General features: G+C 42.5%; 35 protein-coding genes and 1 pseudogene. 15 read left to right on the forward strand and 21 right to left on the reverse strand.

The annotated features are described in order from the left end of the window. Positions 1-271: 271 nt before the first annotated feature. From EWV60_RS06705 to pdxA, 4 genes are all read right to left on the reverse strand, one after another. Positions 272-3673, reverse strand: coding sequence for an Eco57I restriction-modification methylase domain-containing protein (locus tag EWV60_RS06705; protein WP_287231638.1), 3402 nt, complete (start codon positions 3671-3673; stop codon positions 272-274). A 424-nt stretch (positions 3674-4097) separates the two neighbouring features. Next, complete coding sequence (locus EWV60_RS06710) at positions 4098-7427, reverse strand: helicase-related protein (RefSeq protein WP_287231639.1); 3330 nt, start codon at positions 7425-7427, stop codon at positions 4098-4100. A gap of 108 nt (positions 7428-7535) precedes the next feature. Then, positions 7536-8900 (reverse strand): NAD-dependent succinate-semialdehyde dehydrogenase, encoded by a 1365-nt coding sequence (locus EWV60_RS06715; protein ID WP_287231640.1) that lies wholly within the window; start codon positions 8898-8900, stop codon positions 7536-7538. Between the two features lie 23 nt (positions 8901-8923). Further along, positions 8924-9952, reverse strand: coding sequence for a 4-hydroxythreonine-4-phosphate dehydrogenase PdxA (gene pdxA / locus EWV60_RS06720; RefSeq protein ID WP_287231641.1), 1029 nt, complete (start codon positions 9950-9952; stop codon positions 8924-8926). A 257-nt stretch (positions 9953-10209) separates the two neighbouring features. Here pdxA and EWV60_RS06725 point away from each other — a divergent pair, with 257 nt between their 5' ends. After that, positions 10210-11496 carry an RNA-guided endonuclease InsQ/TnpB family protein gene (locus tag EWV60_RS06725; RefSeq protein WP_287231642.1) on the forward strand — a complete coding sequence of 429 codons (1287 nt, stop codon included), beginning with the start codon at positions 10210-10212 and terminating at the stop codon, positions 11494-11496. Positions 11497-11610: 114 nt separating this feature from the next. Further along, positions 11611-12768 (forward strand): magnesium/cobalt transporter CorA, encoded by a 1158-nt coding sequence (gene corA / locus EWV60_RS06730; RefSeq protein ID WP_287231643.1) that lies wholly within the window; start codon positions 11611-11613, stop codon positions 12766-12768. 128 nt (positions 12769-12896) lie between these two features. On the opposite strand, the gene EWV60_RS06735 is transcribed toward corA, so the two are convergent. The 3 genes from EWV60_RS06735 to EWV60_RS06745 all read right to left on the reverse strand — a co-directional run bounded on the left by EWV60_RS06735 (position 12897) and on the right by EWV60_RS06745 (position 15929). Next, positions 12897-14552, reverse strand: coding sequence for a CHAT domain-containing protein (locus EWV60_RS06735; RefSeq protein WP_287231644.1), 1656 nt, complete (start codon positions 14550-14552; stop codon positions 12897-12899). Positions 14553-14615: 63 nt separating this feature from the next. After that, on the reverse strand, positions 14616-15599 hold the full coding sequence (gene holA, locus EWV60_RS06740) for a DNA polymerase III subunit delta (RefSeq protein WP_002755450.1): 984 nt from the start codon (positions 15597-15599) through the stop codon (positions 14616-14618). Between the two features lie 177 nt (positions 15600-15776). Then, positions 15777-15929, reverse strand: a complete 153-nt coding sequence (locus EWV60_RS06745; RefSeq protein WP_287231645.1) for a WD40 repeat domain-containing protein — start codon at positions 15927-15929, stop codon at positions 15777-15779. A 198-nt stretch (positions 15930-16127) separates the two neighbouring features. Between EWV60_RS06745 and EWV60_RS06750 the strand changes: the two genes are divergently transcribed. Further along, positions 16128-17054, forward strand: a complete 927-nt coding sequence (locus tag EWV60_RS06750; RefSeq protein ID WP_287231646.1) for a Ycf66 family protein — start codon at positions 16128-16130, stop codon at positions 17052-17054. Between the two features lie 197 nt (positions 17055-17251). On the opposite strand, the gene EWV60_RS23145 is transcribed toward EWV60_RS06750, so the two are convergent. Beyond that, complete coding sequence (locus tag EWV60_RS23145) at positions 17252-17443, reverse strand: transposase (RefSeq protein WP_103111750.1); 192 nt, start codon at positions 17441-17443, stop codon at positions 17252-17254. Positions 17444-17794: 351 nt separating this feature from the next. Between EWV60_RS23145 and EWV60_RS06755 the strand changes: the two genes are divergently transcribed. Genes EWV60_RS06755 through EWV60_RS06765 form a run of 3 tightly spaced genes read left to right on the forward strand, consistent with a single transcriptional unit; the run spans position 17795 to position 21972 of the window. Then, positions 17795-19039, forward strand: coding sequence for an NACHT domain-containing protein (locus tag EWV60_RS06755; protein ID WP_036396454.1), 1245 nt, complete (start codon positions 17795-17797; stop codon positions 19037-19039). Then, on the forward strand, positions 19036-21078 hold the full coding sequence (locus EWV60_RS06760; RefSeq protein ID WP_287231647.1) for an SH3 domain-containing protein: 2043 nt from the start codon (positions 19036-19038) through the stop codon (positions 21076-21078). The genes EWV60_RS06755 and EWV60_RS06760 overlap by 4 nt, the downstream gene beginning before the upstream one ends. Before the next feature lie 45 nt (positions 21079-21123). Continuing rightward, complete coding sequence (locus EWV60_RS06765) at positions 21124-21972, forward strand: M15 family metallopeptidase (RefSeq protein WP_287231648.1); 849 nt, start codon at positions 21124-21126, stop codon at positions 21970-21972. Positions 21973-22280: 308 nt separating this feature from the next. On the opposite strand, the gene EWV60_RS06770 is transcribed toward EWV60_RS06765, so the two are convergent. Beyond that, positions 22281-25607: an AAA-like domain-containing protein gene (locus EWV60_RS06770; protein ID WP_287231649.1), complete on the reverse strand. Its 3327-nt coding sequence runs from the start codon at positions 25605-25607 to the stop codon at positions 22281-22283. A 114-nt stretch (positions 25608-25721) separates the two neighbouring features. Between EWV60_RS06770 and EWV60_RS06775 the strand changes: the two genes are divergently transcribed. Beyond that, a complete protein-coding gene (locus tag EWV60_RS06775; RefSeq protein WP_287231650.1) occupies positions 25722-26078 on the forward strand; it encodes a hypothetical protein in 357 nt (118 codons plus the stop codon). Between the two features lie 117 nt (positions 26079-26195). Then, entirely contained in the window at positions 26196-26432 is a 237-nt protein-coding gene (locus EWV60_RS06780) for a hypothetical protein (RefSeq protein WP_002738997.1), read from the forward strand. Positions 26433-26497: 65 nt separating this feature from the next. Here the strand turns inward: EWV60_RS06780 and EWV60_RS06785 are convergent, their stop codons facing one another. Next, on the reverse strand, positions 26498-27421 hold the full coding sequence (locus EWV60_RS06785; RefSeq protein WP_002739398.1) for a lysylphosphatidylglycerol synthase domain-containing protein: 924 nt from the start codon (positions 27419-27421) through the stop codon (positions 26498-26500). Positions 27422-27441: 20 nt separating this feature from the next. Here EWV60_RS06785 and EWV60_RS06790 point away from each other — a divergent pair, with 20 nt between their 5' ends. After that, positions 27442-27915, forward strand: a complete 474-nt coding sequence (locus EWV60_RS06790; RefSeq protein WP_002739118.1) for a hypothetical protein — start codon at positions 27442-27444, stop codon at positions 27913-27915. A gap of 69 nt (positions 27916-27984) precedes the next feature. Here EWV60_RS06790 and patR read toward each other — a convergent pair whose 3' ends face one another. Beyond that, positions 27985-28857 (reverse strand): heterocyst master regulator PatR, encoded by an 873-nt coding sequence (patR, locus tag EWV60_RS06795; RefSeq protein ID WP_193978949.1) that lies wholly within the window; start codon positions 28855-28857, stop codon positions 27985-27987. A gap of 274 nt (positions 28858-29131) precedes the next feature. Between patR and EWV60_RS06800 the strand changes: the two genes are divergently transcribed. After that, the gene (locus tag EWV60_RS06800) at positions 29132-29950 is read left to right on the forward strand and encodes a tetratricopeptide repeat protein (protein WP_287231651.1); all 819 of its coding nucleotides are present in this window, start codon (positions 29132-29134) and stop codon (positions 29948-29950) included. Positions 29951-30471: 521 nt separating this feature from the next. Here EWV60_RS06800 and EWV60_RS06805 read toward each other — a convergent pair. The 4 genes from EWV60_RS06805 to def form a co-directional block, all read right to left on the reverse strand. Then, positions 30472-30891 carry a YraN family protein gene (locus tag EWV60_RS06805; protein ID WP_002739402.1) on the reverse strand — a complete coding sequence of 140 codons (420 nt, stop codon included), beginning with the start codon at positions 30889-30891 and terminating at the stop codon, positions 30472-30474. 160 nt (positions 30892-31051) lie between these two features. Continuing rightward, positions 31052-31429, reverse strand: a complete 378-nt coding sequence (locus EWV60_RS06810; protein ID WP_002755488.1) for a DUF3110 domain-containing protein — start codon at positions 31427-31429, stop codon at positions 31052-31054. 79 nt (positions 31430-31508) lie between these two features. Then, positions 31509-31970: a DUF2996 domain-containing protein gene (locus EWV60_RS06815; protein ID WP_287231652.1), complete on the reverse strand. Its 462-nt coding sequence runs from the start codon at positions 31968-31970 to the stop codon at positions 31509-31511. Between the two features lie 184 nt (positions 31971-32154). After that, positions 32155-32733, reverse strand: coding sequence for a peptide deformylase (def, locus tag EWV60_RS06820; protein ID WP_287231653.1), 579 nt, complete (start codon positions 32731-32733; stop codon positions 32155-32157). A gap of 84 nt (positions 32734-32817) precedes the next feature. Between def and dnaA the strand changes: the two genes are divergently transcribed. Continuing rightward, the gene (gene dnaA / locus EWV60_RS06825) at positions 32818-34152 is read left to right on the forward strand and encodes a chromosomal replication initiator protein DnaA (protein WP_287231654.1); all 1335 of its coding nucleotides are present in this window, start codon (positions 32818-32820) and stop codon (positions 34150-34152) included. 105 nt (positions 34153-34257) lie between these two features. Here the strand turns inward: dnaA and EWV60_RS06830 are convergent, their stop codons facing one another. Next, positions 34258-35208: a heme o synthase gene (locus EWV60_RS06830; RefSeq protein WP_287231655.1), complete on the reverse strand. Its 951-nt coding sequence runs from the start codon at positions 35206-35208 to the stop codon at positions 34258-34260. A gap of 13 nt (positions 35209-35221) precedes the next feature. Then, a complete protein-coding gene (locus EWV60_RS06835) occupies positions 35222-36142 on the reverse strand; it encodes a COX15/CtaA family protein (protein WP_287231656.1) in 921 nt (306 codons plus the stop codon). A 314-nt stretch (positions 36143-36456) separates the two neighbouring features. Between EWV60_RS06835 and EWV60_RS06840 the strand changes: the two genes are divergently transcribed. From EWV60_RS06840 to EWV60_RS06850, 3 genes are all read left to right on the forward strand, one after another. After that, the gene (locus EWV60_RS06840) at positions 36457-37422 is read left to right on the forward strand and encodes a cytochrome c oxidase subunit II (protein WP_287231657.1); all 966 of its coding nucleotides are present in this window, start codon (positions 36457-36459) and stop codon (positions 37420-37422) included. A gap of 29 nt (positions 37423-37451) precedes the next feature. Beyond that, positions 37452-39128 carry a cytochrome c oxidase subunit I gene (ctaD, locus tag EWV60_RS06845; protein WP_002738565.1) on the forward strand — a complete coding sequence of 559 codons (1677 nt, stop codon included), beginning with the start codon at positions 37452-37454 and terminating at the stop codon, positions 39126-39128. A gap of 208 nt (positions 39129-39336) precedes the next feature. Next, complete coding sequence (locus EWV60_RS06850) at positions 39337-39960, forward strand: cytochrome c oxidase subunit 3 (RefSeq protein ID WP_002738397.1); 624 nt, start codon at positions 39337-39339, stop codon at positions 39958-39960. Positions 39961-40289: 329 nt separating this feature from the next. On the opposite strand, the gene EWV60_RS06855 is transcribed toward EWV60_RS06850, so the two are convergent. After that, on the reverse strand, positions 40290-40652 hold the full coding sequence (locus EWV60_RS06855; protein ID WP_002755494.1) for an acyl carrier protein: 363 nt from the start codon (positions 40650-40652) through the stop codon (positions 40290-40292). Then, on the reverse strand, positions 40630-42429 hold the full coding sequence (locus EWV60_RS06860; RefSeq protein ID WP_287231658.1) for an acyl-CoA dehydrogenase family protein: 1800 nt from the start codon (positions 42427-42429) through the stop codon (positions 40630-40632). The genes EWV60_RS06855 and EWV60_RS06860 overlap by 23 nt, the downstream gene beginning before the upstream one ends. A gap of 256 nt (positions 42430-42685) precedes the next feature. Between EWV60_RS06860 and EWV60_RS06865 the strand changes: the two genes are divergently transcribed. Further along, entirely contained in the window at positions 42686-44416 is a 1731-nt protein-coding gene (locus tag EWV60_RS06865; RefSeq protein ID WP_287231659.1) for a calcium-binding protein, read from the forward strand. Positions 44417-44688: 272 nt separating this feature from the next. Here the strand turns inward: EWV60_RS06865 and EWV60_RS06870 are convergent. Together EWV60_RS06870 and EWV60_RS06875 are read right to left on the reverse strand one after the other, a co-directional pair. Then, a pseudogene (locus EWV60_RS06870) lies at positions 44689-44796 on the reverse strand (DUF29 family protein); the annotation flags it as partial. Between the two features lie 81 nt (positions 44797-44877). After that, positions 44878-45114 carry a DUF29 family protein gene (locus EWV60_RS06875; RefSeq protein ID WP_002748521.1) on the reverse strand — a complete coding sequence of 79 codons (237 nt, stop codon included), beginning with the start codon at positions 45112-45114 and terminating at the stop codon, positions 44878-44880. Positions 45115-45210 lie beyond the last annotated feature (96 nt).

Genomic DNA, 45210 nt, shown 5'->3' on the forward strand with positions numbered 1-45210 from the left:
CGTTGGGGGCGTGGCGCCGCCCCCAAACCCCCCGCGCATTAGTTTTTCGGTGGGATGCTTACACGCGGCTGCTGATACATCTGTAATAATTTAAGAGTCACTCTTGCAAGTGGAGTGACTCTCCTGATATGTAGCCTCTACTCAAGGGATTTATTCTGATTGAAGAATTGGCGTTATTTTAGCTTCTATTTTCCAGTCAAGGGACAGGTTTTGGGGTTTATGGGGTTTTAGTTCAATTTCCCCACTTCCCAATTCATAATTCATAATTCCCCTACAGGTTTTGATAAGCTTTGAGGGTGGCAGTTTTGACGCTTTCGGGGACGAGGGGAAAGGTAGTTAATATATGTTGAAATTCTGTTGGGGTTAATTCATACAAGTGGGCGACTATTGCATCTAATTTCGCTCTAATTGCCATTCTTTCTGCTTCTTCTGTTACTCCATTTTTATGGGAACCTATCCCCACTTCTTTCGCTAATTGATCAAATTCTTCTGTAGTACAAATCAATTTTGTTGCATTTTCTACTATCTCCTGAAAGTATTTATCTCCCTCTTTTAGTCGGGGGATAGGTAGCTGATAGATGTAGAAAAAATTTATATTAGCAGATACCCGATGACGAAGGGAATAATCTAGCACAAAACTATTCCAGATAGCAACCAAGAATAAACATTCTTTATTGTTGGTTGCACGATTAACTTCTTCTTGAAAATGTACAATAGATTGAAAGTTTTCTCCATGAAAAGCAGGAGGTATAATGGTAGCTATTAAAGTTCTACTATCAGTGTTCCTAGCAATTTTACGAAATCCAGTTCGATAGGTTTGATAGTCTAGTATCTGCTGATTATCTGGCAATTTTCCTAATATTGCTTTTCTTCCTTCTGATTCATTTATCCAATAGCGCGGTTGAGATAAACCATGGCTGAACTGTTCAATCATTTTTCCTTCGTAGAGGGGTAGTCTTCCCTTTGCGGGTTCAGTTTTAAATAAATAACTATCAGTAGTCATGTTAAATTCTGATGTTAACTTGAGATTCCATGTATCGGGAAGGGTTTCTCCTAGCAGGGGAAAACGAGACATTTTTTCAGCGATATGAATATCTATATCTTGTTTAAATTCCATTACCGAGAGGGAATCGGGGGATAGTTTGCGGATTAAATCGACGCTAATTACTAAACTATCTTTATGGGGAAACCGTTGTAATTCCTCAACATCGTGACGCATAAACTCTACAGGAAAGGAAAGAGTTTGTTTATTTTTCTCAAAAGTTAAGATAGCAAACTTAAAACTTCTATGGACATTTTCAAAAATTTCTTTACGATTTTCAAAACAAAATAATCCTGTCACATTTGTCTGAGAAAATAACATTTCTCGCAGTTGTTTGGTTCCTAAATCGGTATAAATTCCACTGGGAACAACTATTCCACATTCTCCCTGGGGATGGAGTAGATTAAAACATTGTTCTGTAAATAAACAATAAAGATTAATTTTCCTTGAAGCACTTTTGCCGTTAATTACAGAATTTTGATTTCGATATTGTTCGGACTTTTTAAAATAAGCACTAACATGGGGATAACCACTACAATATTCTAACCAAGCTTTTTGGATTTCTGGATTCTCTAAAAGTTTATCTCGCTGTTTGTTCCATGATTTTATATCAAGTTTGTTTTTCTGAATTAAACTATCATACTGCTGAAAAAATTCCTTTTCATCGGTTTGAAAGACTTCCCAAGGGGGATTGGTGATAATCACATCAAAACCACCTTTTTCTGTAATCAGTTTATCGAAGTGATAACCCCAGTGGAAGGGTTTCAGGGATTGCATATCAGAAAGAGTTAATAAACGTTTCTTTGCTTTTCCCGTTAATTGTGCGGATTCGTACTTAATTGACAACTTACCGCTAAACTCATCTAAGAGAATTTGGTTTAATTTCTGCACCGATTCGCGGTTGACATCCTCGATGTGATTGCGTAACATCTGAAGACGGTTTTCTTGGGGGGTTCCCTCTACTTCTCCCAACCGAAAAGCGTGTTCTTTGTATAATTCAATACTGCGGTTTTTTTCCGCGAGAATTGTCTGATAATTTTGCGCGGTGAGGGTTTGCATGAGATTAAAACTTTTTCCGTCCACGCGAATTAAACCGATGAGGGAATTTCCCGACATGATATTAAAATCAATATTCGGTAAGGGTTCCAATTCTGTCACCGATTGTGCGGCAGCAACTAAAGCGAGAAATAAACGCAGTTTTGCGATTTCCGTCGCTTCCTCCATGATATCGACACCGTAGAGATTATCGGAAATAATTCTTTTTTTGATGTAATATCCGAGGGAGGGATGGGATTTTCTTACCTCTGTTAACCACTGTTTTAATTTACTGTCTCCCCGTAGTTCAATTGTCCCAATCACCGCGCTATAAATTCCGATTAATGTCTTCATCGCAGCCACTAAAAAAGCACCGGAACCACAGGCAGGGTCTAAAATAGAAAGCTGGGGAAGAATATCTTCAATCAGAAGCTGACAGAGGGGAGAATCGAGATTAATTAGTAGTTCAGAAATACTGGCAAATTGTTTGCGGGGATAATGTTGATTACTTCTCTCGACAATCCATTTATTAATCGTCCTATCACAGAGATATTCAGTAATCTCCGGACGGGTATAGTAAGCACCGAAAGCTTTTTGGTTGATGTACTTTTCAAAGATATATCCCAAGACATCGGGGTTAATTTCGTCATCGCTTCCCCCCGGAGTGTCGTCAAGGTTCCAAGAGTAACGGGAGAATAAATCGAGGATATTCTCAAATGCTTGGTCATCAATACAAATGTTTTGATAAAGATTTTCGAGGGGATGTTGGAGAAATAATCCTCCGTTAAGATATTTGACTTTTCCCACCAATGCAGTTACTGTCTCATCTCGTTGGGATTCCGGTTGAGCGAATGCTTGGAAAAAGAGGGTTTGCAGAAACTGACGATAAAATAAATTTTTCCCGCGTCGTTGACTTGCTTGTAATTGGTTTTGCAGATAGTTGAAGTCGTTATCGATAAATCCCTTGCGCTGCAGGAAATAGACGAACATTAAACGATTGAGAATAACGGAAGTGTACCATTTTCGATCGCTTTCTCGATCAATTCCTTGGATAAAGGGGAGGAACTGTAAATGCTCTCGCTGAAATTCCTGATAAAATTTCTTGGTAATCTTTTCGATATCGAAACCTTTTTGTAAGCGATGGGCCACCTCCACCACGGAGGGTTCCCCATCTTCAAAATCGGTGATATCGAGGACTAATTCCGCTAGTTTACCGAGAAATAAATCTCCCGGTTGTCCTTTTATATAAAGATGGTCGCGGATATAACTTTTACTTCCCTCTCTTTTTACCCAGTACCATAAACTGCGTGTCCGTCCCCCATCGACGAAAATTAGCAGATTTTCGGCAATTCTTTCGATAACTTGCTGGTGAATGTCCCGACGAAGTTTCGCATCGGGTATATCGGTAGTTGTCACCTCTAATACTGCTACTCCCGACACTTCCGCAATCCGTTGACAGGGATATTCTTGGTTGTCAACGGTGATACTAACAGTTTTTTTTGCGCGAGGATGAGACCATCCCAATTCCTCGATAAACAGTTCCCCAAATTGGAAGTTAGATAATAAGTCGCGAGTCCGGGAGAAGTTGAGGGGCATAATGGATAAATATCGATAAATTATGAACCAATCCAATTCGCTTCGCTGAGATTGGAGATACATTTAATATAGCAAAAGGTTTGATCCCCCTAAATCCCCCTTGATAAGGGGGACTTGAATTGGTTAGATCCCCCTAAATCCCCCTTGATAAGGGGGACTTGAATTGGTTAGATCCCCCTAAATCCCCCTTGATAAGGGGGACTTGAATTGGTTTATATCCCCCTAAATCCCCCTTGAATTGGGGGACTTGAATTGGTTTATATCCCCCTAAATCCCCCTTGATAAGGGGGACTTGAATTGGTTAGATCCCCCTAAATCCCCCTTGATAAGGGGGACTTGAATTGGTTAGATCCCCCTAAATCCCCCTTGAATTGGGGGACTTGAATTGTTTTGATCCCCCTAAATCCCCCTTGATAAGGGGGACTTAAGAAGGTTGAAATAGACCCAGGGAACAAATAATCTGAGGTTCTTGGGTGGATTCTTGTGGGTGAACAATACAGAGACGGTCATCTTGATATAAAGATACCAGTAAATCTGCCAATTGTTGGTCACTGATGCCGGTTCTTAAACCACGATTTAAGCGATCGAGAGCCGACTGTCTAAGGGGATAATGATACAATTGGTCGAGAGCCTTGCATAAATCCTCATGAGCAAATAGATCATCCTTACTATCTTGAGAATACCTTTTTAAGCGCTCGTAGGTCTTAAATTTTGCTCCCGTCAATCGTCCCAATTTAGATCCGGAGTTGTTTTCCTCCTCCGCAATTAATTCTGTACCTTTTTGTACTAACTGATGGTGTTGGGGATGGGGGGGAATGGCCGGGGTTTGGGGATGACAGGCAGCGGACCGTAAAATAGTTAATTGGGATTGAGTCACACTATTTCCCTGCTTATCAATCCATGCTAAAGCATCATTCCCCCCGGCAGTTTTTAGATAAACCATGACTCCCTCCGGATGGGTTGCTGTCCCACTATGGCAACGGGTAGAATAAACCACCGGCGGCAGATCCTCTATGGTATGTTTTAAACTAGGGTCAACTTCGATCGCATTTTTCCAAATTTGATACGCTTCCGAGGTTAAATCCACTTCTTGATCCTCCTCCTCATCGATAACCTCAGATTTTTCATGATACAGATCTAATAAAGTCTGGTTATCCATCTCCTCCTCAAAAAATACCTCATCGGTCCCCACCACGTCCGCATTCTCTCGCAGTCTTTGAGATAGTCTCGTCCGCAGTTTAATAATTCTCTCCACTCCCTCCGCAGGTAAAAAGGAATAACAGAGAATCTGACTTGCTTTTTGACCGATTCTATCTACCCTTCCGGCCCGTTGAATCAGGCGAATAATTGCCCAGGGTAGGTCATAATTAACGATAATGGCACAATCCTGTAAATTTAACCCTTCACTCAAGATATCCGTCGCAACCAAGACTCGTATTTCTTCCCCCACTTGCTGAGAATTACTGCGGGGACTAAAACGATGGACAATTTCCGCAGGATTAGCAGAGTTTCCCGTCACTCCCGCAATCTTATCCACTCCCCGATTTTGCAACTGAGTGACTAAATAACTGACTGTATCGGCAAATTGGCTAAAAATTAACACCTTTTCTTGGGGATGATTCTCCTCTAACAGCTGCCATAACTTCTCTAGCTTTTCGTCGGTCTCCGGCTGCCAGGTTCCACAGGTTTGCAATAATGCTATTAAAGCCAAGGCATCGGATTTTAGGTCTTTTTTCAATGCGGGTTTAAACACCTCGGGGTTAATCCACTGAAAGCGCTTGCGATAATCACCGCTATACTTTTGATACACTTGTTCGGCTCTTTTTTGATACTCTTTTTCTAACCCGGTTATCCCCCCAGTCTCCTCGGTTTCTATACTTTCATCTTCTCCCTGAGTGACTAAATCCTCATCCAGATAACGAGTGTCTAACAAAGCTGGATCCTGACTCCCGATGGGAAGGGGTAAATTATTGGCCATGGCATGAAGGAAAATATAGTTACGGAGAATATGACGGTCAAGGGATTGCAGGAAAGCATACCCTCCACTCTCCAAACGTTTAAATAAATTCGTCCGACAAAAACCCATTAATCTTTTACCCGCACGGGATAGACTTTTTAAGATGGTTTCTTCCTCTTCTGTCCCTTTGCATCCTTTAATTAGATAATTTCCCAATCCGTAACGGGGTAACTTCAATCCGTTGAGAGTTATCACCACTGCTTCCGAATATAAACGCGCATAAACCGAGTCTTGTAGGTCAAACTTGATTGTCTTTAGTTGTCGTTGGGGAAGATAAACCCTCGACCCATCAGCAAATTTTAGATACCGACGACCCTGTTCGTCTTCTGTAGCATAATTATTTTCGATAAAACCGCGAGTCCGTCTAATCATATAGAGACGCATTAAGTCTCTCCAGTCGTCGGGAGAGTCACTTTTTTCAAAGGCTGCTAGGGACTTAACCGCAGATTGGTATCTGCGGTTAAATTCGATTTCTCCTCCCAGAGATTCTAGTAGTCTTTCGGGACGAATTCCGAGATTAGTATCCTCTTGAATGAATAAACGCAGTTGATTGGACAGGTCAAGATAGTTTTTATTGTAGGGAGTCGCAGTCAAGAGAATACAGCGACTTTCATTGGTGTTAATGTACTCCTGTATCACCCGATAACGTTTACCCTCCCGATTGCGTAGGTTATGACTTTCATCGATAATAACTACCCGATAGCGCCGCAGATTGGGTAATTCCTGCATAACCTGACTTAAGGGGATAATTTTCGCTCTTAATTTGTATTTATAGCTGTAATCCTCCCACATAGTCAGGAGATTTTTCGGACAAATAATTAAGATTTCTAAATCGTAGTCTTCCTGCAAAATATATGCTAGAATGGAAGCGATGCGGGTTTTTCCTAACCCCACCACGTCGCCAATTAGTACCCCACCGCGTCTTTGCACATAACGAGCGGCAATTTTAATGGCCGATTTCTGAAAATCTAGTAAGTCTTGGTCAAACTGTCGGGGAATTTTGTATTCCGCTAAACCGGCTCTCGCTTCAAAGGAAAGATGGTAAGCTATTTTTAAATAGATATGATAGGGGGGAATAAGACTTTCTCGGGCCCAACTTTCGTTAATCACCTTGACAATATCCGAGGATATATCCCAACACCAAGCATCGAACCAACGATCATTAAACCACTTTTGTAATTTGGCACAAGCATCGTGGTCAAGGACATCAATATTTAATTCTCCCTGCTGTTGTAATCCCGCAAAAGTTAGATTACTACTACCCAAAAATCCCACCGTTGGGTTATTGACATCCTGTCGATGAATAAGGTATAATTTAGCATGGAGATTATAGCCCAAAAATAAGCGAATTACTAACTTACCCGCTTGAATTTGTTTTCCCAAACGTTGCAAAGCTTCCTGATCTCGATTACTAGGATTCCCCCAAGTTAATTGTTGGCAAAAATCCTGAACAATTTGTTTTCTTAAACGAGCAGAAGTAGCCTTATCTATATCATTTGAGCGCTTCAATAAAGACAGGGATTGCTGTAGTAATTCCTGTGGTGCTTGCTGCATACCAATCAGGAGACGACAACAGGACAAATCACCCCCGAGAAAGTGATCAATATAGGTATCGATGGACTGCCAACCGCGCAAATTAAAATAACCCACGCAAAAATCAGCGCGTTGGGATGCTAATAAACTTTCGCGTAAAATTGGCAATAAATGGGACTCAATATTATCAATAATACGCGGCATATTTTTAATCCGTAGGGTGCGATCTTCGATAGTGTAAACTAGCGATAATTATGGTGAGTGATTTTGGTTATGGTGGTGGGTTACGCGTTGCTAACCCACCCTACTGATTTACTTAATCCAAACAGTTTTAACGTTGACAAATTCGCGAATACCTTCCACACTTAATTCCCGACCAAAACCGGAACGTTTAATCCCCCCAAAGGGTAAACGAGGATCGGATTTAACCATACCGTTAATAAACACACAACCGGCCTCAATTTCGGTAATTAAACGCTCAATTTCTGCGGGGTTATTCGTCCAGGCACTAGAACCTAAACCAAAGGGACTATCATTAGCTAAAGCGATCGCTTCCTCGATATTTTTGACTCGAAATAGTAAAGCCACCGGTCCGAAAAATTCCTCTTTTTCCCCCGGAGAACCAGCAGGAATATCGGTTAAAATCGTCGGTAGATAGAAGTTACCTTTCCCCTCTAAACGTTGACCCCCCACAAGGACTTTACCACCCATAGCGACGGTTTTTTCCACTTGAGCGGCAATTTCCGAGACGATCGATAGCGTGGCCAAAGGACCAATATCAACAGTTTCATCGAGGGGATCACCAACTTTTAAAGCTTGGAATTTAGCCACCAATAACTGTTCAAATTGATCGGCGACAGTTTCCATAACAATAAACCGTTTAGCGGCGATACAAGTCTGACCATTATTTAACAATCTTGCCGTCACTGCCGTAGCCGCTGCTGCCTCGATATCGGCACTATCTAAAACGATAAAAGGATCACTACCTCCCAACTCCAAAACCACCTTTTTGATCTGTTTTCCGGCGGCGGCTGCTAAACTCATCCCCGCCGGTTCACTACCGGTTAAAGTGGCGGCTTTTACCCGTTCATCGTTAATTAAATCACTAACGCGATCGGCCCCGATCAAAAGAGTTTGAAAAGTGCCTTCAGGAAAACCAGCTTCTAATAAAATTCTTTCCACCGCTAAAGCTGATTGGGGAACATTAGAAGCGTGTTTGAGTAGGCCGACATTTCCCGCCATTAAAGCGGGAGCAGCAAAGCGAAATACTTGCCATAAAGGGAAATTCCAGGGCATAACCGCTAAAATTACCCCTAACGGTTGATAACGGACGAAACTGCGACTAGCATCGGTGGCAATCAACACATCTTCCAGATAACCGGCGGCATTATCGGCATAAAAACGACAAACCAAGGCACATTTGAGGACTTCTGCGATCGCTGACTTGATCGGTTTCCCCATTTCTAAAGTCATGGTTTTAGCCAATGCTACTTGATCCCGTTCCAAAATATCCGCCGCTTGCCGTAACCACTGTCCCCGTTTACTGATGGCGGTGCGGCGATACTGCTGAAAAGTTGTCTCAGCTAGGGCCAATTTCGCCGCCAATTCCTCCGAGGTTAGAGGGGTAAAAGTCTTGAGAATTTCGCCAGTGGCAGGGTTAACTGAAGCGATACCCATATCCAATTGTCTCCTATCGAGCGCTATATCTCTAGTTTAGTTCTCTGGTTGTACCGCTGCTGACATAATTCGATCGCTAATTGGATCGCCGCTTGCATACTCTGGGCCCTAGCGATGCCAAGGCCGGCGATATCAAAAGCCGTCCCGTGGTCTGGAGAGGTGCGAACAAAAGGTAAACCGATGGTAGTATTAACAGCACAGTCAAAAGCCATTAATTTCACGGGAATTAGACCCTGATCGTGGTATAATGCCAGATATGCGTCGGCGGTTTGCCCTGCACCGCTAAACCAAGCGCGTCCCGGTTCCACCCAAAGGGTATCGGGGGGGACAAGGCCGATTAATTGGGTTTGCGGGTATTTTTGTCCCATTGACTGCAACCAAGGCTGTAACCAGTCCTTTTCTTCCCTTCCCAGTTTTCCCGCTTCGCCACTGTGGGGATTAAGGCCGGATATGGCGATTTTGGGGCGATCGATGCCGAAATCTAGCTTTAAAGACTCGATCAATAGGTCTAGTTTTCGGGTCATCAGATCGGGGTTAAGAGCATCAGGAACTGCTCGCAGGGGGATGTGGGTAGTGGCGAGGAGAGTGCGTAAGTTATAGCCGGTGTGAGGGGATTTAGCGACGAATAGCATCCCATAACGGTTAATTCCCGCCATGGTAGCTAAAACCTCCGTTTGACCGGGGAAATCATAACCAGCCAACTGCCAACAGGATTTAGCGATCGGACCGGTGACAATACCGTCAAATTCGCCCTTGAGGGTGCGTTTTATGGCTTCTTGCAGGTAAAGAAAGCTAATTTCACCACTATGGGCATCCCCACGCCCGAAAACGATTTTTTCTTGATTGTAGGGCAAATCGATCAGAGAAAAGCGATCAAGAAGATGGGGATCGTGATAGGCTTTTTCGAGAAGCGTTCTGGTGCCGATTAGAGTAATCTGACAACCGGACGAGATTGCGGAATCGGCGATCGCTTTTAACACCACTTCAGGACCGATCCCGGCGGGATCACCGACGGGGATAACTAGACGGGGAATAAAAGAGGCGGATTCCATAAATTTTGGCCGTCAATATTGCTAATTCTCCCGATTAATCTCATCGTTGACAATTATCAGGAGGGAATAAATCAGTAAACAATCTTCAGTTTACCTAAAATGTCGGATGAATGCCCCCGCTAAATTTTTCGACAAGACATCAACCTTTGCGGGGGATGAAATCCGACCAGGATATTGACTGCGAAGCACGATTTTAATTCTACCATTTGTAGGTAAACTGTGTTATACTTAATTGATCCAGGGTCGAGGATTAATCAATGCTAGTCGTAGAAGCCAAGCTAAAAAACGGGACACCAGAACAATATCACCGGCTTGATGAAGCAATTAGAACATCTCAGTTTGTGCGTAACTCTTGTGTTCGTTATTGGATGGACAATAAGGGGACAACCCGGAATGATCTTCAAAAGCTTTGTGCGGTACTAGCTAACAATAAAGAGACACCATGGGTTAATAAATTAAACTCTCAAGCTCGTCAATCGGCTGCTGATAGAGCCTGGCAATCAATTAATAGGTTTTACCAGAATTGTCATGCTAAGATACCGGGGAAAAAGGGTTTTCCTCGGTTCAAAAAGCATAGCCGTTCGGTTGAGTATAAACTAACAGGCTACAAACTATCTGATGATAGACGTAAAATCAAGTTCACTGATGGCTTTAAAGCAGGAGAATTTGATTTATGGTGTAATCAAAAAACCTTAGTTTATTATTCAGAGCAACAGATTAAACGGGTAAGAGTTGTTAGACGTGCCGATGGTTATTATTGCCAGTTTTTGATTGACGTAGAACGGCAAGAATACCATAAACCAACGGGACAAATAACAGGAATTGACCTAGGGTTAAAGGAATTTTATACCGACGCTCAAGGCAATACAGTAGAGAATCCACGTTATTTAAGAAAGTCAGAAAAACGACTTAAAAAAGCACAACGACGATTATCAAAACGATTTCGTAAAGGAAAGAAACAGTCTAACAACTATCACAAGCAACGGATAAAAGTGGCTAGGCTTCATCTTAAGGTGTCAAGACAACGTAAAGACAAAGCAATTAAAGATGCTTTGGCGTTAGTCCAGTCTAATGATCTGGTAGTTTATGAAGCTTTAAAGGTAAGAAACTTAGTCAAAAACCGTAAACTTGCCAAGTCGATTAGTGATGCTTCTTGGTATCAATTCACTGAATGGTTGAATTATTTTGCCAAGATTTATCGGATTGTTTGTGTTGCTGTACCACCACATTTCACGACTCAAGATTGTTCAGTTTGTGGGACGAGAGTTCAAAAAACCTTAAGCACTAGAACTCATCAATGTCCCAATTGTAAAACAGTCTTAGATAGGGATGATAATGCAGCAATAAATATTCTTAAAAAAGGGTTGCAATATTTGGGAAATCATCTGAACGGTACTGTTGGGCAAACAGAAACCGACCCAAACGCCTTGGGAGAGTCCGACCTCTGGGTTTTCAGTGGAGACATTGAGGATCTAAGTTGTCTCGTTGAACAAGGAATTTCTAACAGCGATGTGGAAAGAATCCCCCGTCACAGCGTAGCTTGACGGTGGGAGTATGTCAATGTAATCTCATGGCGATAGATAGTAACTTTAGGCAAATTAAATTTTTTAACTTTTCTGTTTTCTTATTGCCCAAATTAGCCAGATTGTTGTAAGCTTATGACCCAACTACAACCCGATATATTCGTCAACAATCGTCCCGATACCGATGGAGACGAGGAAGAAGACTACTTCGATTATTTTTATGATGAACCGGGTAGTGAACCAGGGACATTAATTATCGAACCGGATGCCAAACCCTCGCGGATTATTTTAATTGACTACGATGAAGATAACGCCATTCGCAAGGTGGATATTACTCCCAATGCTTGCGCCCCCTATATTGGCACAAATACCGTGTCTTGGATGGATATTCAAGGGTTAGGGAGTGAGACGGTTTTAAAACAGGTGGGAGAAATTTTTAATCTGCATCCTTTGTTATTAGAAGATGTGGTTAATGTGCCGCAGCGTCCCAAGTTAGAGGACTATAACAATCAATTGTTAGTGATTTCTCAGATGGTGCGACTGAAAGAAGATGAAAGCGGTTTTGATACAGAACAGGTGAGTTTTGTACTAGGAAAACGCTATCTTTTAAGTTTTCAAGAGGAGGAATTACAGGACTGTTTTGAGATAGTCAGAGATCGAATTCGCACTTCCCAGGGACGAGTACGGAAATCGGGGGCGGATTATTTAACCTATTTATTATTAGACACGATTATCGATGGTTATTTTCCCGTGGTAGAACACTACGAAGATCGGATTGAGGCGTTGGAAGATATGATCATTAGTAATCCTGATCGAGATACCATGCAGGAAATCTATGATGTCCGTCGGGAATTATTGGCACTGCGTCGCTTAATTTGGCCGATGCGAAATGTCCTACATTTACTGATGCGTGACCATCATGGTATAGTCAGCGATGAAGTACAAATTTATTTTCGTGATTCCTACGACCACGTCATTCAAATTCTGGAAATTATCGAAGCTTATCGAGAATTAGCGGCGAGTTTGATGGATGTTTATATGTCCACTATGGGCAATAAATTAAACGAAATTATGAAGTTTTTAACCGTAATTTCGACGATTTTTATTCCCTTAACTTTTATCGTTGGTGTCTATGGCATGAACTTCGAGAATATGCCAGAATTAAAAGGAGAATGGAGTTATTTCCTTGTCTGGTTAGTCATGTTAGCCGTAGCGGGAGGCTTGATTTTCTACTTCTGGCGCAAAGGTTGGTTTAAACCAATTTATTCCCTGAAAGAGGAAGCAAAAACTTAGTTAACGAAGGCAGGAGTCAGGAGACTCCGAGACAGGAGACAGGAGATTATTTCTATTTATTCTTCCCACACCCCACACCCCACACCCCACACCCCACCCCGACGACAAACTTTTTCAGCCAACCCTAATTATTCCACCACAAATGCGAGGATTTGGCCTTGGCAACTGCCGAAGCGAATCTGTAAACCGGACTCTAGGGGAACTTCTTGGTTATGAACCTGTTTCCAGTGGCCATCTTGGTAGATAAAAGTACCAAAACGGGAGAAATCTTCGAGAAAGTATTGATAGTCTGGATAATCGGCATTTTTACGGCAAATTATCCGACAATGGTTTTTACTAACCCATTTTTCAGTAATCTGTAGATCATTTTCCATGTCCCGTCCTATATTCATGGCACCACCACGGATTGACCATTTTCTTTCGGGACGATCAAGATAGTATAAGAAAGCGGCGGGCATGGTTCCGGAGATATTGGGCATAACCGTCGGTGATTGAGTCTCATCAAGGGTTTGCAGCAATTGCCCGTCGAATTCCGGGTGCATATAGAGAATCGGCAAAGTCCAAGCGGGTTGATTGTACTTGTAGAGGGTTAATAATTGCTGCCTGGCGATACGAACGGCCTGATCAATAGGGACTCTTGGAGCGGGAAACAACTTGGACATCTGCGCTTCTTTGTCTTTGAACCCGAAGAGGGTGCGGGTAAAAACTTCGATAAAACTCAAGGCCTCTCGATCAGCGATCGCATCTCGCATGGCCAAAACTGCGGGAACGCCATGGTGAATCAAGACTTCCGCCAGACTGCTGCGGGGAATCATCTCCTGACCCGATTTAGCGGGATAAGCCCCCCAACAGGCATTAAAAACCGCTAAAATAACTTGATTTCTCACCAAAGCTTGGGCTAACTCCGTCCCGTTTAGCTGTTCCCCCGGCCGCAGAAATAGGGAACCGCCATTGGGGGCGGCGATTCCGTGACCAGCGTAGAAAAAAGCTTTATATTTACCCGTATCCAAGGCCTTGGTCAGTTCTTCGGCCCCTGGTCGAATTAGGGTATCGACTTTAACTTTCACTCCCCAATTCTGGAGGGAACCACTGCCCCCAGGGGAGATAGACCGGATGAGATTGGCGGCCTCGGATTCCAGTGCCTGGTCGGGATTAGTTTCTCCATCGGTATTAATGGCGGTGAGGTTGAGGGAACTAGCGGCGGTTTTAATCTGTTTTTCGCCGATAACTAAGAGAATATTGAGACTATTACTCGGTTTTATCGGTGGTAGTGGTTCCACATCGCTGGTGGTCCGGCTAAAGAGTATATTCGGATGCAGAGATATAGCCTGTTTACCCGCTTGCTGCATAATTTCCCAGGGCAGCAGAATTAAATAGGGATTGCGACATTCCAAGCGAATTCGCAGGGGCTGATTTTTGCCGAGAGCGATTCCCTGACTTTGGGCGAAACTTTGACCAATTGATGCTTGAAATAACCATTGCCAGAGACTAATACCTAGTTTCTGCATTAATCGACCTCCATAACTGCCGCCTTCTCCCGAAAGAGTCAGTTTAGGTCGGGGATTTCCCTCTAATTGCTCTAACATCGGCAAGGGCGGCATTTTTTCCAGACAGAACATTTCCTGCCATGCCATCCATTCCGTGGTTAGACTCTCGGTCCATTCACAGTCATGATGCACATATCCCCCCGGTAGGGGTGCTTTCGTCACCCAACGGGCGAAATTATTACTCGTGGCTAAACTAGAGATGGCTAAATTTAGACTAGGGATGGCATCATCGGTCATTGTGGTTCTTGAGAAGTCTCTAGAATCTTATTCTAGAGGATTTCTGAACAGCAAGGAAGAGTATTAAGTCACCAATAAACAACAAAGTTCAATAATTTTTGTTTGCAAAGTTGCCAAAGGTTCTGCACCCCGCTTGAGACGATATTCTAATTCCAGAAGTATGGGCAAGGTGGCGAGAAGTTGCTTAGAAGAAAAGGATTGTATCTCTTTGCGAATGAAATATAGTCGCTTGGGATTGGCAATTTCGGCGGCGGCGGCGATATTTTTCTCGTCTTTTTCTCCTTCTTCAATTTTTAATTTTACTATTGCCCAAGTGCGAAATTGACCCCCTAGGGTGGCGGTGATAGCCAAGGGGTTCTCGTTACGATTTAATAATTCATTGACTAATTCGAGGGCCTTGCCTGTCTCCCGTTTTAAAATCGCACTAGCTAACTGTAGGCTGCTTTGATTGCTGGCATTGACTAAGCTTAAAATGTCCTTTTTGTCAATAGTTCCCGCCGAATTATTTTTAAATAAACGCAGTTTTTCTAACTCCATCCACAACAAGCGGCTGTTATTTCCCACTGATTCTGCTAAGAGTTCGATCGCATCGGGGGTTAATTTTACCCCCACTTCTTTGGCAATTTCCCTAACTCTTTGGGCAATTTCCTCGACTTTCCAAGGCGGAATTAGTTCAAATTCTTTAACCTCGGCCTGATTTTGGATAAACTTACTCGATTTTAAGCGGGAGTCGGGTTTTTTGGCACTGGTTAATAACAGATAGGAATTTTCGGGTAAATTGGGCAAAGTGCGCTGTAATTCCTTGAGAATATCCTCGGAACATTGTTGACAAATAACCGTATCGGCTAACCAAACTAAACGATTTCCCATGCCGAAAACTGGAGTCATCGCTTGATTGAGGGCCTCGATAATTGCCTCATTGCGATCACCATTAATTTTATCATAATTAAACTGTATCCAATTGGGATCAAGAAGTTTTGCTTGCAGATTTTTCACCGCTTGGTTGATAGCAAATTCATCTTCTCCCCAATAAAATATTGTCGGCATGAGTTTCTAATTATAGCAGTTAAGTAGGTAGGTGTTAAAAGTTGTCAGACACCCCTCTGATCAAGGGGGGACTAAGGGGGAATCGGCACCCCCCTTATTAAGGGGGGCAGGGGGGATCAGAAGCGAAATTTATCTTCAATTTAATTATAACTACTTACTTATCTTGAGGTGTCACTATTACCCATTTTGCCAGATTTTTACAGTTTTGTCAGCACTACCAATAATTAAATATTTACCATCGGCACTAATTACTAAAAATAACAGTTTGTCTGTGGGTTGATCAAGAGTTGCTAATTTTGCTTTGCTTGTTAAAGACCAAAACTTAATCATTTGATCCGAAAGCTTGTTTAATCTGATCAGCACAAGCAGCAGAGGATAAACCCAGAATTTCCTAATATTAACGCTGGCTATTCATAAACACAGGTAAAGACTATCTGACTCGATAATTTCCCAAATTAATCAAAAAATAGACTCGATCGACCCCAAATAACGCACAATAAAAAAGGAAATGTCAAAGGAGAATCGCAAATGTTGCCCTATATCCTAGCGGTCGTGGTGGGATTAAGTAGTCTCTACCTCCTCACCACCGCTTTTATCGCCCCCGATCGCCACCGTCAAGATGATTTTCTCTGGAGTGCGGTAGGATTATTCTATGCCCTTGTCCTCTGGTTGTGCGCGGGAAGGATTACAGGCGCTATCCTCCTCGGACAAGCTGCCGCGGCCATATTATTTATTGCTTTTGCTTGGCAAACTCTCAAACTCAGACAAGCACTTTTTTATCCCGACAAACCGGTTAAATTATTTACTATTGTCGGTTGGTTAGGCAATCGTCTCGGCAAAGTTACTCCCTCCCAATCCCCTAAAACTAAAGCTAAAGCTGAGAAAGTAGCGGCAAAAGTTAAAGAAAAGGTTAAAGAAACGGTTGCTCCCGTTGTCGAAACAGCGGCAGCTATCGGGGAACCTATTACAGAATCAGTGACAGAAATTGCGGAAAAAGCTCAAGAAACGGTTGCCCCCGTTGCCGAAAAAGCCGCAGCTATCGGAGAAACTACTACAGAATCAGTGACAGAAATTGGGGAAAAAGCCGAAGAAATTATTGATGATGATGAAACTTTCGATGATTTCGATGATTTCGATGATTTTGATTTGGCAATAGAAGAGATCAACCCTTCCGAAAATGCCCAAGAAATTCCCCCAGAAATTCCCCCGACTGAACCTGTCGCAACTGTTGAAGTCGAAACTATTGCCGTTAGCGAAACGGTGATTATTGAAGTTACCGAGGAAGATTTGTCTCCAGAAGAAAATATCGAAAAAGATACTCCCCCAGAAACTCGCTCAAAAAGTGAAGAAAATTCCCCCCCAGAGGAAGATTTGCCCCCAGAAAAAAGTATCGGAGAAGATACTCCCCCAGAAACTCGATCGCAAAGCGCAGAAAATCCCCCCTCATCGGATTAAAAATTAAGACTATTGAGCGGGTAGGTTAGGCAATAATTACCCAAGAAATGGTTCTTCGTTACTTGGTATGGTTCGATAGGGGGGGCATAAATCGACTAAATCCTTATCTGGCAAGAGACTTAATTGATTAGTTCGTTCTAGATCAAAAACAGTTGACAAAAATTGCCAAATGTCTTTCTATATAAGGGTTACATTTATTATAACCCCCGTCCATTGCATAACACAAACCGAAGAACCATGATTCCCTGACTTTTCCACTGTTTATAATGCCAGAACATGGTGGAGTAGGGAGAGAAATCTTTCGGGAATTCCCGCCAATTACAGCCATTTTTGAGTTGATAGAAAATCCCATCTAAAATCTGTCGTTTTGTCCCTTTCGGGGGGGCCAGTCAATTTCTTCTTTGGCAATAGCGGTTCTGCGATAGACTACTCTTCATTCGTCATACTACTTGAGTAGATTTTAGCTTACTCCTCTATTGATTTTCGGGGACGACTAGACGGTGGCGCATTCACTGACGGGGTTCAGACCAAAGTATTGCCGTTAAACAGGCTACAGACTCTCTTCCCTGAAACCTATAATGGACAAGGTTTTCGCTTCACCTTTTCAGCCTAGCATCTACATTATAAAAGATACCAAATGGGTTCTATAATAGATTTGGTGGTTGGGAGATTAAAGCCTCAATATCAAACTGGGTAAGCATTCTTCCTTGATTTTTCCAATCGGGTCTAAAAAAATGATCATGCCTTCAAATCCTTTCACTATTGGTCAACGAGTTACTCCTGAAAATTTCATTGGAAGAAAGACATTAATCAGGAGAGCATTGCATCAGATTAGAAGCCGTAGTTCTCTAGCGGTTTGGGGTGGTCCGGGTATGGGCAAATCATCTTTTTTAAAACTGCTAACATATCCTATTATCTGGGAACAATGCGGGCAAGATTATAACCAAGCAGTTGTTGTATTCATTGACTGTCAAAGCCTGGAACCTTTTAAGATTTCTGATTTTTGGCGCAATATTTTAGTAACAATTAAGAATAATTTTTCTTTCTTAAAAACCAGTATTGATACTCTTTCAGAAAAACCAGAAGCCACGGTTAATGATTTGCTTATTATCTTGCGTTTACTTAAGGAACAGGGTAAATTTTTAGTTTTACTTATCGATAATTACGATGTAACCTTACGTCCCAATTCCCAATATACGAAAGCTGATATAGATACCTTCGTCAGTCAGTGTCGTACCCTGGCTCAATCCGAGGAGCAAAATATCTCGATAGTTGTGACTTCATCTCGTCGGTTGAGTCAAATTGGTCCAGAACTTACACCTGATAAATCACCTTGGTATAATGGTTATTTATTTGAAAATCTTAAGCCTTTTACTAATCAGGAAGTAAACCTTTTACTCGATAGAAGTGAGAGTCTATTGGGTTGGAAACAAGCTATCCGTAAAATTGCTGATGGTAATCCAGCTTTACTGCAAAATGCTTGTTTCTTATTATATGAAGAATTGGTTTCGGGAAATAACCTTAATGAGAAAAAATTTATTCAAGAATTTCAAACAAACACTTTACACTTATTTCAAGCTATTTGGCAACTGTCCACTGAAACAGAGCAAAATTTGTTAATGTTACTGGCTTTATCCCAATTAGAAGGCAAATTAGGGAGGAATCGATACGCTCTCGGTGGAATTGAAGCGATTTTCAGTCAAAAAGAAATAGAATTAAATAATTTGGTTGAGCGAGGTATCTTAAAGAAGGTAGAGGGAGAAGAAAATACTACTTATTCTTTCTGCTCATCTATAATGGAGTGGTGGGTGATTAAGCAAATCGAGAATAGCCAGGAAGAGGAGTTGAAAAAACGACAAAGAGGATTCCTTAATTTAATGAGCCGCCAACAGACGACAAGAGTTAATACTGCTATTCGTTGGCTATGGCAAAATAAAGATAAGATAGCATCTATCATTGAGCAAGTAGGGGGGTTATTATCATGATGACAACACAAACAAGGTACATAAATCCCTATATTGTCGGTCGTCCCATTTATGACCGAGAGTCATTTTTTGGCCGACGGAAACTTTTTAGATTTATTGAAGATAATCTCAAACAAAATACACAAGTTGTTTTGCTGCATGGTCAAAGACGTATTGGTAAATCTTCTGTACTCATGCAAATTCCTAATTTTGTGGGACTAGGTGAGTTCGTGTTTATCTATTTTGATTTGCATGATAAAACGCGACTACCACTTGACAGTATCTTACAAAATCTTGCTTCAACTATTGCTGATAAGTTGAATATTCCTCAATCAGAATCTTTGTCCTTGAATTATAAAACGGTTTTCTCTGATGAGTTTTTACCTCAAGTAATTGAGGTCTTAAAAGAGCAGAAACGAAAAATGGTTTGGTTATTAGACGAATTTGATGTTTTAAATGATCAAACACCTGATTCCCCAGTTGAATCTTTTTTCCCTTATCTGGAAACTCTTATCGGTCAATACAATAATTTATTTATCATTCCAGTAATAGGGAGAAGAGTAGAAGATTTAACCAACTTAAAAAGCTTATTTAGACAAGCTGTCAATCAAGAAATTGGCTTATTAGAAAAATCAGATGCTAAAGCATTGATTACTGAACCTGCTGCACATTATTTAAACTATGATTCTCAGGCTATCGATGCAATTTTAGAATTGAGTTCAGGTCATCCTTATTTTACTCAAGTGATATGTAATGCTCTTTTTTTACAAGCTGAAGAAGAGGATAAGTCAGAAATTACCTGTGATGATGTTACTAAAATTGTCGATGATGCAATTGAAACTGCTGAAGGAGGACTAGCTTGGTTTCGAGATGGATTACCGATTCCTGAAAGAGTTGTTTTTTCAGCAGTAGCGCAAGCGGAGAAAATGGCTGAGAAGAAAAATAATTCAGTGACAGAAGAACCTTTAAAACTGCTCAGAGAATATGGAGTTATCATAACAGAAGCTTTAAATAAAGCTCCAGAAAATTTAGTTCAATGGGAATTTTTAGAGAGAGTAGAAAATTCAGAATTTCACTACAAAATTAAAGTTAAGCTAGTTCGTTATTGGTTGGTTAAACGCTATCCTTTAAGACAGGCTATCTGGGATTTAGAAAAAGTTGATTTAGATGCTTGCAGACTTTTTGAATTGGCCGAAGATATAGCTGAGAATCGTAATTTATCTACTTCTTATATCTATGAACAAATTTCACAAATAAATCCCAATTATTTTACGGTTTTATTTAAATTAGCTGAAGATTATCTTGACACTAAAAACTATCAACAAGCATTAGAAAAATATAACAGAGCATATAAAGTTGAGCCCACACGAGCTTATGAAGGGTATGAGCTAACGCGAAAAGAAAAATATAAAATTTGGTGGAACAAAAACCGATTAACATTAGCTTTATTATCTGTATTTTTACTAACAATAAGTGTTACTATTAATCTGTTCCAACTGTCCCAAGTACAAACACAACTTAAAGAAAAAAAAGCCAGACTTGCCGAATTAAAAGAACTAAAAGAAGAAAATGCCAGACTTACTAAACAAGTAAGAGTATTTGCTCCTACTCCTATACAATCCAAAAGCACTAATGCCACAATTGTAGGAAACCCAGGGAAGACAAATATTCGCAGTGGTCCTGGTTTAGAATATGCACCAAGACATATTGCCTATCCAGGCGATCGTGTTCAAGTTATCGAATCTGCTAGAAATAGTGATAACTTACCCTGGTACAAAATTTATTTTCCCCAATCGGGGGCTGATGGATGGATTGCTGGTAATTTACTTTCTATTGACCCCATAACTAATGCTAAAGTTAGCGGCACTCCAGGAACCAAAAACCTTCGTTCTGGTGCTGGAACTTTTTATGGGGTGGTAGGAACTGTCCGTACAGGCGATCGTGTGCAAATTTTGGGCAGTAGTTACGATAGAGGAGGTTTTCAGTGGTACAAAGTCTATCATCCTCAGTCCGGTACGACAGGCTGGATTGCTGCTGATCAATTAATTAGTTCTGACTAGCTCTAGTGTGACAATAAGTAACTGCACACAATTACTACAACTAATATGAAATCTTTTATTTCAGCTTTTCGATATTTTATTATTCCTATAATTGTTGTAATGGGTGTATCGATTTATTTAGGGTTTAAACAGCCGACTGAACCGCCAACCACTGCGATAGTTTCTACCTCGCCTTCAGTTTCTTCTACTTCTCTAATTTCCCCTGCTCCTATCCCTAAAAATACTCTAACGCCTCCCTTACAGCGACCTTATCCTTTGGCAAATACATCCAAAGCTCTGCCAGTTCCTTCGCCCAAACAGATGGTTACTGGTGCTGATGATATCTATTCACTATCTTCGCCACCTCCCAATCACACTGTACTTTCACCCCCTAACCAAACTGAAATTCCTTTTCATATAAAATACGAAGAAAATGCTAATGATTTAGTGGAAATTGGTATTTTCTACGAACGTAAAGCATATCTAAATCGAGAAGCGGCAGAGATGTTTAAACAGATGCAATTAGCCGCTCAACAAGAGGGAATTGAGATCATTCCTGTTTCTGGCTTTCGCTCAGTTGCCGATCAAAAAAAGCTGTTTGAGCGACAAATTCAACGCCAAGGAAGCAAGAAAGCAGCCTCTAAACTGAGTGCGCCTCCAGGTTTCAGCGAACATCATACAGGCTATGCTCTCGATGTTGGTGACGGTAAAAGTCCTAATACTATCCTCAAATTGACATTCGACTCTACTGAAGCCTATCGCTGGCTAGAAGTTCACGCTGCTCAATATGGCTTTGAACTATCATTTCCGAAAAACAATTTTCAAGGTGTTAGTTATGAACCTTGGCACTGGCGTTTTGTCGGTTCAGCAACAGCTCAAGAAATTTTTAGAGTAGCAAAGACACAAAGACAATGATTATAACTGGACTTCCCCTTTGAGAAAAAGCCATTAGATAAAATTCTAGCGTTAAAACCAAAAATGTTGGGTTCTTCGTTACTTGGTATGATTCTATATGGAGACATAAATCGACTAAATCCTGATCTGGCAAGAGATTTAATTGATTAGTTCGCTCCAGATCGCAAACAATTGACAAAAATCGCAGTAATGTCTGTTTCTATAAGGGTTTCATCCCTTATAACCCTGTTCGTTGCATAAGACAAACCGAAGAACCCAAGAAATTAACTAATTAATTTAACCTTTGCCCCCACCCAGTCAAACCAAGTTTAAAAGGTGAATGGTTTTATTTTCCCAGTACACAGGGATAGAGCTTCTCGTTTTTCGGGACGATTCCTGAGATAATCTTCTAACCAAAGACAACCTCGATCGAGCAATTTTTGTAAATAATTATATTCTGTTTCTAAGGGCCATCGATGCTTTTGACCATCCCTAGAAATAATCACAATTTCTTGACCATCAGGACTAAAAGTGATCCCATAGACGATATCTTCTTCTATTTTAAACTCGGAGCGCAAATTTCCGTCCATGTCCCAGCGTCTAGCTGTACCATCCCTTGAAATAGCGGCGATTTTTTCACCATCGGGACTAAAACTAACTCCATAAACGGGAAAAGAATCGGTTTTAATCTCCTTTAAAATATTGCCCTGTAAATCCCAAATTTTAATCTTTCCCCGAGTAGCGGTAGCAATTTTTTGGTCATCGGGAGAAAACACCAAATTATAGATAATACTATCATCGGCTGTCCAAGAATTAATTAATTGAGGACGATGATTGCTTAAATGCCAGTATTGAATTTTTCCCTCGCTTGTTCCCGTGATGATTGCTGTTCCCTCTCCATTAAAAGCAAGACTATAAATCGGTACTTGACTAGCAGTAAATTCTTGAAGCATTGTTCCTTTTTTGCTCCAGATTTGTACTTTTCCACTTCTTCCTGTAATCGCTATCTGATTACTATCGGGATGAAAAGCTATACTATAGATTGAACGCATTTTTGTGGCAAATTCTCTAATTTTTTTCCCCTGGGAATCGAGTAAAGTAATCTGACCATCTTTGTTAGCAATAGCGATAATATTGCCCTGGGAATTAATGCTAACGCTGGTATTATCGGCCTTAGCTTGATTTAAATTGTTCAGTTGCCAAATTTTAGCCGTTTCATCACTCGATCCAGTTACAACCTGTTTTCCATCTTGACTAAATACAGCAGTAAAAACTGATTCTTGATGTCCTCTGAGAGTAGTTATTTCTTCCCCTTGCATTCCCCAAATTTTAGCACTACCGTCACTAGATGCAGTAATTATAAACTCTCCATCAGGACTAAAATTAACACTGTTGACAAAATCTTGATGTCCCCGGAAAGTAGCTATTAAATTTCCCTCTAAATCCCAGATTTTAGCAGTTTTATCGGCCGCTGCTCCGGCAATTTTTTGACCGTCGGGACTAAAATTAACACTATAAAAAGCCTCAATATTTTCTTGACCTAAACTCAAGATAATTTTACCTGATAAATCCCAGATTTTAATCGTACCATCCCGGGAAGCGGTGGCAATTTTTTGACCATCGGGACTAAAACTAGCTGCATCTATCGATCTTTTATGTCCCTTAAATACCTGTAAAGTTTCACCTGATACATTCCATAATCTAGCGGTTTTATCCCTGGAAGTGGTGACAATTTTTTGACCATCGGGACTAAAACTAACACTATAAACTGATTCTTGATGGTCAGGATAGGTGACTAAATTTTGCCCTTGCAAGTTCCAAATTTTGGCGGTTTTATCTTCGGAAGCGGTGGCAATTTTTTGACCATCGGGACTAAAACTAACACTATAAACTGCTCCTTGATGACCTGTCAAAGTTTGAATATTCTCACCTTTTTGATTCCAAATTTTTACCGTCCCATCTTGAGAAGCAGTGGCAATTTTTTGACCATCAGGACTAATACTAACACTATAAATAGTTCCTCGGTGTCCTTGCAGTTGGTTTTTTTCTTGAATGCGATCTAAAATTTGCTGCAGAGTAATAATTGGACTTGTAGCAGGATATTTACTCAAGGTTTGGTCATCAGTAACGATGTTTTTTAAACTATTTACTGCTTGCATAGCCGCAATTAAAGATTCTAGTTGTTCAAATTGAAATTGCTGCCAATAACTATCACCCTTGCGCTGTAATTGAATACCCAATTGAGCGGTTTCTACTTGTTGCCATGCTTGTTTTACCTGAATAAAAGCTAAGAGAGAACCCAAAAGAGAAGCAATTAAAATTACTGAGCCAATTTTAATTCTCTCGGTGGCTTTTTGGTGAGCAATTGCTAGAATTTTATTAGCTTGTCTCTGGGTTTCTAGACTAATTTCTGCCTCTCTTTTATCGAGATTTTGACTGGCAGTTAAAAACTGATAATCAAGATTACTTAAGCTTTTCCCCTGAGACCAATCGAGAGCATTATTTAAAGCTTTTCCGCGTAAAAGCCGCGATTCATCGGTATAATTAGACTGTTGCCAAGCGGCGATCGCTTCTGAGTAGGGACGCAATTGCTCTAATTGTTTTTCTACCCAATTGAGATTAAATATTTCTCGATAAATAGGATTATAAACTACTAATTTATTATCCTTTTTTACCACTAACCCCGATAACCTTAATTCCCCTTGTTCTGGACTATCATCGCAGAGGATTGCCCCCTTTTCTAAAATTTGTTGATAGATGCCTAACAAACGACCTGCTTTATCTTGATTTCTTAACAAGCGATCGGCAATAGTTCGCAGATGCACTGGTTCATCTTGAGATTCCCAATTATTAATAATTCTTTCTTTGATCAGCGTCTCAATATCTAAATTAGTTTCCAGCAATAGCTGACAGATTTTCTGGGTTAAAAATGGCTGTCCTCCCGTCCAAAAAATAATTTTTTCTAAGCAGTCGGGTTGATAATTACTTTGACCGGATAATCCCGCAGCTAGAGGAGCAATTTCTGCAAGATTAAATCCCGTTAATTCGATCGCTTGGCCGATATTAAAAGATGTTTGCGTCTTTTCGCGAATTAAATCTGCTGGGGTAGCCACACCGAATAAAGCAAAAGTAATTCTTTCATACTGGGAATTTTCCGCTCTTTGGTTATAACAATAACGAATCAGGGAAAAAAAGTCATCTAGAGAAAACTGTAAACTGAGAATTTTATCAATCTCGTCAATAAAAATATATATTTTCTCTCCCCGACAATAAACTAATAAAACTTCCTCAATAAATTGTCCCAAACGCTGCACGGGGGGTAAATCCTCTCGCTCGCGCAACCAGGATTTAAGATTAATTTTTCCCGTCAGATTAAATCCTAAAAACAAACGGGTAATCACGCCGTTATACCATTGGGATAAATTATCATTACTACCAAGACTGGTTATATCTACGGACGCGCAATCCCTGCCCAATTGCTGTAAAATATGAGTTACTCGTACCCTTAAACTGGATTTGCCCATCTGACGACAGTTGAAAACGTAGCAAAATTGACCATTTTTCAACGCCGTTAACAGTTCTTGATCGGCATTTCTCTCGATATAGGTAGGATGGTTATAAGCAAGACTACCCCCGACACGATATTGATAATTCATGATTCTTAAACAAAATTATTTCAATGTCACCAAAAAAAATAAAATAGACAATTGTGATTTAGATATCTATAATGCAAGGATAATCGCTATTGACAACCTATCCCCAAGGCAATTATGAAGAAAACTTTTTTCACCTCCATCGCCGTCAGTGCCACCCTCGTCAGTGGTATTGTTTTAGGTACTCTTGATGCCGGCAGCGCTTCCGCTTGTGCTTTCGCTAAAGGTAAAAGCATTTTTGGCAGCAATACCACCTTCCATGTGGATCCTAACAAACTTATTTTAGGGGTTGCCGCCGCTACAGGAGCAATCACCCTAGCTGGTGTTTTAAGCTACCGTCGTTTTCACTCTGCGCAGCCTCCTGAAGATACCACCGCTAACCTGCCGGCGGTATTTCCTATCCCCATTCCCCCCGCAGCTTTAAATCAGGCAGTGGAAGTGGAAGAAGCGGCAGAAACCAGCAAAATCTCCTAAAAATCCGCTAGATTTCCTCAAAAAAGGTGTTGGCATCCCCGCAGCTTTCCCGCTAGGCAACACCTTTTTCTGGCTAATTGTGTCCCAGTTATCAGAATTTCCAGCCATTTTTAAGTTATGTTAAAAGGTGCAACCCTACCACCAGAGGTAAAGATGGGCAACTCTACCACATTTTCTGACACCCCACTTCACAAAGATCATCACACTTGGGAGCATTTAAAACAAGCCATCGCCGCCAGTTCCGGTTTTCGGCGTTGGCAGCAAGAACAACTAGAATCAGGTAAAAATAGAGACGATGCTGATGCTCGCATTTGTTCCTATCTACGCGAAACTTTAGAAACTTTAGCCTACTAGATTGATGCTCCCCAGCTATGACGGCATGGGGACTTTTTTTGTCCGTTTAAGCTAATTTGCGGGCCTTATTTTCTGCGAGCTTCGTAACCCAATAACCAGACAAAAGCGACAATTAAAGGCAGGAAATAATAAATAGCTCGATAGGCGATTAAAGAACCGAAAAGCTCGGCATTAGATACATATTCGGGGCGTAATCTCAGCATGATAAACTCAAAAACACCTATTCCCCCCGGCACATTGCTTAATACCCCTGCTGTCATGGCAAATACATAGAGACCGAAAAATCCTAAAAACGAAGTATTATGGTTGTCTGGGAGTAGAAGATATAGAACTCTAGCGGCTAATATCCAATCAATAAAAGTCAACAAAATCAAAGCCAAGGAAAGAGTCCAAGAGGGTAAATAGATATTTTCTTTGCCGATTTTTATCGGTTTTTTATAAGTGAGAGTCAAGAAAAAATAGCCCGTAACCAGCAATAAAAAAATTACTCCTAAAGGTTTAGTAGTTAAAAAAGGTAATTTTAAAAGTTGAGGAATCCGTTGGGGATCAACGAGGAAACTTACACCACCAATCCCTAACATTCCTAACCAAAAGCTTAAATGGGTAAAAGTGATGACTTTGGCAATATCCACCACCCCCACCCCCGCAGGAGTATAGAAACGATAACGGATCGCTGTCCCAGAAAATAAGGTTAAACCAATGGTATTACCAAGGGCATAACTGATAAAAGCAGTGCGGATAATAGTACCTAAAGCTAAGGGATGATTGATATAATAAAAACCTAGGCGATCATAACCCGTCATCGACAAATAACCCAAAGCCATCCAAAAAACAGCTTCTAGCTTACGACTTGTGGTAATATGATCCAAACTAGCCAAGAGTTGGGCAAAAGTGTAGTGTTTAAATTCTTGACTAATTGCCCAGACCGCTAGAATAAACAAACTCAAGGACAGGATAATCGGAGCAAAACGCAGGATTTTTTTATACATCTTATTTTTTACTAATTAAAATGAGAAAATCAAAGCTAGATTTAGCCAAACGTCTAAATCGATCCCGAAAAAGGAAATATAATAAATTCTTGACTTCCTCCTTATATTTAACAACTATTCTGGTTTTATGTTATCTAGTTTATCTCAATCTTCCTTGGTCTTTCCATCTTTTTGTGCGTTGGGCGACTAAAGGGGGTGATTTAGACAAAATTCCTGCCAAATTTTATGCAGAACTTAATCAATTATGTTTGAGGGCAGATAGTAGGGGCGAAGTAAGAACGAGAAACTATACAGAATATACAGAAATTGCCGAATCTCTTGGTACATTTAGATGTACTTTAGTTAATGGTGGTCAAGAGTGGTTAATAGAAGATTATAAATCTTTTAGTTCTGCCGATGAAGCGATTTTAGGCACTCAGTTGGCGGTTTTTATCACCGAGATTTTGGGAACAGGTTATAGTTATAGAATTCGCGCTCGTATTCCCAGATACTAACGAGCAAATAACTCCTGAAAAAAAACCTGTAAACCTAGGGATGGGTTCTGCACCCATCCTTAGAAAAAATTAGTTTTCCGATAGGGGTTTGGATCGGGAAGGCCGAGGGATAGGGGATTGTCCGGGGGCAAAAGGTCGCTTTTCTCCTTCCCCTTCCGGTCGAGAATATCTATCGGCCGAGGGATGACGATTTTTATCAAAAGGCTTTTTAAAACCTCCCTTACCCATCGGTTTTTTCTTACTGGCAAAACCGAGGTCTAAACCTTCCAAAATGGTTAAGGCATCTCCTTTCAGTTGTACCTGAAAATCCCAAAAACGACCGATCGGTTTACCTGGTAAAGTGCCGCGCAATTTTAGTTTAAAAAACTTGGGTTTGTCCGCTTCAGTTTTGGGCATTTGTCGGATTTTGACCACTACCGCTTGATTTTCCCGTTCAGTAAAGATGACTTCGCCTCGAATCGAAAAATAACCCGGGGTAGAAGCGGGTAGAGGCTCTATCTCCTGATCATCCTCTTTTTTCAGGGTTTCTGGTTCCCAAACACCGACAATCTGAACATGAAGGGCATCATTTTCCTGACGGGTGCGGGGATAAACCACCCAAAGATGGGGTTTTTCCAGATCGAGATGATTTTTAACCAAACTGATCACCCGACCGAGAATCACAGAATCGATCAGAGTACCATCGGCAGTTAAAATATTGCCTTTAGTTAATTGTTCCTCCGATCGCTGATAATGGCCATAGACGAGACCGATCGCCCGATACTGCCGCAGATGACTGGGAGGGGGGATCGGTTGTTGACGTTTGACTTCTTCGGGGGTGGCTGACTCTACGGCTGAGTCAGCCTCAGTATGGGGGGACTCAAGGGGGACTTCCTGAAGTTCCACTTCAGGAGTCGGGGGGGTTTTCGGTGATTCGGTAAACCGATTCCCAGGACGATTCATATCACACTCCTAGCGGCGGAGACACATAGTAAATTAGTAATCAAGCAAGTCAAAAGCGCGATCTGGGGGGTTGCAATAACCCTCTAGGGCGACTCTACTGGCATCTAGTATATTAAGAACCATGATCTTCTGACTGTCAACCTTATCAAAACCCTTTTGAGTCTTGACTGTCTGCCCATTGTACTCAATAAAGAGCGGCGAATTCGATCGATCCCCTCATCAAATCTCCAGATTTCCATAACATTTTCCTGTCTGTCCCCTCCCACCCCAGTCTATGAAAGCCTCTCTCTCTAACCGTCGTTGGCTGTCCATCGGTCTCATCCTGATGTTATTTGCCTTGCTGTCTTTCTCAATCATGCCGCTATTGACTTCTATTCTCCAGAGTCAGCACTCCTCGGGCCAGAGTCATCTGTCCGCAGTGAAACAAGAGGAATTAGCCAGTCAAGCACTGGGTTATCAGATGGTTTTAGAGCGTGAACCCGATAATCAGGCAGCTTTGCGGGGATTATTAGATACTCGCCTACAGCAGGGCGATTTAAAGCAAGCGATCGAACCTTTAGAAAAATTAGCGCAACTTAACCCCCAACAATCCGATTATCTACTACTTTTAGCGGAAGCAAAACAGCAAATAGAGGACTATGCAGGAGCCACAGCCAGTTATCGCAGCCTTTTGGCCTCCCATCCCCAAAATCTACGGGCCTTAACTGGATTAACTAATTTATTTCTCAGCCAAAACCGCCATAACGAGGCGATTAGTCTAGTCAAAGACACGATTGATCGTGCTTTAAAAGCCGCTGCCGATCCCAATAATCCCGCTAGTTTAATCGATATCGTTTCCGTTCAGTTACTTTTAGGCAAAATCTATTTTGAGCAGCAAAATTATCCGGAAGCTTTAAACACCTATAAACAAGCTCAACAGATGGATGTTAACGATTTCCGACCGATTTTAGCGACGGCGATCGTACTAAAAGAACAGGGCAAAAATCAAGAGGCTCAACCCCTCTTTCAAGAGGCTCTCAGTCGCGCTCCTTTTGCCTACAGAGAGGAGATTCAGTCCCTAATCAGGAGTCAGGAGATAGGAGTCAGGAGATAGGAGTCAGGAGATAGGAGTCAGGAGATAGGAGATAGGAGATTATTTTATTTATTCTCCCCACACCCCACACCCCACACCCCACACCCCACACCCCATAGTTTTGTAACGGCAATTTTTGCTAAAAATCAATAAATGTAAACTTTAATAACAAGCTCGATCGAGTCCCGACAAAGGTGTTATATTAAAAACATAAAGGCACAAGGGAAGCGACTCAACTTCCTTTCAGGCAAAAAGACCTAGAGCCTGTGCCACCTGCTCTAGCTCAACGCAACAGCTAAATCGGACGCAGATTCTCAAAGTTTGTAAAGTAAAGTATGGTTTCGCCTCTGTTGCTCGATATAGGACAGATGGAGTGAGCCGTAATCAGCACCTGAGTCGGTAAACTGAGAAATCTTGATAGTTGACAGATAGACTGTTGTGGTTTCCGTAAACCTCTATTATGTTGAGTCCGTTAATTTTTTAGGAGTCCATATCGTTTGTACAAGATAAAGCCCGCCTCCCTAGGCGGGCTTATTGTGTTTTTAGAAAACCGCCACGAGATATTCCTGTAACTGCAATTGATAACCTGCCTGTCGCTGACAGGGATAATCAAGGGAAAACTCAGGTAAAGCTAATAGAGAACTTTTTTGACAACTAACTAAAGCCACATCGAAACGACAGGTTAAATCGGACCATTGGGGATAAAAGGAGAGAAATATCTGGGCAGCCTCGTAAATTCTCCCCTGTTTACGGTCATCGATTGCTAATTTGCCCCCTAAATCCCAATTGCCGGCACTGCGGGTTTTCACCTCGACAAAAGCGAGAATCGCCTGAGATTTAGATAAGACGATTAAATCGATTTCACCGCCGCCACTACGCCAACGACGCTGGAGGATATGCCATTGCTGTAATTGCAACCAATCCGCCACCAAATTTTCGCCCAATTCCCCCACGGTTGTCATATTCAGTGAACAGTTATCAGTGAACAGGGAACAGTTATCAGTGAACAGGGAACAATATTGATTTATTGTCCTGTCTTCTGACTCTGAACTCCTGACTACTGGCTACTGTCTCCTGTCTCCTAACCAAGCAGGACAATTTTCGATTTTTACAAGAGGTTTATTACAAAAGTCCTTCTAGACGACGACGGATGCTGTCTAACTCCGCATCGGGAATCTCGGAAAACTCCTCCTCGGCGGGGGGGACTTCCTCTTTTTGCCAATCCAACTCCTCGGCATTGCTTTCGGGGGGAATTACTAACATACCCGCTTCAATCATTTCCGCTTGATAGCCAGCGCTGCGACAAAATTCTGCCACTTCCTCCGAATCAATTTTCTCTACCGTGGGAGTCGGAAAATCCTGGGCCTCTAACAACAGCGCATAACGGGTGGCATCATCTTCCGATTCAAACATCAACACCTTATTGATAGCTCCCATTTGAATGGTGTGGATACCTTCGTTTTCTGTGCCTGCGTTAAAAAGTAGTACAAATACACGCATAATTACTATTAGCGATCGATAAGCAGTGGTCGTTTATGCTCATTTTACCCCCCTTCTCGATCGCTAATCCTCAGCAATTTTAGTTTCTTGTCAACCACTTTTGACCGTTAAGCCGTTGCAGGGTGTAAAACAACAGTAAATCAAGACTAACTTTCCTTTCATCGATCATAAATGATTCAAGTGTACTAGGTTGAGCGCCGCCCTCAGCTTGAGAAAAAGCTTTTTTGCCATTGATGTCTTCTTCTAAAAAATAAATGCTAAATTGACGCATTCCCCCGAGCCAATTGCCAGTTAACTGCCAACAGGGAGAGCTAGAAAAGCCCTGCACGGGAATTTTATCCTGTTTAAAGGACAGCTTTATATCAGTTATACCCAGCTTTTGCAAGGCGGCAGCCAATGCGGGCTGAAAATGCTGCTCGATAAATTCAGCAAAGGGTTTTTCCTCGACGGTAGGCTCCTTGGGTTTTTTAGCAGCCGCAGGTTGAGCCGGTTTTGCTGCTTCTGCTGCCGGAGTTGCTGGGGTGGTGGTTTCTTCTGCCATAGGAATTAATCAGGAATGGGTAGGTAGCTACAATTATATTTTCTCCCGGGTTATCAGTTATCAGTTTTTTTAGCTAAGTAGTGTAGTTGGGTGCTAAAAACTATCATATCCCCCCGCCTAAGCTGTATTGAATTTAAACTGCGTATTGGAAATTTTAGTACAAATGCTCAAACTAATTCTCCCGTTAACGCTTATATTCAGCAATATTACTGATTTTTTGGTATTCTTCCTCCGAGTATAAATCCGCCGGAGAAGCAAGGCGATCAAGAAAGAGGATTCCCTCCAGATGATCGTATTCGTGTTGAAAGATGCGTGCGACAAAATCCCTGAAAACTTGACGGATTTCCCGACCATTGCGACCACAATAGACCACCTCAATCCACTGATGACGGGGGACAAAACCGCGCCAATTGGGGACACTGAGACAACCTTCCCAACCCTTGACCATTTCCTCGCTCACCTGCAAAATACGCGGATTAATCATGGCAGTGGGTGACATGATCGGAGCGTCGGGATAACGAGGATTGGGGTGAGAAGCAACGATAAACAGACGCAGAGACCGAGCAACTTGGGGCGCGGCGATTCCCACCCCGTGGGCAGCTTGCACCGTGGTAATCAGGGAATCGATCAAATTTTGACAGTCAGAATCGAGAAGATTATCGATCTCCGGTGCTTTTTGCTGTAGAATTGGGTTTCCTAATTGGGTGATTGTTAAAACTTGTGTCATCTGTATAAGGATTAATTGTTTCGCTCTGAAAATCATTTTATCGTCAACGGCAAAATCTCGCTAAACTGATAAGGTTTCCCCGTAGCAGCACTAGAGCAACTTTGTTAATCAAAATTAACCGTGGATAGCAGCACCCAACAACTTTGGCATAATCTCCTAGAGCGTCTAAAATTACTATTAACCCGTCCCGCTTTTGAGACTTGGTTTCAAACGGCAACGGTTAAAGAATGGCAAAACGATCGCTTAGTAATTCAGGCTGCCAATCCCTTTATTCTTAACCATCTTCAGAAAAATTATCTGTCAACAATTGCCGAAGTAGTGGAGGATATCGTCGGTTATCCCGTCGAGATTCAACTAACGGCACAACAGGGCGATTTGATCGCTATTTTCCAGCCTAACAGTAGCTTAGAATCAGAATTACCGCCCAGTAATCAACTTAACCCTAAATATAATTTTTCCCGTTTTGTTGTTGGTCCAACCAATCGCATGGCCCACGCGGCTGCTTTAGCGGTGGCGGAATTACCCGGACGCGAATTTAACCCGCTTTTTCTCTGTGGTGGTGTGGGATTAGGTAAAACTCATTTAATGCAAGCGATCGGTCATTATCGTCTGGAATTATATCCCCAATCCAAGGTTTTTTATGTATCGACGGAACAATTCACGAATGATTTAATCACTGCTATCCGTCAAGATAGTATGGAAAGTTTTCGTAATCATTATCGTCATGCCGATATATTATTAGTGGATGATCTACAATTTATTGAAGGAAAAGAATACACTCAAGAAGAATTTTTTCATACCTTTAATACCCTGCACGAAGCGGGAAAACAGGTGGTTTTAGCCTCCGATCGCCTCCCCAAACAGATTCCCAGTTTACAGGATCGTTTAATTTCTCGCTTTTCTATGGGATTAGTCGCCGATATCCAAGCACCAGATATCGAGACTCGTATGGCAATTTTACAAAAAAAGGCCGAGTACGAAAATCTGCGTCTCCCACGAGAAGTTATCGAATATATTGCCCTTAATTATACTTCTAATATTCGCGAATTAGAGGGGGCATTAATCCGGGCTACTACTTATATTTCTATCTCCGGATTGCCGATGACGGTAGAAAATATCGCGCCAGTTTTAAATCCACCAATGGCCAAAATTGCCACTTCTCCTGAGATTATTATGGCGGTAGTAGCGGAAAAATTTCAACTCTCGATCGCTGATCTAAAGGGAAATTCCCGCCGACGAGAAATTAGTTTTGCTCGACAGATTGGGATGTATTTGATGCGTCAACACACGGATCTAAGTTTACCGCGCATTGGCGAAGAATTTGGCGGCAAAGATCACACCACCGTTATTTATAGCTGTGATAAAATCAACCTTTCCCAACATCAAGATCGACAATTACAAGAAATCTTAGCGCAACTAATCGAGCGAATTAACTCCCTCAGTCGCAATCAGTAGTCGGAGGGAATTATGAATTGGGGAGATGGGGTTTTTCAGTAAACAGTAATCAGTGAACTGAAAACTCACATCTGATAACTGATAACTGATAACTGATAACTGAGATTAACTACAGGGGAATAAACTGGCAATTGTAGCGAGGAGACGAGAGGTCATGGGTAAACTATCGATCACCATAGCTGTACATAATAACATCATGTAAAGAATGGAATATTTAAACAGCGATCGAGCCATGTCCCGATCAAAAGGATTCTGTTTTAATTGCCAAGCTTTTTTCAGGAAAACAAACCCTAAAACCAAAGCCGCTAGACCATAAACCACACCACAGGCAGCCAAGGGATAAATCAGGAGGAAAGTGAAAGGAACGACGATTAAAGTATAGAGCCAAATCTGTTCGCTAGTGGCTTCTTCCCCTTTAACTACGGGCATCATCGGGATATCCACTTCTGCATAATCATCCTTGATCATTAAAGCTAAAGCCCAAAAATGGGGAGGAGTCCAAAGAAAAATAATGGCGAATAAAATCCAGGGAATCCAACCGAGATCGCCCGTTACTGCCGCCCAACCGACGAGGGGAGGAATCGAGCCAGCCGCGCCACCGATAACAATATTTTGGATACTATGACGCTTGAGCAGATGGGTATAAATCAGCATATAAAATGCGATACCGGTCATTGCTAAAAATCCGCTCAAAGTATTGACAAAAAAGACAAAAAGTGCTAGGGAAAGGGAGGCTAAAACCAGGGCAAAAATGAGGGCGTGGAGGGGTTGCACGCGGCCGGAGGGAATAGGACGGGCGCGGGTGCGAAGCATGGTGTGATCGATGTCGCGATCATAGATGCAGTTTAAGGTTTGAGCGGCGGCGGCGGCGAGAGTGCCACCGAGGAGAGTAAGAAAGAGTAAGAGGGGGGAAACCTGACCTTTAGAGGCGATTTCCATAGAAGCGGCCGTGGTAATCAGCAGTAGAGGAATAATTCGCGGTTTAGTGAGTTGATAATAACTTTTAGCGACTTGTAAAAAATTATCGTGGTGGCGAAGGGCTTGAGTTCCAGTCATCGTGATTAAATCCTTAGAGATGGCTTATAGGCGCGAAAGAACGATCGCGAAGGGCAAAAGTGGTAAAAGCGACGAGGGTTCCCACCAATAGCGCACCGATGCTGTGGTGGGTAATGGTTAAGGGTTCCACCTGGAGATGTAGTTTCAGGGTGGCAACGCCTAAAAACACCTGTAGGGCGACTAATCCCCCGGCGCTAAAAGCTAGTTTTTTGAGGAGAGGATGGATAGCGGCAGCTCGCCAAGCGAAGAAAACTAGGGTTAACACCGAGATAGTGGCGGGAAAAACCCCGATAATGTGGCTATTCATCACGGTGCAGAGTTGGGAAACCGTTAAACACTGATGGGCAGCCCAACGGGAACCGACGAGACCGCCGAGGAGACATTGCAGATAAACTAGACTGGTGGCGACCATTCCCATCCCAGTTAGTTTCCCGACTGTACCTGTGCCACGGTAGGGAGTCAGACAGATAGCAATGACGATTAGGGTGGCAAAAAAGAGCAAAGCTGTGGCTAAATGGGCGGTTACGATGTCAAATCGCAGTAATTGGCTGACGGTTAATCCTCCCAGGACTCCTTGCAGGAGAATTAAAGCCAAAGCAGCGATCGCAGAGGGGAACAGCCAAGGGGGAAGATGGCGACGATACCACCAAGACAGACCGACGAGAGCGAGCGTACTAAACCCGATCAAAGAGGCATCGAGACGGTGAAACCACTCCAGAAATACCTGTAGATTCATCTGCTGACTGGGAATCCATTGACCGTAACACAGCGGCCAATCGGGACAAGCTAAACCGGCGTTCATAACTCTGGTGGCAGCACCCACTACCATTAGGGCGAAAGTAGCGATCGCAATTTTCCAGACTAAGCGGCGCATCCACACCTGAATATGGCCGGTTTCTCTTAGGGGTGTCGGGTTAAAAACAGATTCGGTCATCGGTTTGCCTGTTCTCAAGGAGTCTGTCATCAAAGATCATGGCTTTGTTTGCCAGTTAGTTATCACTGTGAATGAGTTTTTTTACGACCGGTAAAAGCTTTTAGATATTCTTTAGATTTCTGGCCATTTCCGTTACATTTGTTTACATAAACTCAGAATAAGATATAAAAATTAGTTATTTAAAATACTTTCCCTGAAAACGATCCCAAAGAAAAGATAAAATTCTCAGAAGATGCCGGTTAAATTTCCCATCTATAGGGGAATCATGTTTTAGCCTTGAATAAGTAGCCACTATTGAAAATATTGAAAAGACCGTGAAAATTCCCAGCAGTATCCTGACGCTCGTACTCGGGATCGCCTTGACCTTAATTAGTCTCTGGTATGGCCAAAATCATGGCTTAATGCCGGTGGCCGCTTCCGAAGATGCCAAGGAAATAGATAGTATCTTTAATCTGATGATGACCATCGCCACGGGACTATTTTTAATAGTTGAAGGCGTGATTATCTATATAGTGATTCGCTTTCGCCGCCAACCGGGGGATCAAACCGACGGGCCGGCAGTGGAGGGCAATGTACCCCTAGAAATCTTCTGGACAGCCATCCCGACGGTAATCGTTTTTATCCTTGCCGTCTATAGCTTCGAGATTTATAACAATATCGGCGGTCTCGATCCCTTGATTTCCAAGGGTGGCCAAGGAGAAATCGCCCACCACGGTCATCACCACGGCACGATGATGGCCCTGAGCGGCGATCGCAGAGTAGCCCTAGGTATCGGCAATTCCTACGATGGTGAAGGAGTTCCCCCCCTAGTGGTCAATGTTAAAGGTATTCAATACGCTTGGATCTTCACCTATCCCGAAACCGGCATTGTTTCCGGAGAACTGCACGCTCCCGTCAATCGTCCCGTGCAACTGAATATGGAAGCAGGGGATGTGATCCATGCTTTCTGGGTTCCCCAATTGCGTCTAAAACAGGACGTTATCCCCGGACAGGAAACGGTGTTATCGTTCACATCCAACCAAATTGGTCAATATCCGATCATTTGTGCGGAACTTTGCGGGGCCTATCACGGCGGCATGAAATCTAGCTTTGTAGTTCACTCCCAAGCCGATTACGACCAATGGGTGCAGGATAACACAATCGCCGAAGTTGACAGCGATCGAACTGTAGCTATGACCGCTAAAGATCGCTCTGATAGTCAATATTTGACCCCCTACACCGAAGAAATGGGCATAAACGGTGAAATCCTCGCCCAAGTTGCCCATCAGCAGCAAATGTAATTTTTCTTGTCATCTAAAATCTTGGCCTTATGACAGCATCAACGGAAATAACCACCCCAGCAACCGTTCCCGAGGTGATCCATCACCGCAAGTGGACCGATTACTTTACTTTCTGCACCGATCATAAAGTCATCGGGATTCAATATCTGGTGACTGCCTTTCTTTTCTTCTTTATTGGCGGTGCTTTCGCAGAAGTGCTGCGGACGGAATTAGCCACTCCTGACCCCGATTTTGTCTCCCCAGAACTATATAACCAATTCATGACCATGCACGGAACGATCATGATCTTTCTTTGGATCGTTCCAGTTGGGGCAGGTTTTGCCAATTATCTCATTCCCCTGATGATTGGGGCCGAAGATATGGCTTTTCCTCGTCTTAACGCTGTGGCTTTCTGGCTTAATCCCCCCGGCGGGCTGCTATTATTATCCAGTTTCTTTGTCGGCGCACCCCAGTCCGGTTGGACTTCCTACCCACCTTTGAGCTTAATTAGCGGCAAATGGGGGGAAGAATTGTGGATTTTGAGCCTTTTATTGATCGGGACTTCTTCGATTTTAGGCTCGATTAATTTCATCACCACGATCCTGAAAATGCGGATTCCTGAGATGGATTTGTACAGTATGCCGCTATTTTGTTGGGCAATGCTGGCCACCTCGACTCTGGTACTGCTTTCCACTCCCGTTCTCGCTTCTGCTCTCGTTCTCTTGTCCTTTGATTTAATCGCCGGCACGAGCTTTTTTAACCCTGCTGGCGGCGGCGATCCGGTGGTTTATCAGCATATGTTCTGGTTTTACTCCCATCCTGCTGTTTATATCATGATTTTGCCCTTTTTCGGCACTATATCGGAGATATTACCGGTTCATGCGCGTAAACCGATTTTTGGTTATCGAGCGATCGCCTATTCTAGTCTCACCATCTGTTTCTTGGGTTTAATCGTCTGGGCCCACCATATGTTCACCAGCGGCACCCCCGGTTGGTTACGGATGTTTTTCATGGCGGCAACCATGTTAATCGCCGTTCCCACGGGCATTAAAATCTTTAGTTGGTGTGCCACTCTTTGGGGCGGTAAACTTAGTCTCAATACGTCTTTATTATTTGGGATCGGTTTCCTGTCTTCCTTCCTCATCGGTGGTTTGACTGGGATTATGTTGGCTTCTGTTCCCTTCGATATCCACGTCCACGATACCTATTTTGTCGTCGGTCACTTCCATTATGTACTATTTGGTGGTACGGCAATGGCCCTGTTTGCTGCCGTTTACCATTGGTTCCCGAAAATGACCGGACGGATGTATAACGAGACTCTCGGTCGTATCCACTTTGTTCTCAGTTTTATCGGTTTGAATTTAACTTTCATGCCGATGCACGAATTGGGATTATTGGGTATGAACCGTCGTATTGCCCTGTATGATGTGCAGTTTCAGGATTTAAATGTTCTTAGTACCGCAGGGGCTTATATTCTCGGTATATCGAGTATTCCCTTCGCTATTAATATGGTCTGGAGTGCCTTTAAAGGTCAACCGGCTGGTCGTAATCCTTGGCGCGCTTTAACCCTAGAATGGCAAACCTCCTCTCCCCCAATTATCGAGAATTTCGAGGAAATGCCGATTCTTTGGTCCGGCCCCTACGATTACGGTATTGATATGGAAGAATCGGAAGCAGCGGAATCAGTACAAGATCTCCTCGCTGAAGTGGGTGCTGAATCCCAATAATCAGTTATCAGTTATCAGTTATCAGTTATCAGATGTGAGTTTTCAGTTATCAGTTATCAGATGTGAGTTTTCAGTTCACTGTTTACTGTTTACTGTTTACTGGACGGCTACGCCGTGCCTTTGGCAACACTGAAAAAAAGCTTCCCACTTCCCACTTCCCACTGACAAAAAGCTCCCCGTCTCCTGTGTAAACTAAGGACATTCAATCATGCAAGGTTCAACGCTCGAAGATTCTCAACTCTCTGTCAATTATCATCAGGAAACGGTGGAACACGGACATCATGGCCACCCGGATCATCGCTTATTCGGTGTGGTTTTGTTTCTAGTGGCGGAAAGTTCCATCTTTTTAGGTTTATTTGCCGCTTTCTTGTTCTACCGTACCATGTTACCGGTCTGGCCTCCCGCCGGCACACCCGAATTAGAATTAACCCTACCGACAATTAACACAATTATTCTGGTGTCCAGTAGTTTTGTTATGCACATAGGACAAAAGGCGATTAAACAAAATAATAACGCCGGTTTACAATTGTGGTTCGGTATTACTGCCCTAATGGGAATTATCTTCCTTTGTGGTCAAGGATACGAATATTATCACGCTGAATTCGGTCTGACAACTAATGTTTTCACCAGCGCTTTTTATGCCTTAACCGGATTCCACGGTCTCCACGTTACCTTCGGTTTAGTGCTGATTCTATCTGTGCTCTGGCGTTCTCGTCAAAAAGACCACTATTCTAGTCAATCTCATTTTGGTGTCGAAGCGGCAGAATTATACTGGCATTTCGTCGATGTGGTCTGGATTATCCTGTTTTTACTGGTGTATATCTTGAGATAATTTTTGTTATTTAGTAGGAGAAAAGGGCGATCAAGTGATCGCCCTTTTTTCTATATTTCAATTTATAAGTAGTCGTACAAAATAAATTTCCTAGTGGTGAGAGGGAACTCCAGAACTGCGGAACGGGCAACAGAAAAGAAATACAGCGATTGTTGCTTTACGGAGAAATGGGTAATTAATTTTGTTTAGGTACTTAGCAATTCCTATACTGGTGAGTAGAGAACAGAGCCAATTGATAACTAATATAGGTGGGTTACGGCGAATACTAGATAATTTTCCCTAGCATAAATTGTCGTCGCCTAACCCACCCTACACCTGATAACTGATAATTAACGACGACCGAATAAACTCCAACCTTTGCCACCACTAACGGCTGGTTCAGCTTTTTCAGCGACGGGAGCAACTTCTGCGGGGGTTTCCTCGCCGGAAAGATTAGAAAGATCGTAGTTTTCTACTAGGAAAAGAGACGCTTTTTCAATAGTAGAATAATCCCAGAAAAGGGTAGAAGGTAACTCTTGACCAACCCAATCTTCTAGATCACCCACCATAGTTACTGCATCGATCGAATCTAAACCATAACGGGTTAAAGGTTCAGTCACATTAATTGTTTTAGCATCCAAAGATAACTGATCAGCTAACTGTTTAACTAACCAATTTTGTACGAGATTATTAAGATTGGAGCTGGAGTTCATGGGTTTTTTCCTCGGTAGTTTGTGAAGGGGCTAATTGAAAAGGGGCGATCGAAAAATGTTGATTTTCTTGATATAATTTCAGCAATTCTTGGGCAACATTTTCTATATACACCTCAGACAGAGTGTAAGGCAGCGGCCGGAGAGTTCGCAGTAATCGGTGTAAACTCAACACCAACCATTCCCCCTGGGCAAAAAATTCCCCCAAGATGGAACGATTATAAAGCCAAGTGTGTAAACAAGCAGAAGCGGCGTGTAAAGTACAGTATTTCTTGGCAATCTCGAACAATTCGGGTGATTGGTCGTGACCATACTCGAATTTCGATTGACTAATCTGTTCATCGTGAGCATTTAGTTCCTCTAAAACTAAATTACCCAACATCAATAGATTTTCTAATATCTCCGGGTCCACTTCGTCAGAATTTTTCAATCCTTCCAGCATATCAAGGGCAATTTCTAAACCTTGCAGGGAATCATCCATTCCCCGGCCAAATAATTCTAAATTATTGGGTTCAAAGGGAGGAACTGACTTTTCTAGGCTAAAAATCGCCTCTAAACGGGTTTTTAACGCCGACATGGTGCGCGAGTTGCGTTTAGCCCGATATTTGGTTAAAGGACGCAATTGTAGGATTAAAGCATGAAGATTGACGATCGAACTGCCGTCAAACATACTGATAATCGAATTATCCCGCAGTAGCTTCTGGAAGATGCCGAATTCGTGTTCTTCTCGCATATAAAAACGCGATCCCAAGACCACATAAACACTATTAACCATCTCCTCCAGACGGACGGTGACAAAATATTTTACCACCGAAGCCCAGACGCTAAACTGTTCGGGGATAATATGAAAACCTCTCGCGGCCGGAATCGTCTCGCAATCGCAAATGAGGATGTCAAGGAAAGCATCCACGAGAGTGCGCCGGGGTTGGGGCAAATCCATCACATTTTTGTTATAAATTACTCGATTAACGGCAAAACCGAGGGTAGTTCTTAAAGCGGTATCGGCTGCCCCGTGGGAAAAAGCAGCGCACAACATTCGGGTGATTTGGAAACCTTTCAGGGCTAATTCTAAACCGTCTCCCTCCTCGCGTAAACGCATGGAATCAGGGACGAAACAATCCTTAAAACCAATGCCACTCATATCCGAGGCCCGCACGCCATGGGTGTATATTTTCGGCAAATTATAGTATTTTTCGGGGTCTAATTGCCGTTTATCTACCATAAATAGGGTTAAACACTTCGGACCGCCGTTAGCATCGGTTTTCGCCAAAATAAAGGAAATTCCAGAGATAGTCGCCCGGTTAATCGGCCATTTCTCCCCATTGAGAATATAACCTCCTTCCACCTTCGTCGCGGTCAGATCACCATTGATCAGATCGCTGCCGTGTTCCTTTTCCGAGTAACCCAGACACATCGCCCCATAGTCATCCATGATAAAACGGGCGAGCTTCTGTTTCTGTTCTGGGGTTCCCGCCATCCAGTTTAAAAACGACCAGAATAGGGTAGTAAAAGCGATACCGATAGTTTGATCCCGTCGGGAAAGTACCCGCACAAAAGCGACAAATTCCTCAAAAGAGGTGAACTCACCGCCGCAATCCGTGGGAATGTAGTAGTGTTGGAGTTTCCAGTCGTATAACCAGCGAATTTCCTCGTGGGGAAATTCTTCGCTCTCGTCAATTTCGATCACCCGCTTGTAGGATAGAGGGTTATCGGGATTGAGAGGATCGCCTAAGTCTTTTTCCAGTGCTTCAGCAGTCCAGTATTGCTTAAGCTTTTTCATAGTGCCTCTAGGACAGATACAATGTGTTTTTCGTCAATGCCTTCGGTTAGAAGACCCGACCATGCACAAAAATTAACGACCATTCTAGACTTTTGGCTGTAGAATGGCAACAATTACGCAATGTGCAACTAAAAACGACAGAATCAGGGTTCCAGAGGATACTTTATCTCTGCCGATTTCTGAAAGCCTTGGCAATCAAGACTAAAAATACAGTGGCACAGGGTGTAAATTATGTAATTTTAAGAAGGACTAAATTATGCCCCTAGTTACCGGAAATGGCTTGAATAACACCATTACTCCATCTTCGGCATCAGCTGGAGTCACTGGATGGTATTTTGGACTCTGGGGGGATGATACCATTTATGGCTATAATGGCAACGATACCATCAATGGTGGCGATGGCAACGACAAATTATTTGGCGGCACTGGTGATGACTTGATAGACGGTGGATTTGGTTTTGATACCATTGATGGAGGTCTGGGAAATGACACAACATCCTATGCTTTCTATTGGGGACCGATCAATGCTAATTTAGCAACGGGTGTAGTGAGTTTCCCTGGTAATTCTGTCTTTACAGATACATTGATCAGTATTGAAAATCTAATTGGCACTGCTGGCAATGACACCATCATCGGGAACACTGCGGATAATTCCCTCTTCGGTGAAGCTGGTAACGACAGTATCAATGGTGGCGATGGCAACGACAAATTATTTGGCGGCACTGGTGATGACTTTATAGACGGCGGATTTGGTTTTGATACCATTGATGGGGGTCTGGGAAATGACACAACATCCTATGCTTTCTATTGGGGACCGATCAATGCTAATTTATCAACGGGTGTAGTGAGTTTCCCCGGTGATTCTGTCTTTACAGATACATTGGTCAGCATCGAAAATCTAATTGGCACTGCTGGCAATGACACAATCATCGGGAATACTGCGAATAATTCCCTCAATGGTGGTGCTGGCAACGATAGCATCAATGGTGGCGATGGCAACGACAAATTATTTGGCGGCACTGGTGATGACTTGATAGACGGTGGATTTGGTTTTGATACCATTGATGGAGGTCTGGGAAATGACACGACATCCTATGCTTTCTATTCGGGACCGATCAATGCTAATTTAGCAACGGGTTTAGTGAGTTTCCCTGGTAATTCTGTCTTTACAGACAGATTGATCAGTATTGAAAATCTAATTGGCACTGCTGGCAATGACACAATCATCGGGAACACTGCGGATAATTCCCTCTTCGGTGAAGCTGGCAACGACACCATCAATGGTGGCGATGGTAACGACAAATTATTTGGCGGTGCCGGTAATGACTGGATAGATGGTGGATTTGGTTTTGATACCATTGATGGGGGTCTGGGAAATGACACGACATCCTATGCTTTCTATTGGGGACCGATCAATGCTAATTTATCAACGGGTGTAGTTAGTTTCCCCGGTAATTCTGTCTTTACAGATACATTGGTCAGCATCGAAAATCTAATTGGCACTGCTGGCAATGACACCATCACTGGGAACACTGCGGATAATTCCCTCTTCGGTGAAGCTGGTAACGACACCATCAATGGTGGCCTGGGTCTGGATACTCTTACTGGTGGTGCTGGAAACGATTTCTTCAGGCTCGACAACGTAGCGAACCGTGATCTGATCACCGACTTCTCTGTACCCGCTGACACGATCATTCTGGCGAACAGTCTTGACAGCACTTTGACCGGTGCCATTAATCCGGGGATCAAGGGTCTGCTCTTTAATAGTGGTAACGTGGACGGAAGTGTCCTTGACGCTGCCCAGTTCTTCCAGGGAGCTGGGTTGACTGGGGGAGCATTGGGAGACTCCTCCGGCATCTACGTCAACACTAGCAACGGCGACATCTGGTATAACGATTCCGACGTCGTCGATAGTTACCTAATTGCCAATGTTGGGGCTGTTGCCGCAGCTGGCATGACTAATGCTGACTTCGTTTACGGGGTGTAAGTCTCAGCTAGGCATCACAGGAAAACTATGCCATGTCCCCCGCTAACGGCGGGTTTTTTTTGTCGGCCCCCCATCATTCAGTCACTAAAAATCCCAACTTTAACAGCGATATTAATCCTTTCAAAAACAGCATTATTTTTGAGTATGTATGGCTCTTCGGTTTGTGTTATGCAATGAACGGGGGTTATAAGGGATGGAACCCTTATATAGAAAAGCATTTAGCGATTTTTGTCAATTATTTTCGATCTAGAGCGAACTAATCAATTAATGTATTAACCAGGTAACGAATCCTCATCAAGAATTTTCTCAATTGTCCAAGGACAGTCAACTGGTAAAGTTAATCCACTTTTGCGGCTCGCTTTTCCCAGTGCTTTTTGATAACAATAACCAAACCCGTTCTAAGGCATGATTGTAGATTACCTGAGAGCGAAATAGCAGGCTCGATTCCAATCTGAAATTATCTATCTCGTCTGTCCAGTGGGGTAGGTAGTAAGGATGATTCCAGTAGGCGTAAAGTAGCAGGTGACTGAGGAGTTGAATAAGAAAAGAAAGCTTTCTGCTTTGTATTTGCGTTCATCCACCATTTCCTCTAATTCCTCGGCTAAAGTTTGCCAATCTAAAGTATTGCGATCAGGCGATCGCAGTTTTGCTGCTTGGTCTTGCAGCCAAGCTACATAGGGTTTGCGGCAAAAAGTCATTGAAAAGTACAGGTCTCTTAATCAATGATTTCACTTAGCTACAAGCATAAGCTTTAGTTGTTGATTAATTTTTAAGTCATAACTTATCCTAATCAT

It is taken from the genome of Microcystis sp. Msp_OC_L_20101000_S702, from assembly GCF_007095705.1.
GTDB lineage: Bacteria > Cyanobacteriota > Cyanobacteriia > Cyanobacteriales > Microcystaceae > Microcystis > Microcystis ichthyoblabe_A.

Coding starts and splice junctions, on each gene's coding strand:
- EWV60_RS06705 (WP_287231638.1), bottom strand. CDS start 3,673: ATGCCCCTCAACTTCTCCCGGACTCGCGACTTATTATCTAACTTCCAA.
- EWV60_RS06710 (WP_287231639.1), bottom strand. CDS start 7,427: ATGCCGCGTATTATTGATAATATTGAGTCCCATTTATTGCCAATTTTA.
- EWV60_RS06715 (WP_287231640.1), bottom strand. CDS start 8,900: ATGGGTATCGCTTCAGTTAACCCTGCCACTGGCGAAATTCTCAAGACT.
- pdxA (WP_287231641.1), bottom strand. CDS start 9,952: ATGGAATCCGCCTCTTTTATTCCCCGTCTAGTTATCCCCGTCGGTGAT.
- EWV60_RS06725 (WP_287231642.1), top strand. CDS start 10,210: ATGCTAGTCGTAGAAGCCAAGCTAAAAAACGGGACACCAGAACAATAT.
- corA (WP_287231643.1), top strand. CDS start 11,611: ATGACCCAACTACAACCCGATATATTCGTCAACAATCGTCCCGATACC.
- EWV60_RS06735 (WP_287231644.1), bottom strand. CDS start 14,552: ATGACCGATGATGCCATCCCTAGTCTAAATTTAGCCATCTCTAGTTTA.
- holA (WP_002755450.1), bottom strand. CDS start 15,599: ATGCCGACAATATTTTATTGGGGAGAAGATGAATTTGCTATCAACCAA.
- EWV60_RS06745 (WP_287231645.1), bottom strand. CDS start 15,929: ATGATTAAGTTTTGGTCTTTAACAAGCAAAGCAAAATTAGCAACTCTT.
- EWV60_RS06750 (WP_287231646.1), top strand. CDS start 16,128: ATGTTGCCCTATATCCTAGCGGTCGTGGTGGGATTAAGTAGTCTCTAC.
- EWV60_RS06755 (WP_036396454.1), top strand. CDS start 17,795: ATGCCTTCAAATCCTTTCACTATTGGTCAACGAGTTACTCCTGAAAAT.
- EWV60_RS06760 (WP_287231647.1), top strand. CDS start 19,036: ATGATGACAACACAAACAAGGTACATAAATCCCTATATTGTCGGTCGT.
- EWV60_RS06765 (WP_287231648.1), top strand. CDS start 21,124: ATGAAATCTTTTATTTCAGCTTTTCGATATTTTATTATTCCTATAATT.
- EWV60_RS06770 (WP_287231649.1), bottom strand. CDS start 25,607: ATGAATTATCAATATCGTGTCGGGGGTAGTCTTGCTTATAACCATCCT.
- EWV60_RS06775 (WP_287231650.1), top strand. CDS start 25,722: ATGAAGAAAACTTTTTTCACCTCCATCGCCGTCAGTGCCACCCTCGTC.
- EWV60_RS06780 (WP_002738997.1), top strand. CDS start 26,196: ATGTTAAAAGGTGCAACCCTACCACCAGAGGTAAAGATGGGCAACTCT.
- EWV60_RS06785 (WP_002739398.1), bottom strand. CDS start 27,421: ATGTATAAAAAAATCCTGCGTTTTGCTCCGATTATCCTGTCCTTGAGT.
- EWV60_RS06790 (WP_002739118.1), top strand. CDS start 27,442: ATGAGAAAATCAAAGCTAGATTTAGCCAAACGTCTAAATCGATCCCGA.
- patR (WP_193978949.1), bottom strand. CDS start 28,857: ATGAATCGTCCTGGGAATCGGTTTACCGAATCACCGAAAACCCCCCCG.
- EWV60_RS06800 (WP_287231651.1), top strand. CDS start 29,132: ATGAAAGCCTCTCTCTCTAACCGTCGTTGGCTGTCCATCGGTCTCATC.
- EWV60_RS06805 (WP_002739402.1), bottom strand. CDS start 30,891: ATGACAACCGTGGGGGAATTGGGCGAAAATTTGGTGGCGGATTGGTTG.
- EWV60_RS06810 (WP_002755488.1), bottom strand. CDS start 31,429: ATGCGTGTATTTGTACTACTTTTTAACGCAGGCACAGAAAACGAAGGT.
- EWV60_RS06815 (WP_287231652.1), bottom strand. CDS start 31,970: ATGGCAGAAGAAACCACCACCCCAGCAACTCCGGCAGCAGAAGCAGCA.
- def (WP_287231653.1), bottom strand. CDS start 32,733: ATGATTTTCAGAGCGAAACAATTAATCCTTATACAGATGACACAAGTT.
- EWV60_RS06830 (WP_287231655.1), bottom strand. CDS start 35,208: ATGACTGGAACTCAAGCCCTTCGCCACCACGATAATTTTTTACAAGTC.
- EWV60_RS06835 (WP_287231656.1), bottom strand. CDS start 36,142: ATGACCGAATCTGTTTTTAACCCGACACCCCTAAGAGAAACCGGCCAT.
- ctaD (WP_002738565.1), top strand. CDS start 37,452: ATGACAGCATCAACGGAAATAACCACCCCAGCAACCGTTCCCGAGGTG.
- EWV60_RS06850 (WP_002738397.1), top strand. CDS start 39,337: ATGCAAGGTTCAACGCTCGAAGATTCTCAACTCTCTGTCAATTATCAT.
- EWV60_RS06855 (WP_002755494.1), bottom strand. CDS start 40,652: ATGAACTCCAGCTCCAATCTTAATAATCTCGTACAAAATTGGTTAGTT.
- EWV60_RS06860 (WP_287231658.1), bottom strand. CDS start 42,429: ATGAAAAAGCTTAAGCAATACTGGACTGCTGAAGCACTGGAAAAAGAC.
- EWV60_RS06865 (WP_287231659.1), top strand. CDS start 42,686: ATGCCCCTAGTTACCGGAAATGGCTTGAATAACACCATTACTCCATCT.
- EWV60_RS06875 (WP_002748521.1), bottom strand. CDS start 45,114: ATGACTTTTTGCCGCAAACCCTATGTAGCTTGGCTGCAAGACCAAGCA.